This is a genomic window from Thalassospira sp. UBA1131, assembly GCF_002311515.1.
Classification (GTDB): domain Bacteria; phylum Pseudomonadota; class Alphaproteobacteria; order Rhodospirillales; family Thalassospiraceae; genus Thalassospira.
In genome coordinates this window covers 4,327-45,672 of record NZ_DCAO01000012.1, presented here as the reverse complement: position 1 = coordinate 45,672, position 41,346 = coordinate 4,327, and the positions used below count along the sequence as shown (strand labels likewise).

The window sequence follows — 41,346 nt, the reverse complement described above, 5'->3', positions numbered from 1 at the left end:
TCCGCCCGGAAATTGGTCATCAGAAGGCCGTCGCCATCCTTTATGCCGTCATAATCGCCAATCACGGTCGGCAGAACAAATTCATCGGTCGTACCGGCTTCATAGGCGCTGGCAATGGCGGCCTCCGCACTGTCAGCGCTGCGGCCATCGGCGTAATTCTTGCCCTGAACCATGGTGAAATAGGCCTGGCTTACGCGTTCCCAACGGTTGTCGCGGTCCATGGCGTAATAGCGGCCGGTGACGGTGGCGATTTCAACATCGGCATCACCGATCAGGGCGCGGAATTTCTCAAGGAACTTGGCGGCACTTTTCGGTGCGGTATCACGGCCATCAAGATAGGCGTGAATTTTTACCGACACACCGGCACCCGCAATGATCTTGGCCAGGGCCGCCATGTGGGCCTGATGGGAATGCACCCCACCGTCGGACAGAAGACCCGCGATATGGCAAACGCCCTTGGAATCGGAAAGTTTGGCGATGATCTTTTTGACGGTGTCGGTATCGGCGATGGTGCCGGTTTTGACGGCCTCGTCAATTTTGGGCAGTTCCTGCATGACCACACGGCCAGCACCCAGGTTCATGTGACCGACTTCCGAGTTGCCCATCTGACCTTCGGGCAGGCCAACATCCAGACCACAGGCCTTGAGGAACCCGCTCGGATTGTTGGCGTAAAGGTCATCCCAGACAGGCGTATTGGCAAGGGCGACAGCGTTGTCCTTGCTTTCTTCGCGATAACCCCAGCCGTCCAGAATGCACAGCACCACAGGGCGCGGGCGCTTTACGGAATTCGATACAGTCACGTTCATAAACCCCACAGATAAAGGAAAAGGCTGAATGTCCCGTAAATATGGTGACTTACGGGCTCTTTCGCCATCAATCCCGCCATGCGGACAGGGTGGGTCAGTCTTCGCGCACGACAGGTACATCAATTACCCGGGCAATTTAGCACGATTACCGTTGCTTAACAGCATCTGCCGCAGAAAATTTTGCAGATGCAAACCAGTTCTTTTGACAGTGTCTAAAGACGCAGATAGTGTTCAATCTGACGGTGAACCTCTGAGGTGGCAGAAATGTTATCTCGCACCGTGACGGGAGAGTTCGGATATCATGCGATTTGCATGATGTGCGGCGCCGAAGGAGCAATGCCTCATAAAAACTCTCAGGCAGATGGACCGTCACGGAAGAGGCTCTGGAGAGAGAAACCAAAAGCGCCAGGGAGAAAGCGCTGGTCAGGTTTCCACCGAAGGATGAACGCCCCAAGCCGATCTTGATCGGGCAGGGCGGATAATCTCAGGTCAAGGGACAGAGGGGGCAAAAACACCGGTTCGTAAACAGCGCAAAAACAAGCGCGTTATTGAGCCGTGAAGGAGGCCCTTGATGACAAATCCCGCGACCGATCCCTCTTCGGGATCGCAAAAGAAATCCCAACATGACGTCAACCTGTCGGTTGTCGACCTTTACACGATCGGTATCGGTCCTTCGAGTTCGCATACGGTTGGCCCGATGCGTGCGGGATATCGTTTCTGCCTGGAGCTTGAGGCGCGCAACCTTTTGCAAAAGACCGGCAGTGTCGTGGTTGATCTGTATGGATCGCTTGCCCTGACCGGGAAGGGTCACGCAACCGATACCGCGGTGATCATGGGCCTGAATGGCAAGCGCCCGCGCAATATAGATCCTGATGATATCGTGCCGACTGTGAAGGCGATTGATGAAACCAGCCAGTTGCAGCTTTACGGGCAGTATCCGGTTGCGTTTAACCGCGATACCAATCTGGTGTTTCATTTCACCGAAACCCTTCCGCAGCATCCCAATGGCATGCGGATTACCGCCTTTGACCACGATGGCGTGAAAATCCATACCCAGGAATATTTCTCGGTCGGGGGTGGCTTTATCGTATCCAGTGACGATCACGGTGCGGAATATTCCGGAGATAACATCACCTTGCCATTTCCGTTTTCGTCCGCCGATGAGCTGATGGAAATATGCAAGCGCGAAGGGCGTTCCATCGCGGAAATCATGATGGAGAACGAACAAAGCTGGCGCAGCGCCGATGAAACCATCGCCTTTGTTGATCGCGTTCATGACGCGATGATGAGCTGCATTGACCGTGGCATCCGCACTGACGGTATCTTGCCCGGTGGCCTGAATGTCAAACGTCGGGCATCGAACCTTTACAAGGAACTGACCGAAAAGCCCGAAGCAGGCCTGCGTGATCCGTTAACGGTGATTGACTGGGTCAATCTTTATGCCCTTGCCGTCAACGAAGAAAATGCCGCAGGCGGTCGGGTTGTGACCGCACCAACCAACGGGGCTGCCGGCGTTATTCCAGCCGTTCTGCGTTATTACGAAAAGTTTGGTGCCAACGCCAATCAGCACAAAATTCGTGAATTCCTTCTGACCGCGGCGGCCATCGGGTCGATCTATAAAAAGCGTGCCTCGATCTCGGCGGCCGAAGTTGGCTGTCAGGGCGAGGTCGGTGTTGCCTGTTCAATGGCGGCTGGCGCGTTGTGTGCCGTGCTGGGCGGAACGCCCGAACAGGTCGAAAACGCTGCCGAGATTGGCATGGAACATAACCTTGGCCTGACCTGCGATCCGATCGGCGGCCTGGTGCAGGTGCCCTGCATCGAACGCAACACCATGGGCGCGGTCAAGGCGATCAATGCGGCACGTCTGGCACTGCGCGGTGACGGACAGCATACCGTGTCGCTTGATAAGGTGATCGAGACCATGCGCCAGACGGGACTCGACATGCAAAGCAAGTACAAGGAAACCAGTCAGGGCGGTCTTGCGGTCAATGTCAACGTGGTCGAGTGCTGATCCCAACTCTTACGAATAGGGCGGAAAACCGGGATTTTTGACATCCGCAATGTAAATTAGGCGGTTTTCTGCTTTTGTTTCTTGCGACTTGCGGTTGGTGTTTTGCTATGATTTGCCGACTAAAAATAGGGGCAAAGACCCCAATATCGGTTGGACATAGACATGAGCAAAAAACTGTTCCGCATTTACATCGCGGTCAGTCTGGATGGCTTCATTGCGCGTGCCAATGGTGCGGTGGACTGGTTGGGGGAATATGACCCGGCCGAGTTCGGCTTTGACGACTTTCTGGACTCCGTCGGTACGCTGATCATCGGGCGAAACACCTTTGATCAGGTGATGGAATTTGGCGACTGGCCCTATGAGGCCCGCCGCACAATCGTTTTGACTTCCCGCGATCTGCCCAAAGATCGGCCTGCCAATACCGAGGCCTATGGCGGGAGTATCATCGAACTGGTCGATCAATTGCGCGACCGGCGGTCGGCGGATGGTGACATCTGGGTCGTCGGCGGGGGCAGTGTGGTGACACAGTTCCTGTTTGGCGGTTTTGCCGATCAGCTTGATATCTTTACGATCCCGGAAGTGCTGGGCTCTGGAATATCGTTGTTCGGGCGTGACGCCGGGGGCATCAAACCCCGTCTTCTGGCGTCCGAGCGATACAATTCCGGTGTCGTGCGCAGCCAGTACGGTTTGGCCTAAACCCGAAAAAAAACCAAAGCCCGCATCTGGTGAACCGGATGCGGGCTTTGTGTTCCTGTGCCGTTTTTGGCGCAGGATGAAGGCTTAGATCTCTTCAAGTGCCTCAAGCGATTCTGGCAGGATCTGACCGCCATCGACCACGATCTGCTGGCCGGTGATATAGGCGGCTTCATCGGATGCAAAGAACAGGGCAGCATTGGCGATATCCTCGACACTTCCCAGACGTTTCAGCGGGATCGAGTTTGCCATCGAGCTCAGATAGTCCGCGCCTAGATCGGCCAGGCCCTCTGTCATGATGTTGCCGGGCATGACGGCATTGATTGTCGTGTTATAGCGCGACAATTCCATGGCGGCCGTCTTGATAAAGCCAAGCTGGCCGGCCTTTGACGCGCCATAGTGCGACCATCCCGGATAACCGGTGATCGGCCCGGTGATCGAGGACGTGATCACCACGCGGCCCTTGCCGATTTTTTCGAAATAGGGAATGCAGGCCTTCACGCACAAGAAGCTGCTTTTAAGGTTGGTCGACATCACCTGATCCCAGTCGTCCGCCGTCATATCGACCATCTTGACCTGTGGAAAGATTCCGGCATTGGCACACAGGATATCAATCCCGCCAAAGGTCTTGGCCGTGTAGTTGGCAAGCGCGGAAACCTGATCGAAATCCGAGACATCACACAGGAACATGTCGGCGGTGCCCCCGGCGGCCTTGATTTCATCCACCGTCGCGGCCGCATCCTTTTCGGTGCGGGCGGCGATCATGACCTTTGCGCCCTTGCTGGCAAATACCTTGGCGATGCCCTTGCCAATGCCCTTTGAGCCACCGGTGACGATGACGCTCTTGCCGGAAATTGAAGTCAGCATGGTCGATCCTTTCGTGAAGTCATTGGGCAATGCGCCAGCTTTGCGGTGTGCTGCGGATTGCCGGTTCCCTGATTGTGCGCTGCGTTATGTTTTCTTGATGATTGGTCGAAATATTCCGTGATGCAACAAAAAATGTTGCAAGTTACACATTTTGTGCCGCATTATTCACAAAATGACACTGAGATGGTCCTGAAACGGGGCGCAACACCCCTGTTTCAAGGCGGTCACGAAACAGCGACAGGAGGCATCAATTGGGCGGCATTTACGATGACAACATGATTGATGTCCTGAAAGAGGGCGCCATATCAGTCCTGCCCGGTTGGGGCATGGGGCCGGATGCCGATGTGTCGCTTCTGACCGTTTCGGAAAATGCGACCTTTTTGGCAACCGATCCAAATAGCGGTGCAAAACTGATCCTGCGCGTTCATCGGCCGGGCTATCACACGCGTGCGGAAATCGAGTCTGAACTCGCCTGGATCAATGCCCTTCGGGCCAGTGACATCGTAGACACACCCAAGCCACACATGCGCAGCGACGGATCACTGGTTGCCGAGTTTGATCAGGGCGGGGTCAGTCGCCATGTGGTCGCGTTTGATTTCATGCGTGGCGCCGAACCCTCTGCTGATGAGGCGCTGGTGGATGGATTTTTCAAGCTGGGCGCGATCAGTGCGCGCCTGCATGGTCATGCGCGGCAATGGACGCGATCGGTTAATTTTGTGCGCAAAAGCTGGACGTTTGATACCACCCTTGGCGCCAATCCGCATTGGGGGGATTGGCGGGATGCACCGGGCCTTGATGCCGATGGTTTGGAATTGCTTGAACGTCTGTGCAGCCATCTTGATCGGAAACTGTCGGCTTTCGGGATGGGCAATGATCGCTATGGTCTGATCCACGCCGATTTGCGTCTGGCGAACCTTCTGGTCGATGGCGACCGGCTGGGTGTGATTGATTTCGATGACTGCGGTTTTGGCTGGTTTGGCTATGACTTTGCAGCTGCGATCAGCTTTATCGAGCTTGATCCGATTGTCCCGGCGCTCAAGGAAGCCTGGGTCGAAGGATACCGGACCGTTGCGCCGTTTTCGGCCAGTGACGCGGCGATGCTTGATAGCTTTGTAATGCTTAGGCGTCTTTTGCTGACGGCCTGGATTGCCAGCCATCCGGAAACACCGACCGCGCAGGAAATGGGCACAGGCTTTACCGCCGGGACCCTGCAAATGGCGCAGGACTATCTGACAGCCGAGAATGCGAAATGAAGCCTGTGCGCCCCATCCTTGATATGAACGCCTATGATGGCAAAAGGTCGTTTGGTCAGGCCAAGGGGGGCGATGACCTTTTGTCGCGCCGCACCCGGAACTTTGGCGCGGCATCGGTTCTGTTTTACCGCGATCCAATTGAAATGGTGTCGGGATCAGGCTGCTGGATGACGGCGGCGGATGGCACCAGCTATCTGGATTTCTATAACAATGTGCCCTCGGTCGGGCATTGCCATCCGCGTGTGGTGGCCGCCATGGCCGAACAGGCCGCGAAGCTTAATATCAACAGTCGATATCTGCACCAGACGACCGAGGAATATCTCGATCGTCTGAAGGCGACATTTCCGAATTACCTTGAAAACATCGTTCTGACCTGCAGCGGCAGCGAGGCCAATGACCTTGCGTTGCGCATTGCGCAGCGTGCGACGGGTGCCAGTGGTTTTATCGTGACTGAGTCCGCCTATCACGGCAACACGGCGGCGGTGACCGACATTTCGCCATCGGCATTGAAACGTGGCCAACTGCCTGATCACGTGATTGCCATTCCAGCCCCCAGCAAGCTTAGCTACGGCGATGATATTGCCGCTGGCTTCGCCGATGAGGTCAATAAGGCCGCACTGGTTTTGCAGGATCGCGGATATGGGGTGGCGGCCCTGATCGCCGACAGCATTTTTTCCAGTGACGGTGTGTTTTCCAACCCGCGCGGTTTCCTGCGTTTGGCGGTTGCGATTGTGCATCGGGCAGGCGGGCTGTTTATTGCCGATGAAGTGCAGCCGGGTTTTGGCAGAACCGGTGATGCCTTCTGGGGTTTTGCCCGACACGATGTCGAACCCGATATCGTCAGCATGGGTAAACCGATGGGCAATGGTTTTCCGATGGCGGGCATCGCGGTGCGGCCGGAATTGCTCAGCGCATTTTGCGACGATGTCGGATATTTCAACACCTTTGCCGCAAGCCCGGTGGCCTCGGCTACGGGGCTGGCCGTTTTGAATGTCATCCGCGATGAAAACCTTCAGGCGAATGCAGCCCTTTGCGGCAAATCACTGCGTGAAGGGTTGCTGCATCTGGCGGATATTGATGGTCGTATCAGCGATGTACGCGGAGCTGGGTTGTTCATCGGTGTTGATCTGTCACCCGATGGTGATCCGACCAATCCCAGCGGGCAACTGGTCAGTGACATCATCAATGCCATGCGCGAGAACCGGGTTCTGATCGGGGCGGCCGGGAAATACGGCCAGACATTGAAAATCCGCCCGCCGCTTTGCCTGAAATCGTCCGAGGTTGATTTCTTTATCGAGGCGCTGGCGAAGTCGCTTCGCGCCTGTCGCTAAGCGCCCGGACTGCGATTTAGGGATCAGTTGCGCGTCGCGGCCTTGATCATGCAGCCACCGGCACGGATGGTTTCATCAAGAACCCCCATCGGGCTTTCATCAGTCACCAGAACATCGACCGACGTCCAGTCGCAATAGCGCGCCGGGAAGGCCTGATTGAACTTGGTGTGATCGGCAACGATCATGCTGCGTGTGGCGCGTTCCATCATGACGGAATAAACATCAGCAGCCTCGATCAGGGCGTCGCTTGCCCCGTCACCGTCAAGGCCGCTGGCCCCCAGTATTGCCCATTCCACTCGATAGTTTTCGAGAAAACGCACGGTCTGCGCGCCATGCATCGCACCTTCCTGTGCGTGATAAAGCCCGGGCGCCATGATCACCCGGATTGTCGGGTTGATGGCGAGAACCGTGGCAACACCGAACGAATGGGTGATAACGGTGAGATCCGTCATGGTCACCGCCAATCGTTTGGCGACATGAACCGTCGTGGCCCCGGATCCGATCATGATATGGCGCGCCCCGGCCAGAACCGGCACGGATTGTTTGGCGATGCTTTCGCGTTCGGCAATGTGAAGCTGATGGCGTTCATTCAGGCCCGGCTCGCTGGCCTGACGGCGTACTGCGCCGCCATAGGTACGGTTGATCAGCCCTTGCGACGTCAGTTCGTCAAAGTCACGCCGAATGGTTTCATTCGAGACATTCAAACGTTCGGCCAGATCCGCGATCCGCAATGACGGTTCGAGGTCCAGTTCGCCAAGAATGCGTTGTTGTCGAAGGGATTTCTTGTTTGCTGCCATGACGCGATGATAGTGCCCGGACCATCATCGCGCCAGCCGTTTTAAGCAGTCCATCAATCGGAATTCAGCCCGTATTTACGGTAGTGGGCGTGGTAGCTGCTGGCAAGTTCGTCTGCGCCGATCAGATTGCCGGCTTCGTCCTTGTAGGTCAGGTGATGTTCAATCGGCTGACCCTGCCAAAGCTTTTCAATCTCGGCCCGTTTCGGCGTCTTGCGGAAATCGGCAATGAAGTCGTTGATGGCGCAAAGCAGCGGGTAGGACGCTGGATCGGCTGCGACCGCCGCGACATAGAAGAACGGGTGTGGCAGGATCGGCTTGGGCAGGACCTCCAGACGGCCATGCCAAGGGCTTTGCGGGTTCTTCGACGCCCAGTAAAACACAGGATGGTCCCCGGCAAAGGCATCAATTGCCCCGTCGGCAACCGCATCATGCACGCGCGAAATATCGCCATAGGCGATCATGTTCGAAAGCTTGGCAATGCCACCCGGTTTGCTTTCATTATCCGCCCAGCGAAGACCGACATCTTCAAGCACGGCAAGGGCGGCGGGGTCGTTAACCGTGCCCAGTACCTTGCCCTCAAGATCGGCAATGGTATTGATGGATGTATTGTCCGGCCGGCGGATCAGCGAAAAGTTCAAATAGGTGTAGGTATCTGAAAACGCGACACCCTTATAAAAGTCGCTGGGCGGCAAGGCGCACCAGACAACATCGGCGGGCGGTTGTCCGGCCTTTTTGCCAACAAACAGAAGTTCGGTCAAAAGATCCCACGGATGTTCAATGAACTCGCACTCAACGCCGATGGATTTGGCAAAGGCCTCGGCATAGTCGATATCAATGCCATGCAGCGGGCCACCTTTTTGCGGGCGGAACGAGGCCCCGACCAGTGCCGGATCAATCGCGATGCGGATTTTGCCGCGCGCCTTGATATCGGCAAGGCGGTCATAGGCCGGGTCTTCGGGAATGTAACTGGCGGCCAGAAACTGCGAAAGCTTGGTTGATACGTTTGCTGTATCGTTGGTGCAGTTTGAAAGTTTGGCGATTTCGCCGGATGCCCAGCTTACTTTGCTGCGTGTGCGGGCCGATGAGTCTTTGCTGGCATCGAGCAGTTCAAACACGACCTGATTGTGGCCGCTGATATGTTCAAGGCGTCCCGACATCTGGGCAAAGCGATCCTTCAGCCCGCCGAGCGCCTCTTCGATTTCACCACCCAGGCTATCAAGGTCATTGCCGATATTGCTCATGCTTTCGCGCAAGGATTTGGTGACATCGGATAGATCGATCAGATCGACGGCCTCATTGGTGCGTTGCATGGTGCTTTGCGCCAGATTGCCAACCTCCTTCGCCACCACAGCAAAGCCGCGTCCATGTTCGCCGGCGCGGGCGGCCTCGATCGTGGCGTTAAGGGCGAGCAACTTGATCCCCTTGCCGATATCTTCAATCGCACTCAGAACCTTTGCCGCACCTTCGGCCTTGGTTTCCAGGTCCTGACTGATCTTTTCAAGATCGCCACGAATGGCATCGGTTTTCGAGGAGACCGTTGCGCGCGTACTTTCCTGCACATCGTTGGCGGTATGGGTGCTTTCTTCGATTTCGCGGCGTGTTTGTTCAAGACCGGTGCGCAGATTGTTGGATCGCACATCGATCTCGCGCATCAGGCTGTCTTGGGTTTCGCCCGCCGTATTGGCGAATTTCAAAAGGTTTTCAATGTAATCAAGGGCCGTGGAAATACCGCGCATCAGCCCGTCAAGTTGGTCGGCTTGTGGTGGTGCATCCGCCTGCATGGGCTTTGTGTTTGATGATTGTTGCGGTTCATCCTGATCGACGAGGTCCGCACGCGGCGCCAAGATGGTTTCTTCCATTTTTCAAAGCCTCACCACTGCCACTGAATTTTGTGAATTTTTATTTCTTATAAGGAAACTCTATCGTCGGGTGGAAAATGTTGCAAGGCAGCATACTATGAAAGTTGATAACAGGTATTGTGATGCCTTGAAGTTGCAATGCTTTTCAAATCTCGTAGGGCGCCGTGCACCGGCACACCAGAATTTTGTGTTGCGTTGCAATGGTTAGTACTCGGCAATACCGAACTTGCGGCAATGAGCGTGATACAGGGTTGCCAGTTCATCAACGCCGATCAGGTTTCCGGCCTCGTCCTTGTAGGTCAGATGATGTTCAAGTGCCTGGCCCTGCCACAGTTTTTCGATCTCGGCGCGCGCAGACGTCGCACGGAATTCGGCAATGAATTCGTTGATCGCACACAGCAACTTCCAGGATGCCGGTTCGGCGGTCACCGCGGCAGTATAGTAATAAGGCAGCGGCAGGATGTTACCCGGCAGGACTTCAATACGGCCATGCCATGGGCTTTCCGGGTTATTTGCCGCCCAGTGGAAGATCGGCTGATCAACCGCAAAGGCATCAACAGCCCCGTCGGCCAAGGCATCATGCAGGCGTGTCTGGTCGCTATAGGCAATCAGGTTGGAAAGCTTGGCGATGCCGCCCGGCTTGCTTTCATTATCTGCCCAGCGTAGCCCCTGTTCTTCAAGAACCTGAAACGCCACCGGATCATTGATGATACCCAACACCTTGCCATCAAGATCCGAAAGGCGATTGATCGCGGTATTTCCGGCCCGCCGACAAAGCGCGAAATTGAGGTACGTGTAGGTATCTGAATAAGCGACACCCTTGTAAAAGTCGCTGGGGGGCAGGGCACTCCAGACCACATCGGCGGTCGGTGCGCCGGGCTTTGCGCCAACAAAAAGAAGCTCTGTCAGAAGATCCCAGGGATGTTCAACAAATTCACATTCAACGCCCAGCCACTTGGCAAGTGCCCTTGCGTAATCGGCGTCAAGGCCACGCAGCGGATCATTTGGTTTCAGGCGGAATGACAGCCCGACAAAGGCTGGTTCAATGGCAATGCGGATTTTGCCGCGCGCCTTGATATCGGCCAGTCGGTCATATGTCGGATCATCATGCAGGTGATGGGAATTTAAAAACTGTGCAAGGTTATCTTGCGCCAGTGCCGCATCCGAAAGGCTTGTGCTCAGTGCCTTGGTGTCATTCTGCGCCCAGGTGACCTTGCCGCGTGTGCGGGCAGAGGCATCCTTGCTGCCCGCCAGCAATTCAAACACCACCTGATTGTGCTCGGAAATATCAGATAGCCGTTCTGACATGTTGGCAAAGCGTTCCTGAAGGGTGGTCAGCGATCCTTCGATTTCATTGCCAAGGCTATCAAGGTCATTGCCGATACTGGCCATGCTTTCGCGCAGCGCCTTAGTGACATCTGAAAGATCGATCAGGTCAACCGCCTCGTGGGTGCGTTGCATGGTGCTTTGCGCAAGATTGCCGACTTCCTTGGCAACAACGGCAAATCCACGGCCATGATCACCGGCACGCGCGGCCTCAATCGCGGCATTAAGCGCCAAAAGCTTGATGCCCTTGCCGATGTCCTCAATCGCGCTCAGGACCTTGTTGGCACCTTCGGCCTTGGTTTCAAGCTCCGCACTGATGCGTTCAAGGTCGGTTCGGATGGCGTCGGTCTTTGCCGCCACCGTGGCGCGGGTGGCTTCCTGAACATCATGGGCGACAGAGGTGCTGTTTTCGATCTCACGCCCGGTGTCATCCAGACCGGCACGCAGATTGTTTGATCGCACGTCAATTTCGCGCATCAGGCTGTCCTGGGTTTCGCCCGCCGTATTGGCAAATTCCAGAAGATGCTGAATGTAATCCAGTGCGGTGGAGATCCCGCGCATCAGGTCTTCGATGCCAGCATTGGTTTGGGCGACCTTGCGCGCAGTTTCGTCGTCCTGCGTAGCCAAAACGGTTTGTTCCATATTCAACGCCTTACCATTGCCCAAGAGTCATTCTTTGATTTTGGGAATATTTTTTTCTTGTGGGGAATGTTAGCGGCGCTGTTTGTATGTTGCAAGGCAGCATGGGCTAAAACGAGAAAATATCTTTATTTTCTCGGGCTTAAGTTGAGCAACGGTATAGGGTGCCTTGCACTGCAGGTAGGGTATGTCCCTATCTTTATGCCGCGATGCGGTATTACTCGCGGTGATAGGGATGGTTGGTCTGAATGGCGTGGGCGCGAAACAGCTGTTCGGTAATCAGGGCGCGGACCAGCATATGCGGCCATGTGGCCTTGCCCAGCGACCAAAGCGTATTGGCCCGTGATTTCAGGGCTGCGCCATGCCCGTCCGCCCCGCCAATGGCAAAGGCGATATTGCCGGCATATTGATCCATCCAGCCTTCAAGCTTTTGCGAAAACTCGATCGATCCATATTCCTTGCCGCGCTCATCCAGCGCGATCAGGAAGGCATTTTCCGGAATGACGCCAAGCAGAAGTTCTGCTTCGCGGTCTTTAAGCTGATTGGGCGGGAGTTTCTTTTTTTCTTCGACCTCGCGCAGCACAAAGGGCCAGCGCAGTCGGGCGGCGTAATGGTCAAAAAGATCTTTCTCGGGGCCGGCTTTCATCCGTCCCACCGCAGCAAGGGTGATTTGCATGTCGTCGATCCAGACCGTTACGCAAGATATCTGTTTGGCACCGTTACCCGCCTTGGACAGGCGCCAAACAGCGCGGGCTGTTAGTACAGCCGCGCTGCCTGCTGTTTCAGAGCCGGGTTTTCAACGCCCCACATCTCTTCGATGTTGTAAAAGGCACGAACTTCCGGACGGAAAAGATGAACGATGACATCGCCCGTATCGACCAGAACCCAGTCACCCTGTTCCTTGCCTTCGGCCAATGCACGGCCCTGACCGGCATCCTTGATGGCTTCGACAAGGTGTTCAGCCATGGATGCGACCCGGCGCGATGACGAGCCGGTTGCGATGATCATGTGATCGGCAAGGGAGGTTTTATCGGTCAGATCAATGGTAACAAGGTCTTCGGCCTTGTCATCTTCGAGCGTTCTCTGGATCAGCGAAAGCATTTCGCCGGAGGTCAGAGTCTGTTTTGCGGTACCTATGGTCGCCACCTTAATGTTTCGCGCGAAGGCCGGACTTCACCGGCCAAATACATCGCTGCGATGCTTACACCTGCCATCTGCCTTCGGCGCGAATTGCGGTCGAAGAGGCCGGATGGCGCTTGATTGGCAGGTATACCCAGGCCGGAACATCCAGATCGGCCAGCAAACCCGCCCTGTCCATGGGAATGCGCCAGCGTTCCATACGGCGCGCGGCGGTCCCGGACAATGCCTTGTTAGAATACCCTTCACGGTCGAGAACCGCAATGGGAGCACGTAAAATCAACCTTTCCCACCATTTCCATTTATGGAACTGGGCCAGGTTGTCTGCTCCCATCAGCCAAACGAACTTTGTTCGGGTAAAACGGCGTTGCAAGGCTGCAAGAGTGTCGGCCGTATAGCGGGTTCCAAGCTCGGTTTCAATTGCAGAAACAACAATGCGGGGATGCTTTGCCATCATCAGTGCCGAATCAAACCGGTCGGCAAGGTCCGCCATGCCGGTCGATGACTTAAGCGGGTTTTGCGGCGACACCAGCCACCAGACCGCATCAAGCTGCAGGCGTTTCAACGCTTCGAGCGATATATGAAGGTGACCTTCATGGGCGGGATTGAACGACCCGCCCAACAGGCCGACCCGTGGTGGGGCCGCATGTGATCTGGGGGCAGATGACGTCATGGACGGGTCTGACCGTTACCACGAACAATGTATTTATAGCTGGTCAGCTGTTCGACTCCGACCGGGCCACGTGCATGCAGCTTGCCGGTCGAAATGCCGATCTCGGCCCCCATGCCAAATTCGCCACCATCTGCGAACTGGGTTGATGCGTTTACGATGACGATCCCGGAATCCACCCCGTTCAGGAACGTGGCCGTTGCGGTGGCGTTTTCGGCAACAATCGCATCGGTATGGTGCGATCCGAACGTGTTGATGTGATCAACCGCCTCTTGCACGCCCGACACAACCTTGATTGATACAATCGCATCAAGATATTCGGTGACCCAATCGTCGGCCGTGGCCGGTTTGATGCGACCATCAATCGCCTGTGCGGTTTCATCACCGCGAAGTTCGCAGCCCTTGGCAACCAGTGCCTCGGAAATGCGGGGCAACAGACGGCCTGCGACCGAACTATCGATCAGGATGGTTTCCGTCGCACCGCAAATCCCGACACGGCGCATCTTTGCATTCACAACAATGTCGACCGCCTTTTGCGGATCGGCACTGGCATGGACATAAGTGTGGCAAAGCCCTTCCAGGTGCTTGAACAGCGGAATGCGGCTTTCATCCGTGATGCGCGAAATCAGCGACTTACCCCCGCGCGGGACGATGACATCGATGTAGTCCGACAGTTTCAGCATTTCGCCAACCGCGGCACGATCCGTCACCGGGATCATCTGAAGGGCGTTTTCCGGCAGACCCGCCTCACGGATGCCAGCCACCATGCAGTCAAAGATCGCACGTGATGAGTGGAAGCTTTCCGACCCACCACGCAGGATGGCGGCATTACCCGATTTGATGCACATCGCACCGGCATCGGCCGTCACATTCGGGCGGCTCTCATAGATGATACCAATCACGCCAAGCGGGACGGACACGCGTGCGATATCAAGGCCGTTATGTTCCGGGCTCCAGCGCGCCAGCTCACGACCGACGGGATCGGGCAGCTCGGCAACGGCCTCAATACCCTTGGCAATGCCTTCGATACGGTCCGCATCCAGTGCCAAACGGTCCAGCAAGGCCGCCGTAAGGCCCTTGGCGCGACCGGCTTCCATGTCCTTTGCGTTGGCGGCAAGGATAGTATCTGCGTTTTCACGCAGTTTGGCGGCTGCGGCCTTAAGGGCGGCCTCCTTTGGCTCGGCCGGGACCTGTGCGAGTTCGAGTGCCGCCTTGCGGGCCTTGATTCCCATATCGCGCATCAGTGCTGCGATATCCTGGCTTTCGATACTGGCAAGCGCCGTCATGGTCCTGGTTCCGTTCCTGTCATTCTGGCCAATGCAAAACGCACTTGGCCAATTGTTCTGAGATTTTATCAACAAATTGGCAAAATAGACATCAAACCGGCTATCTGCAATGTCCTTAAGTGGACAAAGCGCGCTGAATGCTTGCCAAATAGTGCGTAGCGGTTCATCTGTTGATGACGCAAAGAGATGACATGCCGTGCACATACCGCAATGCTGCCCGGTTGCTGATTGGGGATAAGGTTTTGAAAAATATGGGTTCCGATCAACCGACTGCGCGTGCAGAGTTCGGCGTTGTGAAGACGTTCCTGCCCTATTTGTGGCCGCGTGGCGAGTTTGAGCTCAAGGTGCGTGTTGTTCTGGCTCTGCTGTTTCTGGTCGGCGCCAAGGTGGCAAACGTTTATATCCCGGTGCTGTACAAATACGCGGTCGATGCGCTTGGCGGTGGTGACAAGGCTGGTGATGTGGCGGCAAACGCCGCCCAGTCGGGATCAACAGATACCACCGCCCTGATTGTCGTGCCGGTGGCACTGATTATCGGTTATGGCCTTGTGCGGATTCTGGTGTCGGCCTTTGGCGAGATGCGCGATGCGGTCTTTGCCAAGGTGGCCCAGCGCGCCATTCGCAGATCGGCGCTGAGCGTTTTTGAACATTTGCATGGATTATCCCTTCGGTTCCATCTGGACCGTCAGATGGGCGGGCTTTCGCGTGCGATTGAACGCGGGGTGAAGGGCATTGAATTTCTTCTGTCCTTCATGCTGTTCAACATCCTGCCGACCTTGCTTGAGATCTTCATGGTCTCGATCATCCTGTGGGCGCTTTATGATGTCTGGTTTGCGCTGATCACCTTTACCACCATCGTTATCTATATCGTCTTCACGCTGGTGGTGACCGAATGGCGCATGAAGTTCCGGCGCGAAATGAACAAGCGCGATGACGAGGCCAATACCAAGGCCATCGACAGTCTGATCAACTACGAAACCGTCAAATATTTCAACAACGAAGCCCATGAATCGACACGTTATGACAAGGCGCTGCGGGGCTATGAAGTTGCCGCGGTGCAGTCGCAAGTCTCGCTTTCCAAGCTCAATGTCGGGCAGGGTGCGATCATTGCGGTTGGCCTTGTTCTGAACATGCTGCTTGCCGCGCAAGGGGTTAAGGACGGCAACATGACGGTGGGCGACTTCGTTCTGGTGAACACCTATTTGCTGCAGCTTTACATGCCGCTCAACTTCCTTGGTTTCGTCTATCGCCAGATCAAGCAGTCGCTGACCGATATGGAACGTATGTTCTCGCTTCTGGATGTCGAAAAGGAAGTCGAAGACAAGGCGGGTGCCAAAAGCCTTGCCTGTGATGCGGCAACCGTCCGGTTCGAAGATGTGCATTTCTCCTACAACCCGGATCGCAAGATCCTTAAGGGGGTCAGCTTTGAAGTGCCAGCTGGCAAAACCGTTGCCGTGGTCGGGCCAAGCGGGGCGGGCAAATCGACCCTGACGCGGTTGATGTTCCGGTTTTATGATGTGTCGGGTGGCAAGATCACGATTGATGGCCAGGATATCCGCGACGTCACACAGAACTCGCTTCGTCGCGAAATTGGCATCGTGCCCCAGGATACCGTCCTGTTTAACGATACCATTGCCTATAACATTTCCTATGGCCGTCCCGGTTCGGAACAGGGCGAGATCGAAAATGTTGCGAAGCTTGCCAGCATCGACGGATTTATCGCAGGCCTTCCCGAAGGCTTCAAAACCATGGTTGGTGAACGTGGCCTGAAACTTTCGGGCGGTGAAAAGCAACGCGTATCAATTGCGCGCATGTTGCTCAAACGTCCAAAAATCATGATCTTTGACGAAGCCACGTCCGCGCTTGATACCCGCACAGAAAAGGATATCCAGCAGGCGCTTCGTGAAGTGTCGCGTGGGCATACCACCCTGATTATTGCGCACCGACTGTCCACGGTGATTGACGCCGATGAAATCATCGTGCTGCGCGATGGGCAGGTGGCCGAACGTGGCCGCCATCAGGAATTGCTGGATCGTGATGGCCTTTATGCCGAGATGTGGGCCCAGCAACAGGAAATCCGCCAGGCCGAGGAAATCCTGGCCCACGCGGGAGAAATTCCGGGGTAATCGCGCCGTCGGGCACTTTCAGGCTGGAACCTTGCGACGTTATCGCCAAATATTGGGGATGACGTCGCAACTGGTTTGGGGGGAAGTCCAGTGCCGAAATTGACACGAAGCGATCTGCACGCACTTGAAGGTTCGCCATCACAAAATCACCACCATAGCCATCATCACGAACCGATGGATGAGGGCAGTTATGCTGGCGATACGCGCGAAGAAGTTGACCGCATGCGGCGTAACATGCTGGTGGGCATTGGGATGTTGCCGCTTGCGGGGATGATCCTTAACCCGGTCAAACAGGCTTGGGCGCTGTCAAACGAAGTCAGCATGCGTGAAGACGGGCGGTATCGCTATATCCGCTGCAACGCGATCCCCGATCATGCCACCGGAAGCTTCCCAAATCGCAAGAACCCCAATTCCATCAAAGCACAATCGTTTGAATTTCGTTTGCCGCTTAATCCAACGCGTGCAGGCCGGTTTTCATCAATTGATCACATGTCATTCGGTGTGGCTGTCAACGGAGTACCGTTTGATCCCTTCACTGCCGAATACTGGCAACGTGACCGTCAATCCGGTTGGCGCTATGAGGCGATTTCCCCAACAGTCGATCTTGGTCTTGATCAGAATAACGCCCATGTTCAGCCAGACGGGACTTATCATTATCATGGCCTGCCAAAGGGATTGATCAAGACCTGGTCGCCCGATCAGCATTCCATCCGCATTGGCTTTGCCGCCGATGGTTTTCCGATCTATGCAATGTTTGGCTACTCCGATCCGAATGATCAGTCTTCACCTGTGGTCGCAGTGCGCAGTTCGTGGCGGGTGAAGGCAGGGACGCGCCCGAACGGTCCCGGTGGCAAGTATGATGGCACCTATGGCGAGGATTTCGAATTTGTTCCCGGATTGGGTGATTTGGACGAGGCCAATGGCCGTGAAACGATCACGTCGGAATATCCGCAAGGTACCTATGCCTATTTCGTAACAGAAAACTTCCCGTTCATTCCGCGGATGCTGGCAGGAATGCCGGATCGCAGTTTTGCGAAAGGCCCGGGCGGGATGGGGCCAGGCGGAATGGGACCAGGTGGTCCAGGTGGCTCAGGCAATGGCCCCGGTGCCGGACCCGATCAGGGGCGGCGCCCACCGCCGGGTGGCGGTTTCCCGGGGCAGCGACCAAAATTCGGACAGCCGCCGCGATAATCAGGGCAATGGCCCGAATACCGCGGTGCTATCTAGCAACCAAAGTGCCGTGCTGATGGTGATAAAGGACAGCGATGTGGCTGCCATCAGGGATGCCGCGCCCATTGCTTCGTGCCCGTACCGCTGACCATAGATCGGGTAGACGCTCATCATCGGGGCACAGGCAAAGCCGACCGCAGCGATCTTCATCACCGGATCAAGATCGGGGACAAGGCCCAGCAAAAGGAAAATGATCAACGGGTGCAGTACAAGTTTGCCAAACACGATGCGCGCCATGTCAAACCGCAAACCGCGCAGTTTGAGCCCAACAAGTCCGCCACCGATGACAAACAGCGCCACCGGGCCCGACGCCGAGGCCAGCATATCAATCACCGAAAAGATCGGACCGGGTAATGTGATCCCGGAGATCGAAATGCTCATCCCGATCACAATGGCGATAATGATCGGATTGCGTGCAAGCCGGGCAAGGGTCTTGCGCAGAATTTGCCAGCGGTTCGCCCCTTCTGCCTGCGCACTATCACCGAGGATCAGCGCAAGTGGCGTGATGACCAGATTTTCGATGATGAAGCACAACGCCAGCGCAATGCCAGCCGTAGGGCCAAGCAGCTGCAGAACAATCGGATAGCCGATAAAGCCGCTGTTGGACACCGACATCCCCATGCCTTGCAGGGCGGCATTCTGTTGGCTTTTCTTGGCGATCAATCGGGCAAAGAAATAGCCCAGCGCAAACACGATCAAGGACCCGCTGCCATACGCCACCAGATAGTTGGTGTTGAACACCTTATTGATATCATGGGCGATTACGGTGCGGAGCAAAAGGCACGGCAGGGCAAAGTTAATCACAAATGCCCCCATGCCACGCGCGACCGTTTGCGGCACGATGTTGCGATAGACAGCGATATAGCCAATGGCGATGATCAGGAATATCGGCGATGTAATTGCAAGAATATCAAGCATCTGGGCCAGAGGCTTTCATTGTGGTAAGGCCTTCATCAGCTAGCCTTCTATTGACCCAAGGTCAAGAAACAGAATGATTTCAAACATGAACCAAACGGTAATGGATTGGCCAGAAGGACTGGATTGCAATAGCTTTTCCGGGGTGGCCCGGCTTGCGAATGCGTCTTCACGTGGGGCACAGGCCGCCGAAATTCTTGACCGGCACCGGCTACTTGATTGTTTGGCGGTGTATGAGCCCGAGGTTGTCGGGACCTTGCCGCTTGCGATTGATACCCCAGATTCTGACATTGATATCCTGTGCAACGCCCCTGATTTGATGGTGTTTTCTGAATTTTCAGACCGGGCGTTTGGTCATTTTGATGGGTATTGTCTTCACAAGCGTCCTGCAACCAGCCATGTCGCGGCAGCACTGGTTGTCCGATTTGAGTGTGACGGGCTGCCTGTCGAAATCTTTGCCGCCGATTGTCCGACACGCTCGCAGTTCGGTTTTGTTCATATGCTGGTTGAGGCGCGGATACTATTTGTGATGGGCGATGAATTTGCCAGTCAGGTGAGGGCGCTGAAGCAAGCCGGAACCAAGACCGAACCGGCCTTTGCCAAGCTTTTGGGTTTGTCTGGAGATCCCTATATCAAGCTGGCGGAGCTTGTCAGCCTTTCGCCACCACAGCTTTGCCAACGGCTTGGTGTTGGTGGAAACTAGGTGCCCTCGGTCACCGGATCACCGATGGTGATTGTGCCACCCGCGATCACGCGACAGGTCACACCACCCCGCCAGTCTGGTCTCAAAGCCTCTTGCAGTCCCATGGCAACCGCATCCATGCGATTGCAGGGGTCTGTTTCGCCGGTAATTTCAAACACCACGTCACCGATTGAAAGTTTGCTGCCTTTGCTGCGTGGCAAGGCAATCCCGCGCACAAAAAGGTTGGCACGGCGTTCGGTCCAGTGAATGTCATCTCGACCGATTTCGTGGCATGCCGCCTGCCAGTCTTCTTCGGCCAGAATAGTGATCTGACGTCGGCGCAGCTTGCCGCGAAAATCCCTGTCGATGCCACGTTCAGTTGTGACTGAAACGCTTTCAAGGCTTTCCATCGCGGCGCGCGGGCGTGCCTTGCGCGCGATACCTACAAGTTCGGCTTTATCGACCATTCAGGTTTTCCATTGACCGGAGATCACCCAGCGACCTGCAAAGTTTTCCGGCACCAGAATGGTCTGGCGCGGCGTGCCACTTTCATCAAGATCAGGGTAATCGGTGGTGTAATGCAGCCCCCGGCTTTCACGCCGCCACAGGGCAGATTGAATGATCAGCTTGGCAACCACCGACAGGTTACGCAGTTCGAGAAGGTCATTGGTGACACGGAAATTGCCGTAATATTCATCGATTTCCGATAGCAGCAAATCAACACGGTGCTGAGCGCGTTGCATGCGCTTGGTGGTGCGCACAATGCCGACAAAGTCCCACATCACGTTGCGCAGCTGTTCCCAGTTATGAGCAACAATGACTTCTTCGTCGGAATCCGTGATGCCGGTTTCATCCCAGTCCGGGATCGGTTTGAAAAGATCCTCGACCGGCAGGGCTTCGATAATGTCCTTTGCCGCGGCCTCGCCAAACACAAGGCATTCCAGAAGAGAGTTCGATGCCAGTCGGTTCGCACCATGCAAACCGGTGCCGGCACATTCACCGATGGCATAAAGCCCGGTCAGATCGGTGCGCCCGCGCAGATCGGTCAGAACCCCGCCGCAGGTATAATGGGCCGCCGGAACAACCGGGATCGGTTGCTGGGTCATGTCGATGCCGTAGCTTAGACAATTTTCATAGATGGTCGGGAAGTGTTCCTTGATGAAATCTGTCCCCTTGTGGGTGATATCAAGGTAAACACAATCCGCACCCAGACGTTTGAGTTCATGGTCAATCGCGCGCGCGACAATATCACGCGGGGCCAGTTCGCCACGTTCATCAAACCGGTCCATGAAGCGTGTGCCATCAGGCAGCAAAAGCTTGCCGCCTTCGCCACGTACGGCCTCGGAAATCAGGAAAGATTTGGCTTGCGGATGATACAGGCACGTCGGATGGAACTGGCTGAATTCCATATTCATCACCCGGCAACCCGCACGCCATGCCATGGCGATACCATCGCCCGTTGACCCGTCCGGATTGGAGGTGAACCGGTAAACCTTACTCGCCCCGCCGGTGGCAAGGATCACGGTGCGCGCATTGAATGACTTGACCTTTCCGGTACCAAGATCAAGCGCATAGGCCCCGATGCAACGGCGGCCTTCACCACCGAACTTGCGATCGGTCACCAGATCAATCGCCAGATAGTTTTCAAAAACATCAATGTTCGGATGATTGACCGCCTGCCCCTGAAGCGTCGTCTGAACCGCACGCCCGGTGGCATCTGCCGCGTGCACAATGCGCCGATGACTGTGACCGCCTTCGCGGGTCAGGTGGAACGGCTGATTGTTATCCCCATTGGGGTCGCGGGTCAGTTGAATGCCAAGTTCGTCAAGCCAGGCAATCGCCTTTGGCGCATTGGTGGCGACGAATTCGACGGTTTCGCGTTTGCAAAGGTCGGCCCCTGCCACCAGCGTATCACGAACGTGGTTTTCGATGCTGTCGGCGGCATCAAGAACGGCGGCAATACCGCCTTGTGCCCAGTTGGTCGATCCATCATCGATCTTTCCCTTGGAAAGAACGGCGACTTTTACATGCGGGGCAAGTTTGAGTGCCGTTGACAAACCGGCAGCACCACTACCGATAATAAGCACATCATACTGGAAAGAATTTTCGGACATTTTTTCCCATCGCTTTCGGGCGGTGCCAGATGGCGGAAACTGGCGCGGTGGCGTCAACATCGGGCTCCGAACAGAGGCGCAGAATAGGACTGCTTTTCTTCAATCTCAAACATATTTGTCTGAAATGGTGTGATGATTTCTGTCCGCCTGTGTCAGATTTATTGCGCGTTGCTTGCAAATGGCCGCCAAGCAGACAGATTAGAAAGGACCACCCAGCACCAACCAGGGGAGTTTGCTGTGGGCAATTCTGCGCGCAAGGAGACGGTTTATCGCGGTGGATGTCATTGCGGCGATGTCCGTTATGAAGTTCACGGGCCGGTTGACGATGCGGTAATGTGTCACTGCGAACTGTGTCGCAAGCTGCACGGACATGTCAGCTCTTATGCCCGCTTTGACCGCCATCATCTGAAACTGGCCAAGGATGACGGGCTGCGGTGGTATCGCATGTCCGATAAAACCGATCGCGGATTTTGCAAGGAATGCGGCACCGCCCTGTTCTGGCGCCCTGTGCGCAACGACAATATGGCACTGATGCCCGGAACTCTTGATGATACGAAGGGTATGACCACTGTCGGGCAGATTTATTGCGCGGATAAAGGGGATTATTATCCGCTCGATCCGGCAATTCCCCAACATGATCAATCAGACAAGGCCGACAATGCTGCCGTTGCCGATCAATCCTGATCGGTAACGCCGGGCACCTTCATCCAAGTCAGTTCGTGCTTGTTGTTGTACAGATGCACGACCTTTGATCCGGGGATATCGGCAAACTGGGTGATCGCGGAATAGTCCGTATCGCCCTGCAATTTGATGGTGCAGATGAAATTGGTCGCCATCCCGGCATCCATCCACTGATTGACCAGCGTAAACAGGCGATCCGGATAGCAAATCACGTCCGAGCAAAGCCAATCAATATAGCCGATTTCTTCCGGATTCAGGCCAAAGGCGCTTTCCTGTCGGAAATCAACGCGGGGCAGATTGGCGATCTTGGCATCTAGGCGGGCCTTGTCGATGGAAATGACGTCGGTACCAAATTCATGCAAAACCCAGGTCCAGCCGCCCGGGCTTCCGCCCAGATCCATGGTGCGATCGCCGGCCTGCGGATAGGCACCAAGCCGGGTGAATGCCTCCCACAGTTTAAGGTAGGCGCGGTTTGGCGGGGTTACCTTGTCTTCTTCAAACTCGACCTCGCCGTTTTTCCACGGGCTGGAACAATCGGCCGATGCAATGATTGTATCGGGATCAATCAGCGTCCATGACCCAAGCGGTGCGGTCGGGGCCGGTTCACCAAATACCTGACGCTTGGCCGAAACATGGGGCAGGTGCCCTTCGATCAGCTTGGCGCGCGAAAAATGGTCGAACTTGAAAAGCGCCCAGTTGCGCTGATTGAACTTCAGGATTTTGGCCGCACCCTTGATCGACGGGATGGCAATGCGCACCGGATTGCGCCAGACATTCTGCGCCCAGAATACACGCCGCTCCGGACCGGGGGCGAACATCAACCGGTCATGGCGTTCAATGACGTCGCCAAGTTCGGCTTCAAGTTGATCCTCAAAGCCGACAGGGGCGAGGTAGCCGGTGGCATCCATCGGCTCGATTACGGCATCAACGCCGTCCGGGGTATCGAATGTCTGTGTGTTTTCCATCATGGGCCTGCTTTTACGCCGTTTTGACCCAATAAAAAAGCGGGAAAGCTGCATGACAGCTTTCCCGCCCGTGATTGTCGAGAAGTAAGACGACAGATCAGAATTTGTCAGCCTGAACCAGACCGTCGATCAGGATAACCTTGGTCGGATCGCCCTTGATGCCAAAGTCATTGTCGTTGATCATCGCAAGTGCACCGTCGCCCATGATGGCAAGGCCTTCAAGCTTGTTCGGGGCTTCCGGGTAGTCCGCGCTGTCAAAACGAAGTGTCTTCGAAACCGGGGTGAGATTGATGCTGCCAAGATCGTTTTGCTGTTCCAAAGTCGGGCTGGTCGACATGTCATCCCAGCGGGTGGCAAGGATATTGGTCGCCCCTTTAAGTTTGACTTCATGCAGCTTCGTGGTCTTGTCAGTGCGTTCAAGCACCAGAAGACGGTCATTGCCAAGGGCCAGGACCTCGGAAATACGCGGTGCGTTCTGTTTCTTGGACGGATCGTTGCGGAAGCTCTGTGGATCATCCAGCTGATAGATATATTCACCGCTCAGTTTGGACACTGCGCGATCATAAACGAACAGGCGGGTGTTCTTGGCCGCCTTGTAGGCATCGGCATTCGGGTTGGCCAGCGGGTTCTGAACCATGAAGTAAAGCTTGGCTTCGTCTGGCGATATCGCCATGGATTCAATGCCGCGGTTGGTCTGACGTTTGACCAGAATGGCCGGAAGGCCACCGGTGACTTTATAAGCCGAACCTTCGAAATCCTTTTCCGAACCAGCCGGAACGATGCGTTCGATAACGGTGCCGTCCGCCGACGCATGCAGTATCGACGGGCCGTTTTCTTCACCAATCCAGTAGGACCCGTCAGATAAACGAATAATGCCTTCGGCATCGATCGAGGACACCGACTGTTCAAGCGGATTGCCATTGGCATCGACCGGCTTTTCGGTTTTCGCCACTGTCAACTTGTTGGTCAGGCCGGTCAACGGCACACCATTTTGATCTTTCAGCGTAATGACGTCCTTGACGTCAAAGCTGCCATCATCATTCAGGAAGATGGTGTAGATCGAGGGCGAATAATCTGGGGTCGGATAAACGCGGACTTTCTGGCCCTTGCAAACCTGATCGGCAGAAACACCAAGGACGGCTTCAACATCGCCACAGACAAAGTTCGGGCCACGGTCAGAAACGGCATAGAACATGTTGGCCGGATCGCCTGGGCGGCGGTATGCGCCGGAACCAAAGCCGACGGTAAGCGCGCGTGCCTTGCCGCCGTTAACCGTGACGGTTGAAAGGTTGTTGATCGCGCTTTTGGTTTCAAAAACCTTGGCTTCGCCTGCCATGGCAGAACCCGCCATCAACATGGCGGTAACACCGAAAAGACCGGCTGCAAACGTCCGTTTCATCACTGGGAATTCCCCGAAAAATTTCACAAAAACACTTAAGCTCAAGCCCGCAATGTTCGGGCGAACTGTGTTCCTGTTCACATTAAGGGTTCTGTGTGACAGTTTGTTTGCACTTGAGCGTCGCTTTGATGAAACAAATCAGATGTTTGGCCAAGTTTGGAATGTACTACTTCCAGAAATCCTCGCGCCGGACCGTGAAGGTTTCCGAAACGCTGGCATATTCCTGATAGCCAAGCCGCGCAAGCGGTTCAAACAGTGTGATATCAACCATGCCATCGCGAATGATGTCATCATCAATATGCAGGCCAACGACGGTTCCGATCACCATCGCACACGGGCGATCCGGATTGGCGCTTGGCAGATCGACAATCTGGAACACTTCGCATTCCATATGGATCGGCACACCCTTGATCAAATGCGGTTTGACGCATTTTGCCGGCAGCTTTTCCAGCCCGGCATATTCAAACTCATCTTCGCCCGGCGGCAACGGGGCCGAGGAAAAATTAAGTTCTTTCAGCATCGCCTTCGGCGCAACGCCAACAACAAACTCGCCAGTATCGCGCGCATTGCGCAAACTGTCGACCGACCCGCCCGACGAAAACATCACCATCGGCGGATTGCCATGCACCGCATTGAAAAATGAATAAGGCGCAAGGTTGGCCCGGCCTTCTTTATCGAGTGTCGATACCCAGCCAATCGGACGCGGCGCCACACAGGCCTTGAACGGATCATGTGGAAGATTGTGGGCGGTTTTTCCGGGCTCGTAAAACATCGGGACGTCCGTTCTGGTTGGCGGTGTCTTTTATCCGACTGCAAAAAGCAATCAGATCACTTGATCATGCGTCATATTTCATTGTCCCGGCGCGTATTCGTGTTCGCGTACATGATCCGGGCGGTCTGCCAGATGCAGGCGTGTTTGGGCCATCGGTGTTTCGGCGATGATCTTGCCCCGGCGAATAACGAACAGGCGGTTGGCGCGCATGCGGATGGCCTCGATGGTGTCGCGGGCCTGCAGGATGACGAAATCGGCATTGTTGCCGACTTCAATCCCATAACCTTCAAGGCCCATGATCTTGGCGGGTTCTGTGGTGACCGCATCAAAACACGCGCGGATATCATCGCGCGACGTCATCTGGGCGACATGCAGCCCCATGGATGCAACCTCAAGCATGTCGCCAGAACCCATCGAATACCAGGGATCCATCACGCAATCATGACCGAATGCAACAGTGAGCCCGGCCTTGCGCAATTCCGGCACGCGTGTCATGCCGCGACGCTTGGGATAGGTGTCATGACGGCCCTGAAGGGTGATGTTGATCAGCGGGTTGGCAATGGCGGAAACTTTCGCCTCTGCCATCAGGGCGATCAGCTTTGAAACGTAATAATTATCCATGGAGTGCATGGATGTCAGGTGCGAGCCAGCCACCCGGCTCTGAAGCCCGAAACGTTGGGTTTCATAGGTCAGCATTTCGATGTGACGCGACAGCGGATCATCAGATTCATCGCAATGCATATCGACCATAAGCCCACGGTCCGCCGCCATTTCGCAAAGTTCTTTGATGCTTTGTGCACCATCGGCCATGGTGCGTTCGAAATGCGGAATGCCGCCCACAACATCGACACCCTTGTCCAGCGCACGGATGGTGTTTTCCTTGGCGGTCGGGCTGCGCAAATAACCATCCTGCGGGAAGGCCACCAGTTGCAGATCGATATAGGGTGCGACCTGTTTCTTGACTTCCAGCAACGCATCAACCGCCAGCAATCGATCATCGCAAACATCGACATGGGTGCGGATTGCAAGCAGGCCCTTTGATACGGCCAGATCGCAATATTTAAGTGCGCGCTCAATCACCGCTTCGGGGGTCAGAAGCGGTTTAAGCTCCCCCCACAACGCGATGCCTTCAAGCAACGTGCCCGACTCATTCATGCGCGGCAGACCCAGTGACAGTGTCGCATCCATGTGGAAATGGCTGTCGACAAAGGGGGGGCTGACCAGCATGCCACCACAATCAAGCACCTCGACCGAGGGCACATCGATATGTTCGGCAATCTCGATGATCTTGCCGTTCTGACACGCGATATCCACACCGGTTGGGCCATTGGCGATATTGGCGTTTTTCAGGATCAGATCGGGTTGCATGATGTCATCCTTGGTCTGGTGGTGGCAGTCATAGTTGGGGTGCAGTGCTTAACGTTGTCCCTTGAACCATGGCACAAGAAGCGCCTTGGGGTAATCGGCTTTGCGGGCGACAACAATAAGCGCAATGATCGACAGGATATAGGGCATCATCAGGAAGACCTGCGATGGCAGGAATGCGCCGACCTCGGTCTGCAGGCGGACCTGAAACGCATCAAACGCGCCAAACAGTAACGCCCCTATCAGTGCCTTACCCGGTCGCCAGCTGGCAAACACGGTCAGCGCAATACAGACCCAGCCACGGCCATTGATCATGCCGAAGAAGAACGCATCAAAGGCCGACATGGTCAGAAACGCCCCGCCCAATGCCATCAGCGATGAACCGACAACGACCGCCCCAATGCGAAGGCCATAAACCGAAAGTCCCTGTGCCTCGACCGAGGACGGGTTGTCGCCAACCGCACGGATCGCAAGACCAAGCGGTGTGCGATACAAAACCCAGCCGGTGACAAACACCAGAACAAGGGCGAGCATTGTCATGGCCGTTTGCGAAAACAGCGCCTGACCGATGAAGGGCAGGTCTGAAAGAAACGGGATATCAAGCGGACGGAACGGTTCGATCCGCGGCGGGGACGAAACATCGGGCAATGCGGTGCGATAGGTGAAATATGACAGGCTGGTGGCAAGCAACGTCACCCCGATGCCCGACACATGCTGGCTGAGCCCCAGCGGCACGGTCAGGATCGCATGGATCAGGCCAAAGAAGCCCCCGGCAAGGGCGGCAACCAGCACACCACCCCAAAGCCCGGCACCCAGCCACACGGCCATCCAGCCGGCCATGGCACCGGCGGTAAAGATGCCCTCGATCCCGAGGTTAAGCACACCGGCGCGTTCGCAAATCAATGCGCCCAACACGCCAAAGATCAGCGGGGTCGCAATGCGAATGGCGGCTTCCCAGAAGCTGGCGGCAAGAAGAATATCAATGATTTCCATGGTCTTTCCCCTCAGCCCTGCGCCGATTTGCGATCAAAGTGAACCCTAAACCGGGTCAGGAACCCGCCGATCAAAACGCACAGCAACGCCATGGCAACGATCAGATCGGCCAGATAGCTTGAAACGCCAATCGCGCGGCTCATGGAATCTGCACCGACAAAGACCGATGCAACAAACAACGCCGATGCAATGACGCCAATCGGTGAAAGGCGTGCGAGCATGGCCACCACGATCCCGGCATAGCCATATCCGGGCGAAAGGTCAGTTGCCAGATAGCCACGCGTTCCGGCCACTTCCGATACCCCGGCAAGCCCCGCCAAACCACCCGACAGGGCGGCAACAAGGATCATGGTTTTGGTCACCGAAATGCCCGAAAATCTGGCAGCAGCGGCATTTTCCCCAACGGCACGAATTTCAAAACCCCAGACCGTGCGTTTGACGAAAATCGCCAGTGCGACGGCCGAAACCAGTGCGATGAGAAGCCCGATATGCACCCGCATGCGTTCCAGAAGGGCCGGGAATGCCGCACTATCAATGATCGGTTCGGACTGTGGCCAGCCCATCGACATCGGGTCTTTCAGCGCCCCTTCAAGCATCATCTGCACGAACAGCAACACGATAAAGTTCAAAAGAAGGGTGGTGACCACTTCATCGACACCAAGGCGGGTCTTCAAAAGCGTCGGACCAATTAGCATCAGCGCACCAACAGCCATGCCAGCAATAATCACGACCGGGATCATTACCCAGCTTGGCCCGTCAATCACCCCCGAACCGACGGCAACGGCGGCCATGGCCCCCATGTAAAGCTGGCCTTCGGCGCCAATGTTCCAAAGCTTGGCCCGGAATGCGATGGCCGCCGCAAGCCCGGTCAGGATCAGCGGCGTTGCACGGGTGAGCATTTCCGAGGTCGAGAAGACGGAGCCAAAGGCACCACTGATCATAAGCCCATAGGCCTCAACGATCGGCGCACCGGCAAGGGCAAGTGGAATGGCGGCTAGAAGTATGGCAATCGTCGCAGCCAGAACCGGCACGCCATAAACAAGAAGCGGGCCGGGATTGCTGCGGGGTTCAAAGCGGATCATGCCGTTTCTCCCGGATTGGTGGTCGTCGTGGCAGGAGGGGCATCGGGGGCATGCGGGGCGGCTTTTTGTCCGGCCATCATCAGGCCAAGTTCGGACCGATCAATGCTGTCGGTTGGCATGGCAGGCGTTATGTGCCCGGCATGGATCACCGCGATCTGATCGGAAATGGTCAAAAGTTCATCAAGGTCTTCGGAAATCAGGATCACGGCGGCCCCGCCCTGGCGGGCTTCCAGCAAGCGACGATGGACTTCGGATTGCGCGCCGACATCAAGGCCACGTGATGGCTGATTGGCAAGGATCAGCTTGGGCGACTTTTCCAGAACACGCGCCAGGATCAGTTTCTGTATGTTACCACCTGACAAAAGGCGCGCCGGGGCATCGGGACCCGGGCAGCGCACATCATAATCGGCAATCGCATGTTCAGCACGTTTGCGGATGGCTTCAAAATCAAGGAAACCGAGTTTCTGGTATTCCGCGCTTCGGACATCCTCAATCGCGATGTTTTCGGCCACCGTCATTGATCCGACCATGCCATCGTGATGGCGGTCTTCTGGGATGCGTGCGATGCCGTTCTGCGCGAAGGTGTGGGCGTCAAACTTGGTGACTTTTTCGCCAAATATTTCGACTGTGCCGCTATCGGGTTTATCAAGCCCGGCGATCAATTGCGCCAGCGCCGCCTGTCCATTGCCCGATACCCCGGCAATGCCAAGAATTTCACCTTCGCGGGCGGTGACATTCACCCCATGCAGGGACCGACGGGAATCCCCGCGATCAATGGTGACATCGGCAAGGGTGATGACGGGCTTTCCGGGCGTGCGCGCTGTACGGCGGCTGGCGGGAACTTCGCGACCGACCATCAGTTCGGCGATGGATTTGTGGTTCGCATCGCTGGTTTTCATTTCGCCAACCTTTGCACCGCCGCGCAGCACCGCAATCCGGTGCGATACGGCAAGAACTTCAGCCAGCTTGTGGGCGATGATGATCACCGCAAGGCCGGTTGCGGCAAGTTTGCGCAGAATGGCAAACAGGCTGTCGGCTTCCTGCGGTGTCAGAACGGCGGTGGGTTCATCAAGAACCAGAAGCCGTGCATTGCGATAAAGCGCCTTGAGGATTTCCACGCGCTGCTTTTCGCCAACAGTCAGTTTGTGCACTGGCTGATCCAGATCGACGTTAAGTCCGGATCCGGCCATCAGTTCAGCAAGCTTTGCGCGTGCGCTGCTGCGATCACGACGGAGCCTGAAAATCGGTTCGGTGCCAAGGACGATGTTATCAAGCCCGGTCAGGTTTTCGGCCAACGTGAAATGCTGGTGAACCATGCCGATCCCGGCATCAAGGGCTGCCTGCGGAGCGCCCGGTTCAAGCTGCTCAAGGTTACCATCGCGACCAGCAACCGTAACGGTGCCCTCGTCTGCGACATAGTGACCGAACAGGATGTTCATTAATGTGGTTTTACCTGCACCGTTTTCACCAAGCAGGGCGACGATTTCGCCCTTGTGAACGGTCAGGTCGATGGCGTTATTGGCAACGAGTTGGCCAAATCTTTTGGTGACACCTGCCAGCGACAGCAGCAGGTCTTGCGACGTTTCAGAGGATGTGTGCGCAGCAGATGACATTCGGGTAATCCGTTTTGTTTTTATGCGTCACGCTGTGGGGCAGTGGGCGGCTTTGTGGTGGGTATCATGTCGTAAATGACAAAGGGCAGTTCGATTGTTTAACCGAACTGCCCAGTGATTTCAGCGAAATCTTACATTGATGATTTCGGTTCTTCGTCGTTTACGTCGACCGTGAAGGACCCATCAAGGATTTCAGCCTGTTTGGCTTCGACTTCTTCAACCGTGCCGTCCGGCAGCAGTGCCGGATCGAGAACGACAGAACCGCCGCCATATTCCATGTAGCTGAACTTGCCGTAATCTTCGGCCTTGAATTCACCGGCTTTGACCGCCTCGATCGCGTGGTCAATGGTGGCTTCCATGTGCCAAAGTGCGGAACCCAGAATGGTGCCCGGATAATCAGCCGCGGTGTCGATTACGTTGCCAACGGCCAGAATGCCGCGTTCCTTGGCGGCATCGGAAACGCCAAAGCGTTCGGCATACATTATGTCCGCACCGCTATCGATCATGGCAAAGGCTGCTTCTTTTGCCTTGGGCGGGTCATACCAGCTGTTGATGAAGGTCACCATGAACTCGACATCCGGATTGACCGATTTCGCACCAGCCATGAAGGCATGCATCAAACGGTTCACTTCCGGGATTGCAAAACCGCCAACCATGCCGATCTTGTTGGTTTCGGTCGCCTTACCAGCCGCCATGCCGACAAGGTAGCTCGGCTCGTGGATGAAGTTATCAAAGACCGAGAAGTTTTCCCCGTCCGGTGCAAAGCTTGACCCCATCAGGAACGCGGTTTCCGGATAGTCGGCCGCAACTTTGCGCGCAGCACGCTCAACACCGAATACTTCACCAACGATCAGGTCGGAACCGTTTTCGGCATATTCGCGCATGACGCGCTCATAGTCGGTGTTGGCGACGTTTTCGGAAAACTCATAGGAAATGTCGCCGCGTGCTTCGGCGGCATTAAGCGCCTTGTGAATGCGCGATACCCACTGCTGTTCGACCGGAACAGTGTAGATTGCCGAAACCTTGAGCGGATCGGCGGCCTCGGCCGGTGCACCAAAGCCGAACGATACGACGGCGGCTGCGCCAGCGATGGCCGACAGCATGGCACGACGCGATAGGCGGAAAGTACCAGACTTCATTTTTGTCCCCCTGCGGATTTATTGCCGTTATGCGAAACTCAACCTTTTGCATAGATTGTGGGCAGATTGTATACGCGATCACAAAAGAGGCAAAGCACCTTCTGTCCAAATGGTCAGTTTTCCACTCTTTGGTGTAAGTATTTGGGAATGCACGGGGTTTGGGGTGAGTTAACGCGTGCAATTGGCGGGTTTCTGCGCAGCCAAAAGGTGATCGGTGGATATCCCGGTGCCGATTGGTGCTGTTTCGCGCAGGCCCGATACCCGAGTCCTAGCTGTATCAACCGCATTTGTGACCATGCGGTAGCAGGGGCAAAATCTTCCGGTTTTTCGGGCATAGCGGTTAAGATTGTCTAAACAGGTGACGCACTTTCTAACACAATGCGAATCCTTGAAAAATTTCGGAGTCGGTTAACTCTTTCATTAACTATTTCGGTTGATGCTTTCATCAAGATTTCAAGGGGGAACCTAGAAGGCATCATGACAAAAAAGACATCTTTACCACTTGATCAGGTGATGGTTGGCGATTGCATCGAGCTGATGAACAGCCTGCCGGAAAAATCCGTCGATCTGATTTTTGCCGATCCGCCCTATAACCTTCAGCTTGGCGGCGATCTTCTGCGCCCGAACAATTCCAAGGTCGACGCTGTTGACGATCATTGGGATCAGTTCGACAGCTTCCGTCACTATGACGAGTTCACGCGTGACTGGCTGACGGCGGCGCGCCGCGTGCTTAAGGACACCGGTGCGATCTGGGTGATCGGTTCGTATCACAACATTTATCGTGTTGGTAATATGCTCCAGGATATCGGGTATTGGATCCTCAACGATATCGTCTGGCGCAAAACCAACCCGATGCCGAACTTCCGCGGCAAGCGTTTCTGCAACGCGCACGAGACCCTTTTGTGGTGCTCCAAAAGCGAAGAGCAAAAGGCCATCACCTTTAACTACGAAGCGATGAAGCAGCTTAATGAAGGCCTGCAGATGCGCTCTGACTGGTTGATGCCGATCTGCTCTGGCTCGGAACGTCTTAAGGATGACAAGGGTAAAAAGGTCCATCCGACCCAGAAGCCCGAAGCGCTTTTACAGCGTGTTCTGATGGCGACCACCCGTCAGGGTGATGTGGTGCTTGATCCGTTCTTTGGCACCGGTACCACCGGTGCAGCCGCACGTCGTTTGGGTCGTCACTTCATCGGTCTGGAACGCGAAGAAAGCTATGCCGAAGCCGCGCGTGAGCGTATTTCCAAGGTTCAGATGCTGGATGGCGACAGCCTTGAGCTGACCGAGTCGAAGCGTTCCCTGCCGCGTATCCCGTTTGGTGCGGTGATCGAACGTGGCCTGCTTTCGCCGGGTGACAAGATCTATGACAACCGGGGCAATGTGGCCGCCATGGTGCGTGCTGACGGCTCGATCAGTCACAAGGACAATGCCGGTTCGATCCATCAGATCGGTGCCCACGTTCAGGGCGCACAGGCTTGTAATGGTTGGACTTATTGGCATTACAAGTGCGATGGCCGACTGGTTTCGATCGACAATCTTCGCAGTCAGCTGCGTAAGGAAATGGGTCAGGTCCCCGCCTGATCCAAGCCGCAAAACTCCGGCTAAATCCTTGATGCCCAAAAGAACCGGCGTGGTTGCAAAACCCGCCGGTTTTGCTTTTGCGCAAAATTCTTGTTATATTCCGATCATCAAACTTATCCGCAAGGATAGATGGAGAAGAATATGCAAGCAGGTGCAGTAGGGGGTGCAGCATACGCACCCAACCCGGTACAAATTCAGCAGGCAGCCGCGCCAATTGCTGAAACCGGTAACAACGACCTGAATTCACCGCCGACACAGCGGATCGAGCAAGCAGCAGAAACCGAAACGTCGCAGCAGGCAGCCCCGACCCCGACAGAGGGCCGTGGACAGGTGATCGATATTTATGCCTGATCGCGCCGCGCGAAGTTCAAAAAACAAAAGGCCCGTGGTTCCGAACACGGGCCTTTTTAATTGCGGTGCTTTCATTCGGCACAGCTATTTACTTCAGGCGGGCCCGTATTTCAGGGCATGACGGACGATCTTTTTCATTACAGTCGGCAGGGCAAAGTCCGAAAGCCCGTCAATGGTTGTCCAGCTGCCGTCAAGTTTATCGGCCTCACTAGAGGGTAGGGTCGCGGCCAGCACGCTGACATTGAGATGAAAATGAGTGAAGGTGTGGCCAACCGTACCGTCAAGTTCCGACCAGTTGGCGGAAACCGGTGCCTCGGACAACATCACATCATCGGGCGCCTCAATCGCGCGCCAGTCACTACCGGGCACTTCATACAAACCGCCCAGCAATCCCTTTTCCGGGCGGCGACGCACCAGAATGCGGCCATCATCTTCGCGCCGGATCCAAAACGCATAGCCAACCCGGGTTGGTTTGGGTTCCTTTTTGCGTTTCTTGGGAAGGTCGGGCGCGATGCCTGATTTGCGGCCTTCACAATCGGCTTGCCATGGGCAAATGCCGCACGCGGGATTGCGCGGTGTGCAGACCGTCGCCCCCAGATCCATCAATGCCTGAGCATAATCGCCCGGGCGGTCGGATGGGGTTAGGGCAGCCGACTTTTCCTTGATTTCCGGTTTGACGTCGGGCAACGGCGTTTCCAGCGCAAACAGGCGTGAAATCACCCGTTCGATATTACCATCCACCGGGCTTGCATGGCGGTTAAAGGCAATGGCGGCAACCGCGCAGGCGGTATAGGGGCCAATACCGGGCAGTTTCAGCAACCCTTCCTCGGTATCGGGGAAAACGCCATCATATTCCGATGCGACAACCTTGGCGCATTTGTGCAGGTTGCGGGCACGCGCGTAATATCCCAGCCCCTGCCAGGCATGCAAAACATCATCAAGTTCGGCATTGGCAAGATCAGTCACGGTCGGCCAGCGTTTCAGAAAGGCAGTAAAATATGGCCCAACCGTTTGCACGGTGGTTTGTTGCAACATGATTTCGCTGAGCCAGACGTGATATGGATCTGGCGTATCGCCGGGTTCTGATCGCCAGGGCAGGGTGCGATGATGGCGGTCGTACCATTCCAGCATGCTTGCTGCGAGGCGTTGGGTATCCTGATGGGTGAAATGCACGTCGATCCCGTGTTATGTTGTTTTGCGGACGCAGAGTTTTGGTCCGAAGGTATGCAGACCCTACGAAAGAAGCGGGCGTGAGCAAGAAAAAAGATAGTGTTGGTACGAAAAGTGGCTCGGTGATGGATCAGGCATCCAAATCTGTTGCGCCCAAAAAGAAGCAGGGCTTTGTCCCGCCGGTTAGCTCGGAACGTAGGATGGGCCTGCGTAATGTTGCACCGCTTGTTGGCAACCTGACCCGGCCGCTGGTGCGCAAGCGCGGCTTTTTCCAAACGGAAATCATCCTGCATTGGGCCGAGATCGTGGGACGTGATCTTGAACAATACACCATGCCGCTGAAATACAGCCCGCCGCCCAAGGAAAGCATGGCCGGTGGTACGTTGCTGATCCGTGTTGTCGGGCCGGTCGCCCTTGAGCTGCAACACCGCATGCCGCAAATCATCGAACGGGTGAACAGTTATTTTGGCTATCGGGCGATCAACAAGATCACGATGCTTCAGGGCGATATTTCAAGGCCCGAACGTACCGTTCACCGCCCGACCGAGGTGCCCGAAGCCGACATCAGTCCAACCAGTCAGGCCGACCTCGAAAAGATCGAAGATCCGCACCTTCGCGAAGTTCTGACCCGCCTTGGTCGTCACATCGCCGGTGCAAGCGGCGGTTTGCGCCCGAAAACAGGCAAGAAATAACGCCCGAACGACCGTAACCCTTGGCATTTGATAACTTGCCCAGCAGTCACGATCTGTTGTCTTGCGCGTCGTCGATAATCGAATCAGTTTCATGAAATGAACGATCACGGAGTTGCCGCAATTGCGCACCACTTTGGCGACTCGTTGGTGGCATAGCCGTTTTCGGGGGTGTGTTGACTCGCGCGCTGCAACAGGCTTGTAATCACAAAACTTTGTTTTAACGGAGGTTTCCTTGCTAAAGGCAGTTAAGTTTCTTGCTTGTGCGTTTTTGATGATGGTTGGGGTCGCAAGCACCCAACAGGCACAGGCAGTTGAATGGAAAGAACATGTGCTGGGCGACAAAAATGCGCCGGTCACGATGATTGAATATGCATCTTTGACCTGCCCGCATTGTGCGTCCTTCCACACCGAGGTTCTGCCTGAGATCAAGGAAAAGCTGATTGATACCGGCAAACTGAAACTGATCTTCCGCGACTATCCGCTGGATGGTGTTGCGCTGCGTGCGGCCGCAATCGCACAGTGCGCGGGCGAAGATCGTTATTTCGGTGTGCTTGGCATGCTGTTCAAATCCCAGATGACCTGGGCGCGTTCGCAGGACCCGATTGCCAGCATCAAGGAAGTGGTTCGTTTTGCCGGCATGACCGGTGATGCGGTTGATGCCTGCATGGCCGATCAGGAACTGATTGATGGTATCGTCGGCTCACGCATGCGCGGCGAACAGGAATTCAACGTTAATTCCACACCAAGCTTCGTTCTTGATGGCGACACCATTGCCGGTTCGCGTGACGCGGAATTCTTTATCGAAAAAGTCGAAGACCTTATCGACTAAATAAAACAATTCTGCCGGACACCGCATGTGTGGTGTCCGGCAACAAGGGACAGGGTCGGACCGGGGGACATGATTGGTCCAGTTTAAATCGCTAAAGCTGACGGGGTTCAAATCCTTCGTCGATTCAACAGATTTATTGGTTGAAGACGGGCTGACTGGTGTTGTCGGCCCGAACGGCTGTGGCAAATCCAATCTTGTCGAAGCATTGCGTTGGGTGATGGGCGAAACATCGGCCAAGCAGATGCGTGGTTCGGACATGTCGGACGTGATTTTTGGCGGCACATCGTCGCGTCCGGCGCGCAACGTCGCCGAAGTATCCGTCACCCTTGATAATAGCGAGCGCAAGGCGCCCGCGATGTTCAACGACTTCGACATGCTTGAAGTCACCCGCCGCATTGAACGTGGCGGTGGGTCGAACTATCGCGTGAATGGCAAGGATGTTCGTGCGCGTGATGTGCAATTGCTGTTTGCCGATGCCGCGACCGGTGCGCGGTCAAATGCCATGGTTTCCCAAGGTAAAATTGGTGCATTGATCGGGGCCAAACCGATCCAGCGTCGCCTGATCCTTGAAGAGGCCGCCGGCATTACCGGCCTGCATTCACGCCGCCACGAGGCGGAATTGCGCCTTAAGAACGCCGAACAAAATATGGAACGTCTTGAAGACGTTCTTTTGCAGCTTGATGGCCAGATTGCTTCCCTGCAAAAACAGGCAAGACAGGCCGAACGGTATCGCAAACTTTCCGAAAGTGTCCGCGAGACAGAGGCGTTGTTGTTCCACATCCGCTGGTCCGAAGCCCAAAAACGCCAGGAAGATGCACGTGAATTGCTGGTCGCGGGCGAAAGTGCGGTACGTGACCTGACCTCATCGGTGACCGAGGCGACCACGGTTCAGGCCCATGTGGCCGCAAGCCTGCCCGATCTTCGCAAGAAAGAGGCCGAGGCCGCCGCCGCCCTTCAACGTCTTTTGATCGAGCGCGAAGGTCTTGATAAGGACAAGGCCCAGATCGAAACCCAGATGGGCCAATTGCGTGCCCGTATTCAGCAGATCGATACCGACCTTGCGCGTGAGGCCGAATTGGCAAGTGATGCGCAAGGCGCGCTTGAAAAGCTCAAGAACGAGCGAGAAGAACTCCGCGAGGCCCAAGGCGGCGAAGATGACGCCCTTGATGAAGCCCGCGAAATGGCATCCGAAAAGGCGCTTCGCGTCGAAGAACTGGAAGCCGACGTCGATCAAATGACCAACAAGGTCGCCGAGGAAGAGGCACGCCTCAAATCGGTGCAACAGCGTCTCAGTGAACTTAATGCCCGCCGTGCGCGCCTGACCGAACGCCATGACGAGGCCGTCGCCAAGCTTGATGATATCCGGATTGAGGCCGACTTTTCCGAGGCGCTTGAAGAAGCAAGCATGCATCTTGAAGAGTGCGAGGAACTGGTCGAACAGCGCAAAATGGCCGTCGAAGAAGCAGAGATGCGCTTGGCCGAAATGCGTGACCGTGAAGATGGTCTGAAAACCGCCGAAAGTGATGCACGCGATGCCCTGCGTGATGCCGAAAGCCGCAAGGCGCGCCTGACCGCCGAGATCGATGCACTTGAAAGCCTGCTGCGTGGCGGTGACGATGATAAATATCCCGGCGTGATCGAAAACATCACTGTGCAAAGCGGCTTTGAACTTGCCATGGCAGCCGCCCTTGGTGAAGACCTTGATGCCCCGGATGCAACCGATGCCGCAATGCATTGGGCTGCAATTGACCCGGCGACCGATGATCCGGCCCTGCCCGACGGGGTAACGGCCCTTGCCAAATATGTCGAGGCACCCGCGCTTTTGAACCGGCGTCTGTGGCAGATCGGCATTGTTGAAGACGAAGCAACCGGTAACTTCCTTGCCAAAAACCTCAAGGTCGGTCAGCGCCTTGTGTCGCGCGACGGGGCGCTTTGGCGTTGGGATGGCTATCGCATTCTGGCCGGGGCGGAACTTCCCGCCGCGGTCCGTCTGCGCCAGCGTAACCGACTTGATGAATTGCGCGGCGAGCTTGAAGAAGCCGATGCGGTGGTCGAAGCCGCAAGCGAGCGCGCCGAGATCGCCAGCGAAAATGTCGAACGCCTTGATGAAGAAATCGAGGCAGCCCGAACGGCCGAACAGGAAGCACACCGTGCGGTGCGCGATGCTGAAAACGCGGCGTCATCTGCACGTGAAGAAATCGCCAATATCAAACGCGATGCCAGCGCGATTGAAAGCCGCCTTCAGAACGCCGAAGAGGCCGAAAAACGCGCCAAGCAGGACCTTGATGAACTGATTGCCGAACAGGAAGAGCTTGCAGCCCTGCCAGAGGAAAGCAGCGAGGGCCTGATGGAAATCAAGGCAGAGTTGATTGAGAAACGCGCCAATCTGGCCGATGCGCGTGCGGACCATATGGAAGCCCGCAGTCAGCTTGAACGCATGCAAAGCACCATGTCGGGCCGGCGCAAGCGCCTTGAATTCGTTGAAAACGAAATTGCCACCTGGAATGAACGTGCATCGGGTGCCGGTGAACGGGTTGCCGAACTGCGCGAACGCCAGGAAGAGGCCCGCATGGAGATCGAGGAGCTTGAACTCAAGCCCGAAGAGATCGAAGAACGCCGTGCCATTCTTTCTGATCGGATCGAACTTTCCGATCAAACCCGCAAGGATGCCGCTGATGAATTGCAGCGCGCCGAAAATGCTCAGCGGGAAGCGGATATCAACCTGCGCGAAGCCGAACAGAAACTGGCCGAAGCCCGCGAAGGTCGTGTGCGGTGTGAAGCGCTGCTTGAGCAAGCCGAACAGCATCGTCGCGATTTGATCGAACGTATCCGCGAACGCGTCAATGCGGCGCCGGATCAGTTGGTTGAGCTTGGCAAGATTGACCTGACCAAGGACCTGCCAAGCGAAGGCGACATCGAAGCCCGTCTGCAACGCCAGACCCGCGAACGCGAAAACCTTGGTGCGGTTAACCTGCGTGCCGAGGTCGAACTGGCCGAGATGCAGGAACAGAAAGACACCATGGTGTCTGAACGCGATGATTTGATTGCTGCCATTGAAAAACTGCGCAATGGCATCAACCAGCTCAACCGCGAAGCCCGTGCCCGTTTGAAAGCGGCCTTTGACGAGGTGGACAAGCATTTCCAGCAACTGTTTGTCCGCCTGTTTGGCGGCGGCGGTGCGCATCTGATGTTGACTGATGCGGATGATCCGCTTGAAGCCGGACTTGAGATCATGGCATCCCCGCCGGGCAAAAAGCTTCAGCATCTGTCGCTTCTGTCAGGTGGGGAACAGGCGCTGACGGCTGTGGCGCTTCTGTTTGCGGTCTTCCTGACCAATCCGGCCCCGATCTGCGTCCTTGACGAGGTTGACGCCCCTCTTGATGACGCCAACGTTGACCGGTTCTGCAAGCTGTTGGAGGCCATTGGCCGTCATGCCAATACCCGCTTCCTGGTCATCACCCACCACCGTATGACCATGGCCCGCATGAACCGTCTGTTTGGGGTGACCATGGCCGAACGCGGTGTTTCGTCCCTGGTCTCGGTCGACCTGCATCAGGCAGAAGTCTATTCCAAGAAAGAACAGACCGAGCTCGACTTCACCAGCTAATACGTGCCGCTTATTAAGCAATCCATTAATAAACTGATAGGGTACGCGATGTTACACATCATTGAAACTCAATGATGGTGAAGGCCGAATGTCCCAGAAAGTGCGCGAGCTTTACGAACAGTTTCCCTATCCGTTGCGCGATCCAGGGCAGGAAAAAGACCGCCTGTTAATGCCGCCGATCGATACCCTGTCACGGGTCAATCATTACTGTTTTGGCGGGACAAGGGAATTTGATGCCACCTTCCGCGCGCTGGTTGCCGGTGGCGGCACCGGGGATTCGATGATCTGGCTGGCGGAACAGTTGCGCGATGTCGGTGGATCGGTGACCTACCTTGAACCGTCCGCGGCCAGTACCAAGGTCGCCCGTGCCCGGGCCGAGGCACGCGGTCTTTCAAATGTCACCTACGTCAATCAGACCATCTCTGAATTTGCCAAATCCAAGCCTGAGCCATTTGATTACATCAATTGTGCCGGTGTCTTGCACCATCTTGAAGACCCGGAAGAAGGCCTGCGGGATCTGACATCGGTGCTTAAGGCCGATGGTGCGATGGGCATCATGGTGTATGGCGAACATGGGCGTCTTGCCGTGACCGAGTGGCGCAAAATGATCGAGCCATTGCTGGAAGGCAAAGATCTCCAGCAGCAGTTGGCCATGACGCGGACATTGCTATCGGCCCTGCCCGAAGACAACATGCTGCTTAAAATGGGCGGTGGTCCGGGCTTTATCAAAGGGTTGCTTGAAAACGATCCGGAAATCGTTGATTTGCTGCTTCATCCCGTTGAATGCGCATATGATGTGAACGGGGTCTATGATTTCGCGTCTTCTGCGGGCCTTCATGTTGCGGCCTATACGGGCTTCTTCGGGTTTGGTGGAACCGGCAAGGCCCATTACAAGATCGACAATCTTGTGCGCGATCCGGCCATTCTGCGCGAATTGGCGGCCAAGCCGCTTCGCGATCAGCAGGCCTTTTGCGAACGGTTCAGTGGCGCGATGCCGCTTCATGCATTCTACCTGACCCGTGAAGACAAAGGCCAAACTGCCGAAATGCTGCCAGATGCCGAACTGGCACCTTACTTCTTCGTCCCGCCCAACAAGACCTTCTTTGATGATCTGGTGGCACTCGCCGGACAACCTGTTCTGATCGAAGACGGCAGTGGCAATGCAGTTGACCTGACCGGTGGACCGGATCTGGCCCGCTTGCTGGCGGTCTTTGATGGCAAAAAGACGGTTGCAGAACTTGTCGCCATTCTGCGCGATGAAATTCTTGATACCCAGCCGATTGATATGAACTCGATTGCGATCAATACATTGGGGGCTGTGTGGGCGCTGTTTCACAAGTTCGATTGGATGTTGTCATCCAAGCCGGG

General features: G+C 55.7%; 34 protein-coding genes, 1 pseudogene and 1 riboswitch. Of the genes and pseudogenes, 14 read left to right on the top strand and 21 right to left on the bottom strand.

The window, feature by feature from the left end:
* A pseudogene (locus B3Z49_RS01735) lies at positions 1-806 on the bottom strand (2,3-bisphosphoglycerate-independent phosphoglycerate mutase); the annotation flags it as partial.
* Positions 807-1,079: 273 nt separating this feature from the next.
* Positions 1,080-1,185: riboswitch (glycine riboswitch) on the top strand.
* Between the two features lie 192 nt (positions 1,186-1,377).
* Between B3Z49_RS01735 and B3Z49_RS01730 the strand changes: the two are divergent.
* Together B3Z49_RS01730 and B3Z49_RS01725 are read left to right on the top strand one after the other, a co-directional pair.
* Entirely contained in the window at positions 1,378-2,817 is a 1,440-nt protein-coding gene (locus B3Z49_RS01730) for an L-serine ammonia-lyase (RefSeq protein WP_296987848.1), read from the top strand.
* A 162-nt stretch (positions 2,818-2,979) separates the two neighbouring features.
* Complete coding sequence (locus B3Z49_RS01725; protein ID WP_120225715.1) at positions 2,980-3,513, top strand: dihydrofolate reductase family protein; 534 nt, start codon at positions 2,980-2,982, stop codon at positions 3,511-3,513.
* An 84-nt stretch (positions 3,514-3,597) separates the two neighbouring features.
* Here B3Z49_RS01725 and fabG read toward each other — a convergent pair whose 3' ends face one another.
* A complete protein-coding gene (gene fabG / locus B3Z49_RS01720) occupies positions 3,598-4,377 on the bottom strand; it encodes a 3-oxoacyl-ACP reductase FabG (RefSeq protein WP_296987845.1) in 780 nt (259 codons plus the stop codon).
* A 251-nt stretch (positions 4,378-4,628) separates the two neighbouring features.
* Here fabG and B3Z49_RS01715 point away from each other — a divergent pair, with 251 nt between their 5' ends.
* Both B3Z49_RS01715 and B3Z49_RS01710 read left to right on the top strand, forming a co-directional pair.
* Entirely contained in the window at positions 4,629-5,630 is a 1,002-nt protein-coding gene (locus B3Z49_RS01715; protein WP_296987844.1) for a phosphotransferase enzyme family protein, read from the top strand.
* Entirely contained in the window at positions 5,627-6,961 is a 1,335-nt protein-coding gene (locus B3Z49_RS01710) for an aspartate aminotransferase family protein (RefSeq protein WP_296987842.1), read from the top strand. The genes B3Z49_RS01715 and B3Z49_RS01710 overlap by 4 nt, the downstream gene beginning before the upstream one ends.
* A 23-nt stretch (positions 6,962-6,984) precedes the next feature.
* Here the strand turns inward: B3Z49_RS01710 and B3Z49_RS01705 are convergent, their stop codons facing one another.
* The 7 genes from B3Z49_RS01705 to B3Z49_RS01675 form a co-directional block, all read right to left on the bottom strand.
* Positions 6,985-7,758 carry a DeoR/GlpR family DNA-binding transcription regulator gene (locus B3Z49_RS01705; RefSeq protein WP_064781160.1) on the bottom strand — a complete coding sequence of 258 codons (774 nt, stop codon included), beginning with the start codon at positions 7,756-7,758 and terminating at the stop codon, positions 6,985-6,987.
* Between the two features lie 53 nt (positions 7,759-7,811).
* Complete coding sequence (locus tag B3Z49_RS01700; protein ID WP_296987837.1) at positions 7,812-9,617, bottom strand: methyl-accepting chemotaxis protein; 1,806 nt, start codon at positions 9,615-9,617, stop codon at positions 7,812-7,814.
* A gap of 204 nt (positions 9,618-9,821) precedes the next feature.
* Positions 9,822-11,585 carry a methyl-accepting chemotaxis protein gene (locus B3Z49_RS01695; protein ID WP_296987835.1) on the bottom strand — a complete coding sequence of 588 codons (1,764 nt, stop codon included), beginning with the start codon at positions 11,583-11,585 and terminating at the stop codon, positions 9,822-9,824.
* Between the two features lie 214 nt (positions 11,586-11,799).
* A complete protein-coding gene (gene rlmH, locus B3Z49_RS01690) occupies positions 11,800-12,258 on the bottom strand; it encodes a 23S rRNA (pseudouridine(1915)-N(3))-methyltransferase RlmH (protein ID WP_296987833.1) in 459 nt (152 codons plus the stop codon).
* Positions 12,259-12,338: 80 nt separating this feature from the next.
* Positions 12,339-12,728, bottom strand: coding sequence for a ribosome silencing factor (rsfS, locus tag B3Z49_RS01685; protein WP_051007601.1), 390 nt, complete (start codon positions 12,726-12,728; stop codon positions 12,339-12,341).
* 55 nt (positions 12,729-12,783) lie between these two features.
* On the bottom strand, positions 12,784-13,392 hold the full coding sequence (locus B3Z49_RS01680; protein ID WP_040823073.1) for a nicotinate-nucleotide adenylyltransferase: 609 nt from the start codon (positions 13,390-13,392) through the stop codon (positions 12,784-12,786).
* Positions 13,389-14,675 (bottom strand): glutamate-5-semialdehyde dehydrogenase, encoded by a 1,287-nt coding sequence (locus B3Z49_RS01675; RefSeq protein WP_296987829.1) that lies wholly within the window; start codon positions 14,673-14,675, stop codon positions 13,389-13,391. The genes B3Z49_RS01680 and B3Z49_RS01675 overlap by 4 nt, the downstream gene beginning before the upstream one ends.
* 251 nt (positions 14,676-14,926) lie before the next feature.
* On the opposite strand from B3Z49_RS01675, the gene B3Z49_RS01670 reads away from it, so the two are divergent.
* Both B3Z49_RS01670 and B3Z49_RS01665 read left to right on the top strand, forming a co-directional pair.
* On the top strand, positions 14,927-16,801 hold the full coding sequence (locus tag B3Z49_RS01670; protein WP_296987880.1) for an ABCB family ABC transporter ATP-binding protein/permease: 1,875 nt from the start codon (positions 14,927-14,929) through the stop codon (positions 16,799-16,801).
* Positions 16,802-16,891: 90 nt separating this feature from the next.
* Positions 16,892-17,992, top strand: coding sequence for a YHYH protein (locus B3Z49_RS01665; protein ID WP_296987827.1), 1,101 nt, complete (start codon positions 16,892-16,894; stop codon positions 17,990-17,992).
* Here B3Z49_RS01665 and B3Z49_RS01660 read toward each other — a convergent pair whose 3' ends face one another.
* Entirely contained in the window at positions 17,993-18,949 is a 957-nt protein-coding gene (locus tag B3Z49_RS01660) for an AEC family transporter (protein ID WP_296987825.1), read from the bottom strand. It lies immediately after the preceding gene.
* A 100-nt stretch (positions 18,950-19,049) separates the two neighbouring features.
* Here B3Z49_RS01660 and B3Z49_RS01655 point away from each other — a divergent pair, with 100 nt between their 5' ends.
* Entirely contained in the window at positions 19,050-19,649 is a 600-nt protein-coding gene (locus B3Z49_RS01655; protein WP_296987824.1) for a DUF4269 domain-containing protein, read from the top strand.
* Here the strand turns inward: B3Z49_RS01655 and B3Z49_RS01650 are convergent.
* Positions 19,646-20,095 (bottom strand): MOSC domain-containing protein, encoded by a 450-nt coding sequence (locus B3Z49_RS01650; RefSeq protein WP_296987823.1) that lies wholly within the window; start codon positions 20,093-20,095, stop codon positions 19,646-19,648. The genes B3Z49_RS01655 and B3Z49_RS01650 overlap by 4 nt on opposite strands.
* Positions 20,096-21,742 (bottom strand): L-aspartate oxidase, encoded by a 1,647-nt coding sequence (gene nadB / locus B3Z49_RS01645; protein WP_252724045.1) that lies wholly within the window; start codon positions 21,740-21,742, stop codon positions 20,096-20,098. It abuts the gene before it with no gap.
* A 237-nt stretch (positions 21,743-21,979) separates the two neighbouring features.
* Here nadB and B3Z49_RS01640 point away from each other — a divergent pair, with 237 nt between their 5' ends.
* A complete protein-coding gene (locus B3Z49_RS01640) occupies positions 21,980-22,426 on the top strand; it encodes a GFA family protein (RefSeq protein ID WP_296987822.1) in 447 nt (148 codons plus the stop codon).
* Here the strand turns inward: B3Z49_RS01640 and B3Z49_RS01635 are convergent.
* From B3Z49_RS01635 to B3Z49_RS01600, 8 genes are all read right to left on the bottom strand, one after another.
* A complete protein-coding gene (locus B3Z49_RS01635) occupies positions 22,417-23,391 on the bottom strand; it encodes an SAM-dependent methyltransferase (RefSeq protein WP_369813536.1) in 975 nt (324 codons plus the stop codon). The genes B3Z49_RS01640 and B3Z49_RS01635 overlap by 10 nt on opposite strands.
* A 94-nt stretch (positions 23,392-23,485) precedes the next feature.
* Positions 23,486-24,787 carry an esterase-like activity of phytase family protein gene (locus tag B3Z49_RS01630; protein WP_296987820.1) on the bottom strand — a complete coding sequence of 434 codons (1,302 nt, stop codon included), beginning with the start codon at positions 24,785-24,787 and terminating at the stop codon, positions 23,486-23,488.
* 166 nt (positions 24,788-24,953) lie between these two features.
* Positions 24,954-25,559, bottom strand: coding sequence for a flavin reductase family protein (locus tag B3Z49_RS01625; protein WP_064781151.1), 606 nt, complete (start codon positions 25,557-25,559; stop codon positions 24,954-24,956).
* A 78-nt stretch (positions 25,560-25,637) separates the two neighbouring features.
* On the bottom strand, positions 25,638-26,927 hold the full coding sequence (locus B3Z49_RS01620) for an amidohydrolase family protein (RefSeq protein ID WP_296987818.1): 1,290 nt from the start codon (positions 26,925-26,927) through the stop codon (positions 25,638-25,640).
* A 48-nt stretch (positions 26,928-26,975) separates the two neighbouring features.
* On the bottom strand, positions 26,976-27,917 hold the full coding sequence (locus B3Z49_RS01615) for an ABC transporter permease (RefSeq protein WP_062955907.1): 942 nt from the start codon (positions 27,915-27,917) through the stop codon (positions 26,976-26,978).
* An 11-nt stretch (positions 27,918-27,928) separates the two neighbouring features.
* On the bottom strand, positions 27,929-28,999 hold the full coding sequence (locus B3Z49_RS01610) for an ABC transporter permease (RefSeq protein ID WP_296987816.1): 1,071 nt from the start codon (positions 28,997-28,999) through the stop codon (positions 27,929-27,931).
* Positions 28,996-30,612, bottom strand: a complete 1,617-nt coding sequence (locus B3Z49_RS01605) for an ABC transporter ATP-binding protein (protein WP_296987814.1) — start codon at positions 30,610-30,612, stop codon at positions 28,996-28,998. The genes B3Z49_RS01610 and B3Z49_RS01605 overlap by 4 nt, the downstream gene beginning before the upstream one ends.
* Positions 30,613-30,743: 131 nt before the next feature.
* A complete protein-coding gene (locus B3Z49_RS01600) occupies positions 30,744-31,751 on the bottom strand; it encodes a BMP family protein (RefSeq protein ID WP_064781148.1) in 1,008 nt (335 codons plus the stop codon).
* A gap of 477 nt (positions 31,752-32,228) precedes the next feature.
* Between B3Z49_RS01600 and B3Z49_RS01595 the strand changes: the two genes are divergently transcribed.
* Both B3Z49_RS01595 and B3Z49_RS01590 read left to right on the top strand, forming a co-directional pair.
* A complete protein-coding gene (locus B3Z49_RS01595; RefSeq protein WP_063089153.1) occupies positions 32,229-33,329 on the top strand; it encodes a site-specific DNA-methyltransferase in 1,101 nt (366 codons plus the stop codon).
* A gap of 141 nt (positions 33,330-33,470) precedes the next feature.
* Positions 33,471-33,680, top strand: a complete 210-nt coding sequence (locus B3Z49_RS01590) for a hypothetical protein (RefSeq protein ID WP_232308412.1) — start codon at positions 33,471-33,473, stop codon at positions 33,678-33,680.
* A gap of 93 nt (positions 33,681-33,773) precedes the next feature.
* On the opposite strand, the gene mutY is transcribed toward B3Z49_RS01590, so the two are convergent.
* A complete protein-coding gene (gene mutY, locus B3Z49_RS01585) occupies positions 33,774-34,853 on the bottom strand; it encodes an A/G-specific adenine glycosylase (RefSeq protein WP_296987807.1) in 1,080 nt (359 codons plus the stop codon).
* 77 nt (positions 34,854-34,930) lie between these two features.
* Between mutY and B3Z49_RS01580 the strand changes: the two genes are divergently transcribed.
* From B3Z49_RS01580 to B3Z49_RS01565, 4 genes are all read left to right on the top strand, one after another.
* Positions 34,931-35,542, top strand: a complete 612-nt coding sequence (locus tag B3Z49_RS01580) for a DUF721 domain-containing protein (protein ID WP_296987805.1) — start codon at positions 34,931-34,933, stop codon at positions 35,540-35,542.
* Positions 35,543-35,774: 232 nt separating this feature from the next.
* A complete protein-coding gene (locus tag B3Z49_RS01575; protein ID WP_296987802.1) occupies positions 35,775-36,371 on the top strand; it encodes a DsbA family protein in 597 nt (198 codons plus the stop codon).
* 73 nt (positions 36,372-36,444) lie between these two features.
* Positions 36,445-39,978: a chromosome segregation protein SMC gene (gene smc, locus B3Z49_RS01570; RefSeq protein ID WP_296987800.1), complete on the top strand. Its 3,534-nt coding sequence runs from the start codon at positions 36,445-36,447 to the stop codon at positions 39,976-39,978.
* Between the two features lie 88 nt (positions 39,979-40,066).
* Positions 40,067-41,346, top strand: a 1,280-nt coding sequence (locus B3Z49_RS01565) for a class I SAM-dependent methyltransferase (protein ID WP_296987799.1), incomplete at its 3' end; no start/stop codon positions are given.

Excerpts from the sequence above, each read along its gene's own strand:
- B3Z49_RS01730 (WP_296987848.1), top strand. The coding sequence starts at position 1,378 with ATGACAAATCCCGCGACCGATCCCTCTTCGGGATCGCAAAAGAAATCC.
- B3Z49_RS01725 (WP_120225715.1), top strand. The coding sequence starts at position 2,980 with ATGAGCAAAAAACTGTTCCGCATTTACATCGCGGTCAGTCTGGATGGC.
- fabG (WP_296987845.1), bottom strand. The coding sequence starts at position 4,377 with ATGCTGACTTCAATTTCCGGCAAGAGCGTCATCGTCACCGGTGGCTCA.
- B3Z49_RS01710 (WP_296987842.1), top strand. The coding sequence starts at position 5,627 with ATGAAGCCTGTGCGCCCCATCCTTGATATGAACGCCTATGATGGCAAA.
- B3Z49_RS01705 (WP_064781160.1), bottom strand. The coding sequence starts at position 7,758 with ATGGCAGCAAACAAGAAATCCCTTCGACAACAACGCATTCTTGGCGAA.
- B3Z49_RS01700 (WP_296987837.1), bottom strand. The coding sequence starts at position 9,617 with ATGGAAGAAACCATCTTGGCGCCGCGTGCGGACCTCGTCGATCAGGAT.
- B3Z49_RS01695 (WP_296987835.1), bottom strand. The coding sequence starts at position 11,585 with ATGGAACAAACCGTTTTGGCTACGCAGGACGACGAAACTGCGCGCAAG.
- rlmH (WP_296987833.1), bottom strand. The coding sequence starts at position 12,258 with ATGCAAATCACCCTTGCTGCGGTGGGACGGATGAAAGCCGGCCCCGAG.
- B3Z49_RS01680 (WP_040823073.1), bottom strand. The coding sequence starts at position 13,392 with ATGACGTCATCTGCCCCCAGATCACATGCGGCCCCACCACGGGTCGGC.
- B3Z49_RS01675 (WP_296987829.1), bottom strand. The coding sequence starts at position 14,675 with ATGACGGCGCTTGCCAGTATCGAAAGCCAGGATATCGCAGCACTGATG.
- B3Z49_RS01670 (WP_296987880.1), top strand. The coding sequence starts at position 14,927 with ATGGGTTCCGATCAACCGACTGCGCGTGCAGAGTTCGGCGTTGTGAAG.
- B3Z49_RS01660 (WP_296987825.1), bottom strand. The coding sequence starts at position 18,949 with ATGCTTGATATTCTTGCAATTACATCGCCGATATTCCTGATCATCGCC.
- B3Z49_RS01655 (WP_296987824.1), top strand. The coding sequence starts at position 19,050 with ATGGATTGGCCAGAAGGACTGGATTGCAATAGCTTTTCCGGGGTGGCC.
- B3Z49_RS01650 (WP_296987823.1), bottom strand. The coding sequence starts at position 20,095 with ATGGTCGATAAAGCCGAACTTGTAGGTATCGCGCGCAAGGCACGCCCG.
- nadB (WP_252724045.1), bottom strand. The coding sequence starts at position 21,742 with ATGTCCGAAAATTCTTTCCAGTATGATGTGCTTATTATCGGTAGTGGT.
- B3Z49_RS01635 (WP_369813536.1), bottom strand. The coding sequence starts at position 23,391 with ATGATGGAAAACACACAGACATTCGATACCCCGGACGGCGTTGATGCC.
- B3Z49_RS01630 (WP_296987820.1), bottom strand. The coding sequence starts at position 24,787 with ATGAAACGGACGTTTGCAGCCGGTCTTTTCGGTGTTACCGCCATGTTG.
- B3Z49_RS01625 (WP_064781151.1), bottom strand. The coding sequence starts at position 25,559 with ATGTTTTACGAGCCCGGAAAAACCGCCCACAATCTTCCACATGATCCG.
- B3Z49_RS01620 (WP_296987818.1), bottom strand. The coding sequence starts at position 26,927 with ATGCAACCCGATCTGATCCTGAAAAACGCCAATATCGCCAATGGCCCA.
- B3Z49_RS01615 (WP_062955907.1), bottom strand. The coding sequence starts at position 27,917 with ATGGAAATCATTGATATTCTTCTTGCCGCCAGCTTCTGGGAAGCCGCC.
- B3Z49_RS01610 (WP_296987816.1), bottom strand. The coding sequence starts at position 28,999 with ATGATCCGCTTTGAACCCCGCAGCAATCCCGGCCCGCTTCTTGTTTAT.
- B3Z49_RS01605 (WP_296987814.1), bottom strand. The coding sequence starts at position 30,612 with ATGTCATCTGCTGCGCACACATCCTCTGAAACGTCGCAAGACCTGCTG.
- B3Z49_RS01600 (WP_064781148.1), bottom strand. The coding sequence starts at position 31,751 with ATGAAGTCTGGTACTTTCCGCCTATCGCGTCGTGCCATGCTGTCGGCC.
- B3Z49_RS01595 (WP_063089153.1), top strand. The coding sequence starts at position 32,229 with ATGACAAAAAAGACATCTTTACCACTTGATCAGGTGATGGTTGGCGAT.
- B3Z49_RS01590 (WP_232308412.1), top strand. The coding sequence starts at position 33,471 with ATGCAAGCAGGTGCAGTAGGGGGTGCAGCATACGCACCCAACCCGGTA.